Here is a 53,786-nt window from a genome sequence, read left to right as displayed (position 1 = left end):
AGGGCATCCTGTTGCAGGGCAATGGCGGCTGGGAAGGTGTGCCCGGCACGTCCAACAGTTGGTTCAAGGGCCGGATCAGCGGCAAGAACCTGGCGGATGTGCTGAAAGGCTGGGGCTTTGCGCCGAGTGTCACCAGCGAAGAGTTCCATATGGACGTCGATGGTCGCTGGCCCGGCTCACCGGCCTGGCTGGCCACCAAGCGTTTCTCCGGCACCCTGGATGCGTCACTGAATAAAGGCCAGTTTGTTGAAGTCGAGGGCGGCGCCCAGGCGTTGCGGGTATTTGGCCTGCTCAACTTCAACTCCATCGGTCGCCGTTTGCGCCTGGACTTCTCCGACCTGTTCGGCAAAGGCTTGAGTTACGACCGGGTCAAAGGCTTGCTGGTCGCGACCAACGGCGTTTACGTGACGCGCGAGCCGATCGTGCTGACCGGGCCGTCGAGCAATCTGGAACTCAACGGCACGCTGGACCTGGTGGGCGATCAGGTCGATGCGAAACTGCTGGTGACCCTGCCGGTGACCAACAACCTGCCGATTGCCGCGCTGATTGTCGGCGCACCGGCCATTGGTGGCGCGTTGTTCCTGATCGACAAGCTGATCGGTGACCGCGTGGCGCGCTTCGCCAGCGTGAAATACACCGTTAAAGGTCCGTGGAAAGCGCCGAATATCACCTTCGACAAACCGTTCTGATGGGGACCAGGTGCGGGAGCGAGCCTGCTCCGGGCGGCGCTCCGACGAAGGGCTCAATGGCGGCGCGCTTATCCAGAAAACGCGTTATCGTTAACCCCCCCCATCGCGAGCAAGCTCGCTCCTGCAGAAAGGCGGTAAAGCAATGACTGTCGCGGTGATTCAAATGGTCAGCCAGAGCGATGTGCTGGCCAATCTGGCCCAGGCCCGTCGCCTGCTCGAACAAGCAGCGACCGGCGGCGCGAAGCTGGCTGTGTTGCCGGAAAACTTCGCCGCCATGGGCCGCCGCGATATTGCCGACATCGGCCGCGCCGAGGCATTGGGCGACGGTCCGATCCTTCCGTGGTTGAAACAGACCGCCCGTGACCTCAAGTTATGGATAGTGGCCGGCACATTGCCGTTGCCGCCGGTGGATCAGCCGACGGCGAAAGTGCACGCCTGCTCGTTGCTGGTCAACGACCACGGCGAGACGGTGGCGCGCTACGACAAGCTGCACCTGTTCGACGTGGACGTGGCGGACACCCGCGGGCGCTATCGTGAATCCGATGACTATGCTTATGGCAGTGGCGTGGTGGTGGCAGACACACCGGTGGGTCGAGTCGGCCTGACAGTCTGTTACGACCTGCGTTTCCCGGAGCTGTACAGCGAATTGCGTGCTGCCGGTGCGGAGCTGATTACCGCGCCGTCGGCCTTCACCGCGGTTACCGGCGCGGCGCACTGGGAAGTGCTGATACGTGCGCGGGCCATCGAGACCCAGTGTTATGTACTTGCGGCTGCCCAGGGTGGGACGCATCCGGGGCCGCGAGAAACCTGGGGCCATGCGGCGATTGTCGACCCTTGGGGCCGGGTGCTGGCGCAACAGGATCAAGGCGAGGCCGTGCTGCTGGCCGAACGCGATAGCAGCGAACAGGCGTCCATCCGGGCGCGGATGCCGGTGTCCAGTCACCGGCGCTTTTTCTCGCAGGGCGCCCAGCGACCTGCCTCAGAACGATGAATTTAAGGCGTAAAGCATATGAGCGAGTTGTTGTCCTCAGTCAGTGACCACCTGTTAGCGCCTGGCGGCGTGACCATCGAGAGCCTGCAAGGCGTGCTCGGCGATCTGGCCGGCCCGGGCATCGATGCCGCCGACCTGTATTTCCAGGGGCAGATTTCCGAGTCTTGGGCGCTGGAAGACGGGATCGTCAAGGAAGGCAGCTTCAACCTCGACCAGGGCGTCGGCGTGCGCGCGCAATCCGGTGAGAAAACCGGGTTTGCCTACAGCAACGCGATCACCCTGGAAGCCCTCGGCGCGGCGGCTCGCGCGGCACGTTCGATCTCCCGCGCCGGGCAGAATGGCACGGTGCAGGCGTTCACCACTCAGGACGTCGCCCAGTTGTACGGGCCCGACAACCCGCTGGAAGTGCTGACCCGCGCCGAGAAAGTCGAATTGCTCAAGCGCATCGACGTGGCCACGCGTGCCCTCGACCCGCGTATCCAGCAAGTCACCGTGAGCATGGCCGGGGTCTGGGAACGCATTCTGGTCGCGTCGACTGACGGCAGCCTCGCGGCGGATGTGCGCCCATTGGTGCGCTTCAATGTCAGCGTGATCGTCGAGCAGAATGGCCGCCGCGAGCGCGGTGGTCATGGTGGCGGCGGTCGCACCGATTACCGTTATTTCCTCGCCGAAGACCGCGCCATGAGCTACGCCCGTGAGGCGCTGCGCCAGGCGTTGGTCAACCTGGAGGCTATCCCGGCGCCGGCCGGTACGTTGCCGGTGGTGTTGGGTTCGGGTTGGTCTGGCGTGCTCTTGCACGAAGCGGTCGGCCACGGTCTGGAAGGTGATTTCAACCGCAAGGGCAGCTCCGCCTACAGCGGGCGCATGGGCGAAATGGTTGCGTCGAAGCTCTGCACCATCGTCGATGATGGCACCCTCGCCGGTCGTCGCGGTTCGCTGAGTGTCGATGACGAAGGCACGCCGACCGAGTGCACCACGCTGATCGAAAACGGCGTACTCAAGGGCTACATGCAGGACAAGCTCAACGCGCGCCTGATGGGCGTGGCACGCACTGGCAACGGCCGCCGCGAATCCTACGCGCACCTGCCGATGCCGCGCATGACCAACACCTACATGCTGGCCGGCGAGAGCGATCCGGCAGAAATCATTGCTTCGGTGAAGCGCGGGATCTATTGCGCCAACCTGGGCGGCGGACAGGTGGACATCACCAGCGGCAAGTTCGTGTTCTCCACCAGCGAAGCGTACCTGATCGAAGACGGCAAGATCACCGCTCCGGTCAAAGGCGCGACGTTGATCGGCAACGGGCCGGAAGCGATGAGCAAGGTGTCGATGGTCGGTAACGATCTGTCGCTGGACAGCGGCGTGGGCACGTGCGGCAAGGACGGGCAGTCGGTGCCGGTGGGTGTCGGCCAGCCAACGCTGAAGATTGATGCGATCACTGTGGGTGGCACAGGGTCGTAAAAGGATGGAGCTTCGGGTGAGCTGCGAGGCAACTCACCCGATTCGGGACTCAGCGCAGGCCGCGTTGAGTCTCGTCCAGCTCACGGATGTACTTGAAGATTTTACGGCTCGATGCCGGTGGCTTGTTGGTCGCCAGCTCGTGCTGGGCCTGACGGATCAGGGAGCGCAATTGCTGGCGATCAGCCTCCGGGTAGTCGACGACGAATTTTTCCAGAACGGCATCGTCACCGGCAATCAGGCGATCGCGCCAGCGTTCCAGGTTATGGAAGCGCTCGTTGTACTGGCGAGTGGAGGCATCGAGTTGATCGAGCAACACCAGAATGGCGTCAGTGTCCTGATCGCGCATCAGTTTGCCGATGAATTGAAGGTGCCGTTTACGCGCGATATTCGCGGTGTGCTTGGGCGCATCGGCCAAGGCCCGGCGCAAAGCGTCGGTCAATGGCAGTTTTGCCAGCAGGTCAGGCTTGAGCGTTGTAAGGCGCTCGCCGAGGTCAACCAGAGCATGCAGCTCGCGTTTAACCTGGGATTTGCTTTTTTCTCCCGTATCGAGGGAGTCGTCGTAAGAATCAACCATGGTGGCCGTCCGCAAAGAAACGCCGCCATGATAACCAGTCGGGGGCCGCTTGTCCGGCCCGGTCGCTCGAAGGCCTTTACCGAAAGCAGAATTTGAGTGGAGAACAGCATGAGTGCAGTTGAAAGCGTCGGCCCACAAGCGTTGCCGGCACTGCAGGAACAAGTCGAGCAGATCATCGCTGAAGCCAAGCGTCAGGGCGCCAGTGCCTGTGAAGTGGCGGTCTCCCTGGAGCAGGGCCTGTCGACTTCCGTGCGTCAGCGCGAAGTCGAAACCGTCGAATTCAACCGCGATCAGGGCTTTGGCATCACCCTGTACGTGGGCCAGCGCAAGGGCTCGGCCAGCACTTCGGCCAGCGGTTCCGAAGCGATTCGTGAAACCGTCGCGGCGGCGCTGGCCATTGCCAGGCACACGTCGGAAGACGAAGCCTCCGGTCTGGCGGACGCCGCGCTGATGGCCAAGGACTTGCAGGATTTCGACCTCTTCCACCAATGGGACATCACTCCGGAGCAAGCCATCGAGATGGCCTTGAGCTGTGAGGCGGCCGCGTTTGCTGCCGACAGCCGGATCAAGAATGCCGACGGCACCACCCTCAGCACCCATCAAGGCTGCCGCGTTTATGGCAACAGCCACGGCTTCATCGGCGGCTACGCGTCAACACGTCACAGCTTGAGCTGCGTGATGATCGCCGAGGCCGATGGCCAGATGCAGCGCGATTACTGGTACGACGTAAACCGCCAGGGCACCCTGCTGGCCGACCCGGTGAGCATCGGCCAGCGTGCCGCGCAACGGGCGGCGAGTCGTCTGGGCGCGCGCCCGGTGCCGACCTGTGAAGTGCCGGTGCTGTTTTCCGCCGAGCTGGCCGGTGGCTTGTTCGGCAGTTTCCTGTCGGCGATCTCCGGCGGCAGCCTGTACCGCAAATCGTCGTTCCTCGAAGGCACGCTCGGTCAGAAATTGTTCCCGGAATGGCTGACCATCGATGAGCGTCCGCACTTGATGCGTGCCATGGGCAGCTCGGCGTTCGATGGCGATGGCCTGGCGACCTACGCCAAACCGTTCGTCGAAAATGGCGAGCTGGTGTCCTACATCCTCAGCACTTATTCCGGTCGCAAACTCGGGATGCCGAGCACGGCCAACGCGGGTGGCGTGCATAACCTGTTCGTCACCCACGGCGACGAAGATCAGGCGGCGTTGCTGCGCCGCATGGGTCGCGGTCTGCTGGTCACCGAACTGATGGGCCAGGGCCTGAACATGGTGACCGGCGATTACTCTCGCGGTGCGGCGGGGTACTGGGTCGAGAACGGCGAGATCCAGTTCGCGGTCCAGGAAGTGACGATTGCCGGCAACATGCGCGACATGTTCAAGCAGATCGTCGCGGTGGGTAACGACCTGGAATTGCGTAGCAACATCCGCACGGGGTCGGTACTGATCGAGCGGATGACGGTCGCCGGCAGCTAAACGCCACCGTCACACAAAAGGCGCGCCACCGATTGGGTGGCGCGCCTTTTTTTTTATCTCACCTGATCTCCTGTGGGAGCGAGCCTGCTCGCGATGGAGTCACAGGCACCGCGGGGTATCAAGTAGCCAGCGTCATCCTTGGAGACCATCGCGAGCAGGCTCGCTCCTACAGGGCGAGGTTGTTTTGTTTCTCATTATCATATAATAATGAATCTCATTATCGGGCGAGCCCGGATCATGAGTGAAGGCTTATCAGCAAGGCCAGCCGGTCATCGATGTCGCTCTGAACACACCGACCTGACCCGTGGCCAACTGGAAGAATTACTCAATCCGGAAAGCTCACCGCGGGCGGTGTGTAAACATCATCAGCGCTTTGGAGGCTCATCATGGAGCACTGGAAACGCACGATCGAAAGGGCAAACCGCTGTTTCATGCTGGGCGAACTGGTGGATGCCCGCGAGGCTTACTTGCAGGCATTGGCCCTGGCCCAGGTGTTGTTCGAGCGCTGGCCGAATGCCGACGAGGCGGTGGCGGCCTGCGTGATTTCCCACCACAACCTGGCAGACCTGCATTTGCGTCTGAATCAGCCGGAGGAGAGTGCCGAGTACCTCTGCGCCATTCACCAGCGATTACTCAAGACCGTGCAGGATCTGCGACTGGCACCTGCGCTGCGTGAAGCCGCGCTGCGTCAGAACAGCAAAACCTACGTCGAACTGCTGAATTTCATCAGCGAACACGGCGAGTACCCGCGGACCCATCGTTTGTTGCACATCGATGCCGTGACGCCCCCTGCGCCTCTACACCATGGAGTCCACTGAAATGGCTTTTAGCTTGCCTGCCTTGCCGTACGCCTACGATGCCCTGGAACCGCACATCGATGCGCAGACCATGGAGATCCACTACACCAAGCACCACCAGACCTACATCAACAACCTCAACGCGGCCGTCGAAGGCACCGAATTTGCCGAATGGCCGGTAGAAAAGCTGGTCGCCGCCGTTCAGCAACTGCCGGAAAAACTTCGCGCAGCGGTGATCAACCAGGGGGGCGGGCATGCCAACCATTCGCTGTTCTGGGAAGTCATGGTGCCCAACGGCGGCGGCAATCCGGAAGGCGAGCTGGCCAAGGCGATCGATGAGCAGTTGGGCGGCCTCGACAGCTTCAAGGGAGCGTTCACTAAAGCCGCGCTGACCCGTTTCGGCAGCGGCTGGGCCTGGCTGAGCGTGACCCCGCAAAAGACTCTGGTCGTGGAAAGCAGCGGCAACCAGGACAGTCCGTTGATGAACGGCAATACGCCGATCCTCGGCCTCGACGTCTGGGAACACGCTTATTACCTGCAGTATCAAAACCGTCGCCCGGAATACATCAATGCGTTCTACAACGTGATCAATTGGCCCAAAGTCGCTGCGCGTTATCAGGCTGCACTGGTTTAAGGCCTGTTCAAGATTTCCATATAACGATCCAGGGCTGACGATGGGCACTGAAACACTGGCGATCGGAAGTGGACGGATGTTTCGTTACGCATTCGGGTCGCTGTTATTGCTGGCGGGAATGAGCTTGTTGGTCGCTCAGGGCCTGACGTGGCTGAACCTGGAGCCGAAGCTGCTGCGAGCGTTACAGGGTGGGGCGATCTGCGCGCTGGGTACGGCACTTGGCGCCGTGCCGGTGCTAGTGATTCGGCGCATGCCCCAAACAGTCAGCGATACGCTGCTCGGCTTCGGGGCCGGGGTGATGTTGGCGGCGACGGCGTTTTCGCTGATCGTACCGGGCATCACAGCGGCGCAAAGCCTGGGGCTGATGCCCTGGGCGGCCAGCGGCCTGATCAGCTTCGGCATGATGCTCGGTGCGTTCGGCTTGTTCCTGGTGGACCGAAAGGTGTCTGGCGCGTCGCCGGAAATGCTGGTTGGCACGCAGGAACGGCCGGTCATTCCGCCACGGATCTGGATGTTCGTGTTCGCCATCATTGCCCACAACATTCCCGAAGGCATGGCGGTGGGCGTCTCGGCGGGCGGCGGCATGCCCGACGCCGACACCCTGGCCATGGGCATCGCCTTGCAGGATGTGCCGGAAGGGCTGGTGATTGCCTTGGTACTGACCGGGGCAGGAATGTCGCGGGTCAAGGCCTTCCTGATCGGTGCGGCGTCAGGCCTGGTCGAGCCGGTTTTTGCGTTGTTATGCGCCTGGCTGGTGAGCCTGGCTGAATTGCTCTTGCCGTTGGGCCTGGCATTGGCGGCGGGTGCCATGCTGCTGGTGGTGACTCATGAAGTCATCCCCGAGTCGCGCCGCAATGGTCACGACAAGCTGGCCAGTCTTGGGCTGTTGATCGGGTTTTGCTTGATGATGGTGATGGATACTGCGCTCGCCTAGGCGAGCGTCATTCGCCTTCGTCGAAGTAGTTGTTGATCAACGCCACCAGCGCATCCAGCGCTTCCTGCTCCTGCTCACCTTCCGTGCTCAGGTGGATTTTGGTGCCCTTGCCCGCAGCGAGCATCATCATGGCCATGATGCTTTTGCCGTCGACCATGGACTCAGGTGTGCGTCCGGCGCGGATCTGGCAAGGGAATTGACCCGCTACGCCGACGAATTTGGCGGAAGCGCGGGCATGCAGGCCCAGCTTGTTGATGATTTCGATTTCCAGAGCAGGCATCGCGATGTGAATCCTTTAGCTGAGGTCGCGGTGGCGGACCTGGACGTTCTTCAGGGATTTTTGCAGGACCTGGCCCAGACGTTCGGTCAGGTAGACGGAGCGGTGATGCCCGCCGGTGCAACCAATGGCAATGGTGACATAAGCCCGGTTGCTCGCGGCAAAGCGCGGTAACCATTTGAGCAGGTACGTGGAAATGTCCTGGAACATCTCTTCGACGTCCGGCTGTGCCGCCAGGTATTCGGCTACCGGTTGGTCAAGCCCGGATTGCTCGCGCAGCTCGGGCTTCCAGTAGGGGTTGGGCAGACAGCGCACGTCGAACACCAGGTCGGCGTCCACCGGCATGCCACGCTTGAACCCGAAAGACTCCACCAGAAACGCCGTACCCGGTTCCGGCTGGTTCAGCAGGCGCAGCTTGATGGTATCGCGCAGCTGATACAGGTTCAGGTTGGTGGTGTTGACCTTGAGGTCTGCAAGGTCGGCAATCGGCCCGAGCAAGTTGGTTTCGTCGTTGATCGCCTCGGCCAGCGAGCGATTGGCACTGCTCAGCGGGTGGCGGCGGCGGGTTTCCGAAAAACGTTTGAGCAGGGTTTCTTCATCGGCATCCAGATACAGCACATCGCACTGGATATGCCGGCTGCGGACTTCTTCGAGCAATTCGGGAAACCGGGACAGATGGCTCGGCAGGTTGCGCGCGTCGATGGAGACGGCAACCAGCGGCTGCGCCAGTTCGGTATGAATCAGTGCGCGTTCGGCCAGTTCCGGCAGCAACCCCGCAGGCAGGTTATCGATGCAGTAATAGCCGTTGTCCTCGAGTACATCGAGCGCGGTACTTTTACCTGAGCCGGAGCGGCCACTGACGATGATCAAACGCATGATTAGTGGCCGTTTTGCTCGTCCAGGACAACCTGATACAAGGCTTCATTGCTTGGGGCGCCACGCAGGCGATCGCGGACGTCCTTGCGATCAAGCATGCTGGCGATCTGGCGAAGCAATTCAAGGTGCGCATCGGTAGCGGCTTCCGGGACCAGTAGAACGAATAGCAGGTCAACCGGCGCGCCGTCGATGGCGTCAAAATCGATGGGAGCATCCAGGTGCATCAAGGCACTGATAGGCAAGGTGCAACCTTTGAGCCGACAGTGAGGAATGGCGATGCCGTTACCAAAACCGGTCGAACCAAGTTTTTCACGGGCAATCAGAGCCTCGAAGACATCTTGCATCTCCAGATCCGGCACTTCGCGGTGGATAAGGTTGGCAATTTGTTCGAGGGCTTTCTTTTTGCTGCCGCCCGGCACGTTCACGAGGGAACGGCCGGGGGTCAGGATGCTTTCAAGTCGGATCATGGGTTGGGAGTGTTAACGACCGGTGGCGCCCTGGAGGAGGCTTTGGGTCTTTTCCTTATGCTTTTTGAGTTGTTTATCCAGCTTGTCGGTCAGTGCGTCGATCGCCGCGTACATATCGGTATGTTCCGCGTTGGCGACGACTTCATTGCCGGGAATATGCAGTGTGGCTTCGATTTTCTGCTTAAGCTTTTCGACCGTCATCGTGACCTGCACGTTGGTGATCTTGTCGAAATGCCGCTCTAATCGTTCGAGTTTTTCGCCGATGTAGGTGCGAAGAGGTTCGGTCACTTCCAGTTGGTGTCCACTGATGTTGACTTGCATACAGCTTCTCCTTCGTTGCCAGTGCATAAAGCGGCAGGCAGAAATGCCTGCCACTGGAACGCTGTGGCGTGGCTCTACATCAACCGCTTGCGTTCGCTCGAAGGCGCGATCCCGAGGGATTCGCGGTACTTGGCGACGGTGCGGCGAGCCACCTGAATGCCTTGTGCCTCCAGTAAACCAGCGATCTTGCTGTCACTCAACGGCTTTTTCTGATTTTCCGCGGCAACCAGTTTTTTGATGATCGCGCGGATCGCCGTGGACGAGCATTCGCCGCCTTCGGAGGTACTGACGTGGCTGGAGAAAAAGTATTTCAGCTCATATATGCCCCGAGGGGTATGCATGAATTTTTGCGTGGTCACCCGGGAAATCGTCGATTCGTGCATGCCTACCGCTTCAGCGATGTCATGCAGCACCAATGGTTTCATCGCTTCGTCGCCATACTCCAGAAAACCGCGCTGATGCTCGACGATCTGGGTGGCTACTTTCATCAGGGTTTCGTTGCGGCTTTGCAGGCTCTTGATAAACCAGCGAGCTTCCTGCAACTGGTTGCGCATGAAGGTGTTGTCGGCGCTGGTGTCGGCGCGCCGCACGAAACCGGCGTACTGGGCGTTGACCCGCAGCCGCGGCACCGACTCCTGATTGAGTTCCACCAGCCAGCGTTCATTGTCCTTGCGCACGATCACGTCGGGAACCACGTATTCGGCTTCGCTGGACTCGATTTGCGAGCCCGGGCGCGGGTTGAGGCTCTGCACCAGTTCGATCACCTGGCGCAGTTCATCTTCCTTGAGCTTCATGCGGCGCATCAACTGGCTATAGTCGCGGCTGCCCAGCAGATCAATGTAATCGGTGACCAGGCGTTTGGCCTCGGCCAGCCAAGGCGTCTTGGCGGGCAGTTGGCGCAATTGCAGCAGCAGGCATTCGCCGAGGTTGCGGGCGCCGATGCCGGCCGGTTCGAATTGCTGGATGCGGTGCAGGACGGCTTCGATCTCGTCGAGCTCGATGTCCAGTTCCGGATCGAACGCCTCGAGGATTTCCTCGAGGGTTTCGTCGAGGTAGCCCTGATTGTTGATGCAATCGATCAGGGTTACGGCGATCAGGCGATCAGTGTCGGACATCGGCGCCAGGTTCAGCTGCCACAGCAGGTGGCTTTGCAGGCTTTCACCGGCCGATGTCCGGGTGGTGAAATCCCACTCGTCGTCATCGTTGCTCGGCAGGCTGCTGGCGCTGGTCTGGTAAACGTCTTCCCAAGCGGTGTCGACGGGCAGTTCGTTGGGAATGCGCTCGTTCCAGTCACCTTCCTCAAGATTATCCACCGTCGGGGCGGTTTCCTGATAGGACGGTTCCGAAACGTCGGCGTTGGGTTGCTGTTCGGCTTTGTCGGCCAGGGGGTCGGTGTTATCGAAGTCGTCGCCTTCTTCCTGGCGTTCGAGCATCGGATTGGACTCCAGGGCCTCCTGGATTTCCTGTTGCAGGTCCAGGGTCGACAATTGGAGCAGGCGGATGGCCTGTTGCAGCTGCGGTGTCATCGTCAGCTGCTGGCCCATTCTCAAGACTAGCGATGGTTTCATGGCAGGGGCTTAACACCTTATTCGCCGGCGCACATGCGCCATCCACTACAGGGCGCCGAAGCGCCAAACTTAAGCAAATTATATGCCCGATACTGCAGCGTTTGCCTAGAGCGCTGTAACAATAAAAAAATGTTGATTTTTTATCGAGAAAAGCGCTCGGGCAATCAGCCAGACACTCACTGCTTACAGGCGGAACTCGTGGCCCAGGTACACTTCCTTGACCAGGTCGTTGGCCAGGATGGTGGCCGAGTCGCCTTCAGCGATCAGCTGGCCATCGTTGACGATGTAGGCGGTTTCGCAGATATCCAGGGTTTCACGGACGTTGTGGTCGGTGATCAACACGCCAATGCCCTTCGCCTTGAGGTGGTAGATGATCTGTTTGATGTCGCCGACCGAAATCGGGTCCACACCGGCGAACGGTTCGTCGAGGAGGATGAATTTCGGACTGGTCGCCAGTGCCCGGGCGATTTCCACACGGCGGCGTTCACCACCTGACAGGCTCATGCCGAGGTTGTCGCGAATGTGACTGATGTGGAATTCCTGGAGCAGGCTTTCCAGCTCTTTGCGGCGGCCGGCCTTGTCGAGTTCCTTGCGGGTCTCGAGGATCGCCATGATGTTGTCGGCCACCGACAGTTTGCGGAAGATCGACGCTTCCTGCGGAAGATAGCCGATACCGGCCTTTGCACGACCGTGCATCGGCTGGTGGCTGACGTCCAGATCGTCGATCAGGACGCGACCCTGATCGGCCTGAACCAGGCCGACGATCATGTAGAAGCAGGTGGTTTTACCGGCGCCGTTAGGGCCGAGCAAGCCGACGATCTGACCGCTGTCGATGGACAGGCTGACGTCGCGCACGACCTGGCGGCTCTTGTAGCTCTTGGCCAGGTGCTGAGCTTTCAGAGTTGCCATTACTGGGCCTTTTGCTCGTCGGTTTTCTTTTTCGGCTGGATCACCATGTCGATGCGCGGACGCGACTCGGTGACCTTGGCGCCCGTCGCGCGACCGGCGGTGGCGAGCTTTTTATTGGTGTCGTAGACGATTTTCTCGCCTTGGGTGACGTTACCGTCCTTATCGACAACCTTGGCGCGATCGATCAGTACGACGCGGTCTTGCGAGGCGTGATACTGGATGGTGACGCCCCAGCCTTGAACCGGCTTGGTATCGCCCGCGGTTTGCAGTTGTTCGAAATAGGCCAGGTTGCCCACCGAAGTCACCACGTCGATATCGCCGGTCTGGGTCCGGGTCATGGTCACTTTGTTGCCGGTGACCTTCATCGAGCCCTGGGTAATGATCACATCGCCGGTATAAGTGGCAATGCCATTCTTGTCGTCCAGTTGGGCATCGTCGGCCTGGATGCGGATAGGCTGCTGTTGATCGTTCGGCAGAGCCCAGGCGCTCACGCTTCCCAGTGCTGCGCTCAGACCGAGCAAAATAGGGAGAGTTTTAACGAGCCTCATACTGTCCTCTTACGTTCGATAGCAGGTGTATCCTGCTTTCTTTCAAATAAGCCTTCATTCCCTTGCCAGTCGAGACACCACCAGCGCCGTCGATTCTAACGGGTTGATCGGTCTGCGCATATTGCTGCTGCGGGAACACTGTCATGCGGGTGCTGGTGATCAGGGTGTCGCGGTTCTTCTCGTCGGTACGCTTCACGCGGACGTTGTCGATCAGCTCGACTTCGGTGCCGCCGGGATTTACCTCACCGCGCTCGCTGGTGACGTGCCACGGGAATTCGGTGCCGCGGAACATGTTGAGGTCCGGCTTGGTGACCAGCGTGACATCCGTCGCTTTCAAATGCTCGGCTTTGTCAGATGTCATTTCGTATTGCAGCTTGCCGTCTTCAAGGTACTGGAACGTGTGCGTGTTGGTCGCGTACCAGTCGATCTTGGTCTCGTCGACCTTGGCCACCGGCTTGTCGAGGAAGCGTTCCGGGCTGATGTTCCAGTAACCGACCGCCGCAAAAATAGCGGCGATGCTACCGAACACCAGAACATTGCGAAATTTCTTGCTCAGCATAGTTGGCTCACAGGTACGCGGCGTGGGCCGCATCGAGGCGGCCCTGGGCGCGCAGGATCAATTCGCAGAATTCGCGAGCGGCACCCTCGCCACCACGGGCCTGGGTGATGCCGTGAGCGTGTTCGCGCACGAAGCTGGCGGCATTGGCCACCGCCATGCCCAGGCCGACGCGGCGAATCACCGGCAGGTCAGGCAGGTCGTCGCCGAGGTAGGCGACGTGCTCATAGCTTAGGTGGAGTTGGGCGAGCAGTGCGTCCAGCACCACCAGTTTATCTTCGCGACCCTGATAAACGTAGGGAATGCCGAGGTTCTTCGCTCGACGGTCGACCACCGGGGTGTCGCGGCCGCTGATGATAGCCGTCTGCACGCCGGCTGCCATCAACATCTTTATGCCCTGGCCGTCCAGGGTATTGAAACTCTTGAATTCGCTGCCGTCTTCGAGGAAGTTCAGGCGCCCGTCGGTCAGGACGCCGTCGACGTCGAATACGGCCAGTTTGATCAGTTTGCCGCGTTGCAACAGGTCAGTGCTCATTACATTACTCCCGCACGCAGCAAGTCGTGCATGTTCAAGGCGCCAACCGGACGGTCTTCGCTGTCGACCACGACCAGTGCGCTGATTTTGTTGTCTTCCATGATTTTCAACGCTTCGGCGGCGAGCATTTCGGCGCGGGCGGTCTTGCCGTGGGCGGTCATCACTTCGTCGATGGTGACCTGATGAATGTCGATGGAGCGGTCCAGGGAGCGGCGCAAATCGCCGTCGGTAAAGATCCCGGCGAGCTTGCCGTCGGCTTCCATGATCACGGTCATGCCCAGGCCCTTGCGGGTCATTTCCATCAGCGCGTCCTTGAGCAGGGTGCCGCGCTGAACTTGCGGCAATTCCTGCCCCGCGTGCATGACGTTTTCCACTTTCAACAGCAGGCGTCGGCCCAGCGCGCCACCGGGGTGCGAGAACGCGAAGTCCTCAGCAGTGAAGCCACGGGCTTCGAGCAGTGCTACGGCCAGGGCGTCGCCCATGACCAGGGCGGCGGTGGTCGACGACGTCGGCGCCAGGTTCAGCGGGCAGGCTTCGTGTTCGACGTGCACATTGAGATTGACCTCGGCCGCCTTGGCCAGCGGTGAATCGGGGTTGCCGGTCACGCTGATCAGCTGGATGCCCAGGCGTTTGATCAGCGGCAGCAGGGTGACGATTTCATTAGTGGAACCGGAGTTCGACAAGGCCAGGATGATGTCGTCGCGGGTGATCATGCCCATGTCGCCGTGGCTGGCTTCGGCCGGGTGCACGAAGAACGCCGTGGTGCCGGTGCTGGCCAGGGTGGCGGCAATCTTGTTGCCGATGTGCCCCGATTTGCCCATGCCGACCACGACCACGCGGCCTTTGCTGGCCAGAATCATCTCGCAAGCGCGTACGAAATCTGCGTCGATATGGGGCAGCAAGCCTTGGACGGCTTCCAGTTCGAGGCGGATGGTGCGTTGTGCTGATTGAATCAGGTCGCTGGATTGGCTCATGTCAGAAATCGTATAGCCTGATGAAAAGGCGGCGATTATAGCGGTAATGATCAAAACCCTCACGAAAGTTCGTCGTGCTTTGTCATTCACTGGGACTGATTACCTTCAAATGAAGCTTTTTACTGCACGTGTCGTTGAACATGGGCCGGCTTGGGCCTTGGGCGCTTGGCCTTTGCAGTGATATAGTTCGCCGCCAGTTCGGCCCGCCCGGGAGGTATGTGCTTTCGTCAGAAAGACAGGCGTCCGAGTGAGAGGCTGCATCGCAAGGAGTTTAGATGAGTGCCGATAACGCCTACGCGGTCGAGCTGAAGGGACTGACCTTCAAGCGCGGTGCGCGCAGCATTTTCAATAACGTCGATATCCGTATTCCACGCGGCAAGGTCACCGGCATCATGGGACCTTCCGGGTGTGGCAAGACCACGCTGTTACGTTTGATGGGCGCCCAGTTGCGTCCGACCAAGGGTGAAGTCTGGGTCAACGGTCAGAACCTGCCGAAACTGTCGCGCAGCGATCTGTTCGATGCGCGCAAGCATATGGGCGTGCTGTTTCAGAGCGGCGCGCTGTTTACCGATCTCGACGTGTTCGAGAACGTCGCCTTTCCGCTACGGGTTCATACCGAGCTTCCGGAAGAAATGATCCGGGACATCGTGCTGCTCAAGCTGCAGGCCGTGGGCCTGCGTGGCGCCATCGACCTGATGCCCGAGGAACTGTCCGGCGGCATGAAGCGCCGAGTCGCGCTGGCTCGGGCGATTGCCCTCGATCCGCAGATCCTCATGTACGACGAACCCTTCGTCGGCCAGGACCCGATCGCCATGGGCGTATTGGTGCGCCTGATCCGTCTGCTCAACGATGCCCTGGGCATCACCAGCATCGTGGTCTCCCACGACCTGGCCGAGACCGCGAGCATCGCTGACTACATTTATGTCGTTGGCGAAGGCAAGGTGCTGGGGCAGGGCACGCCTGAAGAGCTGATGAACTCGCAAGAGCCGCGGATTCGCCAATTCATGACCGGCGAACCCGATGGCCCGGTCGCATACCACTTTCCAGCGACGGATTACCGCGCAGATCTTCTGGGGAAGCGTTGATGCGCAAGATTTCACTCATAGAACGCGTGCGCCGCTTCGGCCACGCCGCCATCGACGTGCTGGCGGTGTTCGGTCGTTCAACGATTTTCCTGTTCCATGCCTTGCTGGGGCGCGGCGGCATTGGCGGCGGTTTCGGCCTGCTGATCAAGCAATTGCATTCGGTGGGCGTGATGTCCCTGGTGATCATCGTGGTCTCCGGGGTATTCATAGGCATGGTGCTGGCGTTGCAAGGGTTCAACATCCTGTCCAGCTATGGTTCGGAACAGGCGGTCGGGCAGATGGTCGCCCTGACCCTGCTGCGCGAGCTCGGTCCCGTGGTCACGGCCTTGTTGTTCGCCGGCCGTGCCGGTTCGGCCCTGACGGCGGAAATCGGCAACATGAAATCCACCGAGCAGTTGTCCAGTCTCGAAATGATTGGCGTCGACCCGCTCAAGTACATCGTTGCCCCGCGCCTGTGGGCCGGCTTCATTTCCCTGCCGGTGCTGGCAATGATTTTCAGCGTGGTGGGTATCTGGGGCGGTTCGTGGGTGGCCGTTGACTGGCTGGGTGTGTATGAAGGTTCCTACTGGGCCAACATGCAAAACAGCGTGACGTTCACTGACGATGTGCTCAACGGCATCATCAAAAGTATCGTCTTCGCCTTTGTCGTGACCTGGATCGCCGTATTCCAAGGCTATGACTGCGAGCCCACGTCCGAGGGGATCAGTCGTGCCACTACCAAGACCGTGGTGTATGCCTCGTTGGCTGTACTCGGCCTGGACTTTATTCTGACCGCCTTGATGTTTGGAGATTTCTGATGCAAAACCGCACCCTGGAAATCGGTGTCGGCCTTTTCCTGCTCGCTGGCATCCTGGCTTTGCTGTTGCTGGCGTTGCGGGTAAGTGGCCTGTCCCCGAGCGCAACCACCGATACGTATAAACTTTATGCCTATTTCGACAATATCGCCGGTTTGACGGTCAGAGCTAAAGTGACCATGGCCGGTGTGACGATCGGCAAGGTCACGGCGATCGATCTGGACCGCGACAGCTTCACCGGTCGGGTGACGATGCAACTGGAAAAGCGCGTAGATAATCTGCCGACTGACTCCACTGCATCTATTCTGACGGCTGGCTTGTTGGGCGAGAAGTACATCGGTATCAGCGTGGGCGGCGAAGAAGGCTTGCTCAAGGATGGCGGGACCATCCACGACACCCAGTCGTCGCTGGTGCTCGAGGACCTGATCGGTAAATTCCTGCTCAATACCGTTAGCAAAGACGCTAAATGAGGAGTTTTGAATGATCTCTACCTTGCGACGTGGCCTGTTGGTATTACTCGCGGCCCTGCCGTTGATGGCTAACGCCGTGGCGGCGCCTTCCGCGCACGATCTGGTACAGGACACCACCAGCCGTTTGTTGGCCGACCTGTCGGCCAACAAAGAAAAGTACAAGCAGGACCCGAATGACTTCTATGCGGCGCTGAACACCATCGTCGGCCCTGTGGTGGATGCCGAGGGCATTTCCAAGAGCATCATGACGGTCAAGTATTCCCGTAAAGCCACGCCGGCGCAGATGAAGACCTTCGAAGAGAACTTCAAGAAGGGTCTGTTCCAGTTCTATGGCAACGCCTTGCTCGAGTACAACAATCAAGGGATTGTCGTCGATCCTGCCAAGGACGAGTCGGGCGACCGCACCAGCGTTGGCATGACGGTCAAGGGCAGCAATGGCGCGATCTATCCTGTTTCCTACACACTGGAAAAGATCCAGGGTGAGTGGAAGCTGCGCAACGTGATCATCAATGGCATCAACATCGGCAAGCTGTTCCGCGATCAGTTCGCTGATGCGATGCAGCGCAATGGCAACGACCTGGACAAGACCATCAACGGTTGGGCCGGTGAAGTCGCCAAGGCCAAGGAAGCCAGCGAGAAGCAAGCTCCCGAGAAGCAAGCCCAATGAGTGTTTCGGCCATTCGCATGAGCGAGTCCGGCGAGTTGATGCTCAGCGGCATGCTGGACTATCTGACCGGTCCTGGCCTGCGCAAGCAGGGCCAGGCACTGATCAAGGCCAGCAAGGCCCCCGCCTTGGTGGTGGATTGTTCGGCAGTATTGAAGTCCAGCAGTGTCGGCTTGTCGCTGCTGCTGTGTTTCATGCGCGATGCCCAGGAAGCCGGCAAGCCGCTGAGCATCCGGGCAATGCCTGAAGACATGCGCGAAATCGCTCAGGTCAGCGAACTGACCGAGCTGTTGGCGCATCCCTAACCACATCTATAAGGAAGCCCCCCGTCAGAGTCCTGCTTCGCGGGGTTCGCAGGCGCGGGGCTTTTTTGTATGATGTCCGACCCGCGCGCACAGGGCGCCGATTGAGGTTGAGCATGCAGGCCACCGAAGTAAAGAGCTTCCTTGAAGGAAAGCTGTCCGAATCTCTTTCACACGTGCAGGTGGAAGTTGAAGGCGAAGGCTGCAATTTCCAGCTGAACGTGATTAGCGATGAACTGGCGGCGTTGAGCCCGGTGAAGCGTCAGCAGCAGGTCTATGCCCATTTGAACCCATGGATCACCGATGGCAGCATCCACGCGGTCACTATGAAATTTTTCAGCAGCGCGGCCTGGGCCGAGCGCACCTGAGCCCAAGGGCGTCGAGATTCTTATGGATAAATTGATTATTACCGGTGGCGCTCGTCTTGATGGCGAGATCCGCATTTCCGGGGCAAAGAACTCTGCCCTGCCGATCCTGGCGGCCACCTTGCTGTGCGATGGCCCGGTCACGGTTGCCAACCTGCCGCACCTGCACGACATCACCACCATGATCGAGCTGTTCGGTCGCATGGGCATCGAGCCGGTGATCGACGAGAAGCTCAGCGTCGAAATCGACCCGCGCACCATCAAGACCCTGATCGCCCCGTACGAACTGGTCAAGACCATGCGTGCGTCGATCCTGGTCCTGGGCCCGATGGTTGCCCGTTTCGGTGAAGCCGAAGTGGCACTGCCTGGCGGTTGCGCCATCGGTTCGCGTCCGGTGGACCTGCACATCCGTGGTCTTGAAGCCATGGGCGCGGTCATCGACGTCGAAGGCGGCTACATCAAGGCCAAGGCGCCAGAGGGCGGCCTGCGCGGTGCGCACTTCTTCTTCGACACCGTCAGCGTGACCGGCACCGAGAACATCATGATGGCCGCCGCCCTGGCCAAGGGCCGCAGCGTTCTGGCCAACGCCGCGCGCGAGCCTGAAGTCATCGACCTGGCGAACTTCCTGATCGCCATGGGCGCCAAGATCACTGGCGCCGGCACCGACACCATCACCATCGATGGCGTCGAGCGCCTGCACCCGACCACCTACAAAGTGATGCCTGACCGTATCGAAACCGGGACTTACCTGGTGGCTGCTGCCGTCACCGGCGGTCGCGTGAAGGTCAAGGATACGGATCCGACCATCCTCGAAGCCGTTCTGGAAAAACTCCGTGAAGCCGGCGCTGAAATCACCTCGGGTGATGACTGGATCGAGCTGAACATGCACGGCAAGCGGCCAAAAGCCGTCAACGTGCGGACCGCTCCATACCCGGCGTTCCCGACCGACATGCAAGCGCAGTTCATCTCGCTCAACGCTATTGCCGAAGGCACCGGCGCGGTGATCGAGACGATCTTTGAAAACCGCTTCATGCACGTCTACGAACTGCACCGTATGGGCGCCAAGATCCAGGTCGAGGGCAACACCGCCATCGTCACCGGCACCGAGAAGCTCAAAGGCGCGCCCGTCATGGCCACCGACCTGCGTGCATCGGCCAGTCTGGTGATCTCGGCACTGATCGCTGAAGGCGACACCCTGATCGACCGCATCTACCACATCGACCGTGGTTACGAGTGTATCGAAGAGAAGCTGCAGATGCTCGGCGCCAAGATCCGCCGCGTACCGGGCTAGTTTCTGCTGCATGGACACAGGGACGTGTCCGTTGAATTGTTCAGTCGAGCCGGTTTCCGGCTCGATGTGTGTCCGGCGCCGATTGCGACCTGGCATGAGTACCTTGATAAGGACTGACGTTTCCCATGTTGACCATCGCACTGTCCAAGGGCCGCATCCTTGACGACACCCTGCCGCTTCTGGCTGAAGCGGGCATCGTGCCGACCGAGAATCCGGACAAGAGCCGCAAGCTGATCATCCCCACGACCCAGCCTGACGTACGTCTGCTGATCGTGCGCGCCACCGACGTGCCGACCTACGTCGAGCATGGTGCCGCTGACCTGGGCGTCGCCGGTAAAGACGTGCTGATGGAGTACGGCGGCCAGGGTTTGTACGAGCCTCTGGATTTGCGCATTGCCCTCTGCAAGCTGATGACCGCTGGCCGTGTCGGCGATGTCGAGCCCAAGGGCCGTTTGCGCGTGGCGACCAAGTTCGTCAACGTTGCCAAGCGTTACTACGCCGAACAGGGCCGTCAGGTCGACATCATCAAGCTCTACGGCTCGATGGAGCTGGCGCCGCTGATCGGTCTGGCGGACAAGATCATCGACGTGGTCGACACCGGCAACACCCTGCGCGCCAATGGCCTGGAGCCCCAGGATTTCATTGCCGACATCAGCTCCCGGCTGATCGTCAATAAAGCTTCAATGAAAATGCAGCACGCCCGTATCCAGGCGTTGATCGACACCCTGCGCAAGGCAGTGGAGTCTCGACACCGCGGCTGATTCACCTGCGCGACCTTGAGTCGCGCCGTCTATCCGCCTCATAGCCAGAATTCTCAGGTGCCCAAGCGGATCGAATGTTAGCTTCGGGCGCCTGAGTTTTTTGCCATTCCTATGAGGCTCTCGCTATGACCGCACCGACTGCAATTCGCCGACTCAACGCTGCTGACCCGGATTTCGCGCATCATCTGGATCATCTGCTGAGCTGGGAAAGTGTGTCTGACGACTCGGTCAATCAGCGCGTGCTGGACATCATCAAGGCCGTGCGCGAGCGCGGTGATGCGGCGCTGGTGGAATTCACCCGGCAGTTCGACGGCCTGGACGTGGCGTCCATGGCAGACTTGATCCTGCCGCGCGAGCGCCTGGAACTGGCCCTGACCCGCATCACCGTGCCCCAGCGTGAAGCGCTGGAAAAAGCCGCGGCCCGGGTGCGTAGCTACCACGAAAAGCAAAAGCAGGATTCCTGGAGCTACACCGAAGCCGACGGCACCGTGCTGGGCCAGAAGGTCACGCCGCTGGATCGCGCCGGTCTCTACGTGCCGGGCGGCAAGGCGTCGTACCCGTCCTCGGTGTTGATGAACGCGATTCCGGCCAAGGTTGCCGGCGTGACCGAAGTGGTGATGGTGGTGCCGACCCCACGCGGTGAAATCAACGAACTGGTGCTGGCCGCCGCGTGCATCGCTGGCGTCGACCGCGTGTTCACCATCGGCGGTGCACAAGCCGTTGCCGCGCTGGCCTACGGCACCGAAAGCGTGCCGAAAGTCGACAAGGTGGTCGGGCCGGGCAACATCTACGTCGCCACCGCCAAGCGCCACGTCTTCGGTCAGGTCGGTATCGACATGATCGCCGGTCCGTCGGAAATCCTCGTGGTCTGCGACGGCAAGACCGATCCGGACTGGATCGCAATGGACCTGTTCTCCCAGGCCGAGCACGACGAAGACGCCCAGGCGATTCTGGTCAGCCCGGACGCGGAATTCCTCGATCAAGTTGCCGCGAGCATCGCTAAATTGCTGCCGACCATGGAGCGCGCTGAAATCATCGAGACTTCGATCAACGGCCGTGGTGCGTTGATTCAGGTTCGCGACATGGAGCAAGCCATCGAAGTGGCCAACCGCATTGCGCCGGAACACCTGGAGTTGTCGGTCGCTGACCCGCAAGCCTGGCTGCCGCAGATCCGCCACGCGGGTGCGATCTTCATGGGCCGTCACACCTCGGAAGCCTTGGGCGACTACTGCGCCGGCCCGAATCACGTATTGCCGACATCCGGCACCGCGCGCTTCTCGTCGCCGTTGGGTGTGTACGACTTCCAGAAACGCTCGTCGATCATCTTCTGCTCCGAGCAGGGAGCGTCGGAATTGGGCAAAACCGCTTCCGTGCTGGCCCGCGGCGAGTCGCTGACCGCCCACGCCCGCAGCGCTGAATACCGCATCGTTGACGAAGACTTTCCACAAGGGCAGGGGAACTGAAATGAGTAAATTCTGGAGCCCGTTCGTCAAGAACCTGGTGCCCTATGTGCCGGGCGAGCAGCCGAAACTGGCGAAACTGGTGAAACTCAACACCAACGAAAACCCCTACGGTCCGTCGCCCAAGGCCTTGGCGGCGATGCAGACCGAGCTGAACGACAACCTGCGTCTGTACCCGGACCCGAACAGTGATCTGCTGAAAAACGCCGTCGCCAGGTACTACGGCGTGCAGAGCAATCAGGTGTTCCTCGGCAACGGTTCGGACGAAGTCCTGGCGCACATCTTCCACGGTTTGCTGCAGCACGATAAACCGCTGCTGTTTCCGGACATCAGCTACAGCTTCTACCCGGTTTATTGCGGGTTGTATGGCATCACGTTCGACGCGGTGCCGCTGGACGAACAGTTCCGGATCAACCCGGCAGACTATGCCAAGCCGAACGGCGGGATCATTTTCCCCAACCCGAACGCGCCGACCGGTTGCCTGCTGGCGCTGGACGCGGTTGAGCAGATCCTCAAGGCCAGCCCGGATTCGGTCGTCGTCGTGGACGAGGCGTACATCGACTTCGGTGGCGAGACGGCGATTACGTTGGTCGACCGTTATCCGAATTTGCTGGTCACCCAGACCTTGTCCAAGTCCCGCTCACTGGCGGGCCTGCGGGTCGGATTGGCGGTCGGGCATCCGGACTTGATTGAAGCGCTGGAGCGGATCAAGAACAGCTTCAACTCCTATCCGCTGGATCGCCTGGCGAATGTCGGTGCGGCGGCGGCTTTCGACGATCGCGAGTACTTCGACAAGACCTGCCGGTTGGTCATCGAACATCGTGAGAAGGTGGTCGGGCAGTTGCAGACGAAGGGCTTCGACGTGCTGCCGTCGGCGGCGAACTTCATCTTCGCGCGGCACCCACAGCATGATGCGGCAGGGCTGGCGGCGAAGTTGCGCGAGCAGGGAGTGATCGTCCGCCACTTCAAGCAGGAACGGATTGCGCAGTTCCTGCGGATTTCGATTGGCACGCCGGAGCAGAACCAGGCGCTGATCGACGGGTTGGGTGATTTGTAATCTCTCGCACGGTATGAAGCTTCTGCGCCACGGCGAAGCTTCATATCGGTTGGAGCGGTCTGTATGGCGTGATCGATGCTGATCTGACCTCGGTGGCGCGCCGGGGAAATTTACAGATTGCTCTTGAGTGAAAACCTGGCTTCGGCGGTCGTGCCATCGTCCAGGGTCGCCGAGAACGTGCCGTCGAGCTCTCTCGCCAGGTCCTTGGTCGACATACTCATGGTCGCGCTGGTCACCATCCTCAATGATCCCTTGTGCATGATGCTCCAAAGCATCGGGTACGGCCCTGAGGCCGCTTTGGGATAAGCGACGTTGAAGTGTCCATCGACCGGCAGCCCGGCAGGCGTGCTGAATGCGATGAAGTTCTGCGGATTCTCTTCGGCGACAATGATCGTCCCGTTGTTGGAATAGAGGTAGTGGACTTTGTTGATGGACAGTTTGGTGTTATCTGAAAACTTGACGCTGACATGTCCGGAAGCCAGTCCGATGCTCGGGTCATAACTCTTCATGACGGTTAATTCCTTTTTGGCGTGAGTGCTGTGCAGGCGCCAGGAAAGATTAAGCGTCAACTTTTTCGGTGGGTACTGTCACAAGTGACAGTCTTTTATATCGTTTCGAAATCAGCGTTCGCAGATCGCAACGTGTAGGAGCGAGCAAGCCCGCTCCCACAGGGATCCGTGTTGGCGGTTACTCTTCTTCTTTCTCTTTGACCGGTGCCGGAGGCGGACGCAGGCCGATTTCCGCGGTCAGCTTCAGCTCCTTGCCATTGCGCATCACCTGGATCGTGACTTTGTCGGTCGGCTTGATCCGCGCGACCTGGTTCATCGAGCGGCGGCCATCGCCGGCCGGTTCGCCATCGATGGCGAGAATCACGTCACCCAGTTGCAGGCCGGCTTTCTGCGCCGGGCCGTCACGGAAAATCCCCGCGACCACAATGCCCGGACGCCCCGACAGACCGAACGATTCTGCCAGTTCCTGGGTCAACGGCTGCACTTCGATCCCGAGCCAGCCACGAATCACCTGGCCGTGTTCGATGATCGACTTCATCACTTCCATCGCCAGTTTGACCGGGATCGCAAAACCGATGCCTTGCGAGCCGCCGGACTTGGAGAAGATCGCCGTGTTGATGCCGGTCAGGTTGCCATTGGCGTCCACCAGCGCACCGCCGGAGTTGCCCGGGTTGATCGCGGCGTCGGTCTGGATGAAGTCTTCGTAGTTGTTCAGTCCGAGCTGGTTACGACCGGTGGCGCTGATGATGCCCATGGTCACGGTCTGGCCGACGCCGAACGGGTTGCCGATGGCCAGGGCCACGTCGCCGATGCGGATGTTGTCCGAACGGCCGACGGTGATGGCCGGCAGGTTCTTCAGATCGATTTTCAGCACGGCGAGGTCGGTTTCCGGGTCGCTGCCGATCACCCGGGCCAGGGTTTCACGACCATCCTTGAGGGCCACGACAATCTGGTCGGCGCCGCTGGTCACATGGTTGTTGGTCAGCAGGTAACCTTCCGGGCTCATGATCACGCCGGAGCCGAGGCTCGATTCCATGCGCTTTTGCTTGGGCGAGTTGTCGCCGAAGAAACGACGGAACTGCGGGTCTTCGAACAGCGGATGGTTCGGTTTGTTTATGACCTTGGTGGTGTACAGGTTCACCACCGACGGCGCGGCGGTGGTCACGGCGTCGGCGTAGGACACCGGCCCCTGTTGCACGGTGGTGGTTTGCGGGGCTTGCTGCAGGTTGACGTCGAGGCTCGGGAGCCCGACCCATTCCGGGTAACGCTGGATAATCAACAGAGCGATAAGCACGCCGGCCAACAGCGGCCAGCCGGAAAAACGCAGCGCCTTGAGCATTAAGCACGTCCTGAGAGGTTGCAGGCGGTATGAGACCGCCCATAATGTCGCGCATTATACGAGGCCGCGCGCGCCTCTGAACGGGATATTTAGGAGTCTTTTATGGCCGTCGCCCTGAGCACCCTGGTCGAAGAAGCCGACCGTTATCTGAACAGTGCCAAGATTGCCGATTATTGCCCCAACGGATTACAGGTCGAAGGTCGGCCGCAGGTGATGCGCATCGTCAGTGGCGTCACCGCCAGTCAGGCGTTGCTGGATGCCGCGGTCGAAGCTCAGGCCGATCTGGTGCTGGTGCATCACGGTTATTTCTGGAAAGGCGAGAACCCGTGCATCACCGGCATGAAGCAGCGCCGCTTGAAGACCTTGCTCAAGCACGACATCAGCCTGCTGTCCTATCACCTGCCGCTGGACCTGCACCCGGACGTCGGCAACAACGTGCAGCTGGCGCGTCAGTTGGACATCACCGTCGAAGGCCCGCTCGATCCGGATAACCTGAAAGTGGTGGGCCTGGTCGGCTCGCTGAACGAACCGGTGACTCCGCGGGATTTCGCCCGGCGCGTGCAGGAAGTCATGGGCCGCGAGCCGCTGCTGATCGAAGGTAGTGAGATGATTCGCCGCGTCGGCTGGTGCACCGGTGGTGGCCAGGGTTACATCGACCAGGCGGTGCTGGCCGGGGTCGATCTGTACCTCAGCGGTGAAGCCTCGGAGCAGACCTTCCACAGCGCCCGGGAGAACGACATCAGCTTCATCGCTGCCGGCCATCACGCCACCGAGCGTTACGGCGTGCAGGCGCTGGGCGATTACCTGGCCCGGCGATTCGCCCTCGAACACATCTTCATCGATTGCCCCAACCCCATCTGACCCCGCCGCAATTCCTTGTGGGAGCGAGCCTGCTCCGGGCGGCGTTCCGACGATGGTCGTCAACGATAACGCTTGTAACCTGATGCCCCGCGGTGCTCCATCCTCTATCGCGAGCAGGCTCGCTCCCACAGGGAGGGGCCTCAGGGCCCAAACAGGCAGGCATATTCATATACCCTTTCGATCTAGCAGGCGTCCTGATTAGAAGAGGTCGCTGTGCTAGGATTCCCCGCTCGAACACGGCCCGCTGGCCGTCCATAAGATCGTTTTCGTGAGTAGCCATGGTCGACAAACTGACGCATCTGAAACAGCTGGAGGCCGAAAGCATCCACATCATCCGCGAGGTCGCCGCCGAGTTCGACAACCCGGTGATGCTGTACTCCATCGGTAAAGACTCCGCCGTGATGCTTCACCTGGCACGCAAGGCCTTTTTTCCCGGCAAGCTGCCGTTCCCGGTGATGCACGTCGACACTCGCTGGAAATTCCAGGAGATGTACAAGTTCCGCGACAAGATGGTGGCGGACCTGGGCCTGGACCTGATCACCCACATCAACCCCGATGGCGTGGCGCAGAACATCAACCCGTTCACCCACGGCAGCGCCAAGCACACCGACATCATGAAGACCGAAGGCCTGAAACAGGCCCTGGACAAGTACGGTTTCGACGCCGCGTTCGGTGGTGCCCGCCGCGATGAAGAGAAATCCCGCGCCAAGGAGCGCGTGTACTCGTTCCGCGACAGCAAGCACCGCTGGGACCCGAAGAACCAGCGCCCAGAACTGTGGAACGTCTACAACGGCAAGGTCAACAAGGGCGAGTCGATCCGCGTGTTCCCGTTGTCGAACTGGACCGAGCTGGACATCTGGCAGTACATCTACCTCGAAGGCATCCCGATCGTGCCGCTGTACTTCGCCGCCGAGCGTGAAGTCATCGAGAAGAACGGCACCCTGATCATGATCGACGACGAGCGCATCCTCGAACACCTGAGCGATGAAGACAAAGCCCGCATCGTCAAAAAGAAAGTGCGTTTTCGTACCCTTGGCTGCTACCCGTTGACGGGCGCGGTGGAGTCCGAGGCCGAAAGCCTCACGGACATCATTCAGGAAATGCTCCTGACGCGAACTTCCGAGCGCCAGGGCCGTGTCATCGACCACGATGGCGCAGGCTCGATGGAAGACAAAAAACGTCAAGGTTATTTCTAAGGGGCTGTCATGTCGCATCAATCTGATTTGATCAGCGAGGACATCCTCGCCTACCTGGGCCAGCACGAACGTAAAGAGCTGCTGCGCTTTTTGACCTGCGGTAACGTCGACGACGGCAAGAGCACCCTGATCGGGCGATTGCTGCACGACTCCAAGATGATCTACGAAGATCACCTTGAAGCGATCACCCGCGACTCGAAAAAAGTCGGCACCACCGGCGAAGACATCGATCTGGCCCTGCTGGTCGACGGCCTGCAGGCCGAGCGTGAGCAAGGCATCACCATCGATGTCGCCTACCGCTACTTCTCCACCGCCAAGCGCAAATTCATCATTGCCGACACCCCCGGCCATGAGCAGTACACCCGCAACATGGCCACCGGTGCATCCACCTGTGACCTGGCGATCATCCTGGTCGATGCCCGCTACGGCGTGCAGACCCAGACCCGTCGCCACAGCTTCATCGCCTCTTTGCTGGGCATCAAGCACATCGTCGTCGCCATCAACAAGATGGACCTCAAGGACTTCGACCAGGGCGTGTTCGAGTCGATCAAGGCCGACTACCTGCAGTTCGCCGAAGGCCTGAAGCTCAAGCCTACCAGCATGCATTTCGTGCCGATGTCGGCCCTCAAGGGCGACAACGTGGTGAACAAGTCCGAGCGCTCGCCGTGGTACACCGGCCAGTCGCTGATGGAAATTCTCGAGACCGTGGAAGTGGCGGGCGATCGCAACTTCACCGACCTGCGTTTCCCGGTGCAGTACGTCAACCGGCCGAACCTGAACTTCCGCGGTTTCGCCGGCACCCTGGCCAGCGGCATCGTCAAGAAGGGTGACGAAGTCGTGGTCCTGCCATCGCGCAAGAGCAGCCGCGTGAAATCCATCGTTACCTTCGAAGGTGAGCTGGAACACGCCGGTCCCGGTCAGGCGGTGACGTTGACCATGGAAGACGAGATCGACATCTCCCGTGGCGACCTGCTGGTTCACGCCGACAACGTGCCGCCGGTGACCGACAGCTTCGAAGCGATGCTGGTGTGGATGGCTGAAGAGCCGATGCTGCCGGGCAAGAAATACGACATCAAGCGCGCCACCAGTTACGTGCCGGGCTCCATCGCCAGCATCGTCAACAAGGTGGATGTGAACACCCTGGAAGAGGGCCCCGCCAGCGCGTTGCAGTTGAACGAGATCGGCAAGGTCAAGATCGCGCTCGACGCGCCGATTGCCCTCGACGGTTACGACAGCAACCGCACCACCGGCGCGTTCATCGTCATCGACCGCTTGACCAACGGCACCGTGGGCGCGGGCATGATCGTCGCGCAACCGCTGGCGCATGGCACCAGCACTCACCACGGCAAACTGGCGCACGTCGCCACCGAAGAACGCGCCCAGCGCTTCGGCCAGCAGCCGGCTACCGTGTTGTTCAGCGGCTTGTCGGGCGCCGGCAAAAGCACCTTGGCCTATGCAGTTGAACGCAAGCTGTTCGACATGGGCCGCGCGGTGTTCGTCCTTGACGGCCAGAACCTGCGTCACGACCTGAACAAAGGTCTGCCGCAGGATCGCGCCGGGCGCACCGAGAACTGGCGCCGTGCCGCACACGTGGCGCGTCAGTTCAACGAAGCCGGTCTGCTGACACTGGCAGCGTTCGTTGCGCCAAGTGCCGAAGGTCGCCTGCAGGCCAAGGATTTGATCGGCAAAGAGCGTCTGCTGACGGTCTACGTCCAGGCCTCGCCGGCGGTCTGTGCAGAGCGTGATCCGCAAGGCCTGTACGCAGCGGCCGGGGATAACATCCCGGGCGAATCCTTCCCGTACGACGTGCCGCTGGATGCCGATCTGGTGATCGACACCCAGTCCCTGTCGCTGGAAGACGGCGTGAAGCAAGTGCTGGATCTGCTGCGCCAGCGCGGCGCGATCTAAGCGCCAGCCGCTAAATAAAAACCCGCCGATGAGTGATCATCCGGCGGGTTTTTTTTATGTCCTTTGGATCGCTATCGCTGGCAAGCCAGTGCAGCCAATTATTTTGCGGGATATTTCAGATACATCTGCCCCAACAACGCATCCTTGTCTTCCCAAAGCTGATTGATCCAGCCCTGGAACTGCAAGCGATACTCGCCATCCTGGTCGTAATTCCTGCCGATGAATTGCGGCGGAATTTTCAGTTCCTGGAAATGCACCACCACATCCTTCACGTTGCCGCAGAGCAAATCCCAATACCTTGGACGTCCATCCAGATAGCTTGGTTATTTTCGGGGCAGTTACTCCCGTTGGCGGTCCCCATAGTCTCTGCAAACTCCGACATATGTACAAACTGCCAGCCCTGCCGATGCCATCAGATCTGGACTACAGCACTATCGGAAAGAGAGAAGTTCTATTGGCTTGTGAATGGGGATAGTGTTGTTGAAGCCGAGAAAGAATTAATGCTTGAAATTTGTATGAAAAACCTACGTGCAGGTCGAGAGTGTACGTTTTGGCGTTGAGGAGGAGGTATGCGATATAACGCGATTTCTATTCCCGATGGATATGTGCTTACCACTTTAGAAATTGTTTTTCTGATAATTATATCTCTATATTTGGTTGGTGGCTCTTTTTATCACTTTTATGAGTTGGTGGAAATTCCTTTAGCACCAAAAAAAGTCGTTTTGGAAAGTGCCTTCGTCAATAGAAGTATTTCGGGAGGTTCAAAAGCCACATCAAATTTGTATCTCACAGTCGGGCAGGACAAAGAAACGTATGACTATGTTATTGAGGCTCCTGTCCGGGATATCGAACACTTGGGTTTCAAAAAGTTGCGAAAGCTATGGGTCGCAGTCGAACCAGATCGGAAAAAGCGATTCGTTTGGGGGGTGTATGACAATGAGTTGACGTTGTTAATAAGTCGGCAAGATATATTGCGGTGGACTAAATATAATAATGCTAAAAATTATTTTGTAATTTTTACGTGGGGTTTCGGTTCTCTGTATTTGCTATTTATACTCATTAATAATGGTATTTGGAACAGAGTGTCAGGGAAAAGGATAGCGCATGAAAATCGAGAAAGTAGACGATGGGATATTCGTAATTGACGATTTTTTAACAAAAGAGGAAGAAGAGAGCATAAATCTCAATCTCAAGGGCGCGGTCTGGAGATACAATTGGCGACGAGTATGGTTGCTGTTCAAGTGGAAGTGATCGTTATATTTAATGGCTCATCTATGCCAATAACCTTTTCGCATGAGTTCAAAGACTGGGCGCCAAATTAAACAGCACAATTGGCCACCAATAAAAAATCCGCCGATGAGTGATCATCGGTGGTTTTTTTGGGGGCTCGGTCAACTGTAGGAATGAGACCGGCTTGCCGGCGATAGCGGTGGATCAGTCAACATAAACGCTGAATGCACGACAGCTATCGCGAGCAGGCTCGCTCCTACAGGGGATCAGCGTGTGCCGGGGTATTCGCCATGCATCTGCCCCAGCAACGCATCCTTGTCTTCCCAAAGCTGATTGATCCAGCCCTGGAACTGCAAGCGATACTCGCCATCCTGGTCGTAATTCCTGCCGATGAATTGCGGCGGAATTTTCAGCTCCTGGAAATGCACCACCACATCCTTCACGTTGCCGCAGAGCAAATCCCAATACCCCGGACGTCCGCCCGGGTAATGGATCGTCACGTTGACGATCGACTCCAGTTGCTCGCCCATCGCGTCCAGCACAAATGCAATGCCACCGGCCTTGGGCTTGAGCAGGTACTTGAACGGTGATTTCTGCTGCGCATGTTTGCCTTCGGTGAAGCGCGTGCCTTCGACGAAGTTAAAAATGCCCACTGGATTATTGCGAAATTTCGCGCAGGTCTTACGGGTGGTTTCCAGGTCTTTGCCTTTTTTCTCCGGGTGCTTTTCCAGATAGGCCTTGGAGTAACGCTTCATGAACGGGAAGCCCAGCGTCCACCAGGCCAGGCCAATCACCGGGACCCAGATCAGCTCCTGCTTGAGGAAAAACTTCAGTGGCTGGATCCGACGGTTGAGCACGTATTGCAGCACCATGATGTCGACCCAGCTCTGGTGGTTGCTGGTGATCAGGTACGAGTGCTGATAGTCCAGGCCTTCGAGACCGCTGAGGTGCCAACGGGTACGGCAGACCAGGTCCATCCAGGCTTTGTTGTTGCTGATCCAGGCTTCATGGGTATGGCTCATCAGCCAGCGCGTGAAGCGCTGGGTCAGGGCGAAGGGCAGGACCTTGAAAATCGCCACGCAGAACAGGAACGAGCACAGCAGAATCGTATTCAACGCCAGTAACAACGAGGCAATCACACCGCGCACGGCGGCAGGCAGGAAATCCAGCATTTAAAGATCCAAAGGTCGGTTGGCAGCTTGAATCGCGGTCAACGCGATGGTGTAGACGATGTCGTCGACCTGCGCGCCGCGCGGCAGGTCGTTCACCGGTTTGCGCAGGCCTTGCAGCATCGGCCCGAGGCTGACGCAATCAGCGCTGCGCTGCACGGCCTTGTGTGTGGTGTTGCCAGTGTTGAGGTCGGGGAACACGAACACGGTGGCGCGACCGGCCACCTGACTGTTCGGCGCCAGTTGCCGGGCCACGGTTTCGTTGGCGGCGGCGTCGTATTGCAGCGGGCCGTCGATCAGCAGCGAATGCTGTTGCTCATGGGCGAGCAACGTCGCTTCGCGGACCTTCTCGACTTCTTCGCCGCTGGCCGATTCGCCGCTGGAGTAACTGATCATCGCCACGCGCGGCGTGATGCCGAAGGCGGCGGCCGAGTCGGCGCTTTGCAGGGCGATTTCCGCGAGTTCGCTGGCGCTCGGGTGCGGGTTCATCACGCAGTCGCCGTAGACCAGCACTTCTTCGGGAAACAGCATGAAGAACACCGAAGACACCAGCGTGCAGCCCGGCGCGGTCTTGATCAGTTGGAGGGCCGGACGGATGGTGTTGGCGGTGGAGTGGATAACCCCGGACACGAGGCCGTCGACTTCATCCAGCGCCAGCATCATGGTGCCGATCACCACGGTGTCTTCCAGTTGTTGCTCGGCCATCGGCGCGTTGAGGCTTTTGCTTTTGCGCAGGGCCACCATCGGTTCGACGTAGCGTTCGCGAATCAGGTCCGGATCGAGAATTTCCAGGCCTGGCGGCAACTCGATATCGTGAGCACGGGCGACGGCTTCGACGTCTTCCGGTTTTGCCAGCAACACGCAGCGGGCAATGCCGCGGGCCTGGCAGATCGCCGCAGCTTGCACGGTGAGCGGCTCGCTGCCTTCGGGCAGCACGATGCGCTTGTTGGCGGCTTGCGCACGCTGGATCAGTTGATAGCGGAACACTGCCGGCGACAGACGCATTTCCCGTGGCGTGCCACAGCGCTGGTGCAGCCAGTTGGCATCGAGGTGGCTGGCGACGAAGTCGGTGATGATCTCTGCGCGCTCGCGGTCGTCGATCGGGATTTCCTTGTTCAAACCGTTCAACTGGTTGGCGGTATCGTAGGAGCCGGTGCTCACCGACAACACCGGCAAACCGGCCTGCAAGGCACCACGGCACAGGTCCATGATGCGCGGGTCGGGCAGGGTGTCGCTGGTCAGCAACAGACCAGCCAGCGGCACGCCGTTCATGGCCGCGAGGCTGACGGCGAGGATGATGTCGTCGCGGTCACCGGGCGTCACCACCAGTACGCCGGGCTTGAGCAGCTCCACGGTGTTGCGCATGGTGCGGGCGCAGATGATGATTTTGCTCATGCGCCGGGTTTCGTAATCGCCGGCGTTGAGGATTTGCGCGCCCATCAGGTCAGCCACATCGCGGGTTCGCGGCGCGTTCAGCTCCGGCTGGTACGGGATGCAACCCAGCAAGCGGAAATCACCGCTGCGCAGCAATGACGAGTGTTCCTTCAGGTGCGATGCGAAAGCCTCCATGCTTTCATCGGTCTTGACCTTGTTGAGGATCACGCCGAGGACTTTCGGGTCCTTCGGCCCACCAAACAATTGCGCCTGCAATTCCACGCGACCGGAGAGTTCGGTCAGCACTTCGTTTTCCGGCGCCGAGACCAGGATCACGTCGGCGTCGAGGCTCTTGGCCAGGTGCAGATTGACCCGCGCGGCGTAACTGGCGCTGCGGGTCGGAACCATGCCTTCGACGATCAGCACGTCCTTGCCGATGGCGGCCTGTTGGTAGAGCGTGATGATTTCTTCGAGCAGCTCATCGAGCTGACCGTCGCCGAGCATGCGCTCGACGTGGGCCAGGCCCAGCGGCTGCGGCGGTTTCAAACCGTGGGTGCGCGCCACCAGTTCGGTCGAACGCTCAGGCCCGGTATCGCCCGGATGGGGCTGGGCGATCGGTTTGAAGAAACCGACCTTGAGGCCGGCCCGCTCGAGGGTGCGTACCAGCCCGAGGCTGATCGAGGTCAGACCCACGCCAAAATCGGTGGGCGCTATAAAAAAAGTCTGCATGCGAATTCTCTAAAGGGTGCAGGCAAAGGTGATCATCTATGACTGACGATCTACCGCAATTCAGTCGCCAAGGTTATCGCTAACCAAGCCTTGTGCGCACCAACCGCATGCGAAGGGCTGGCCTATTTTTTCAACACGTTGCGCAGGGTCGAGGACCCAGGCCCGGGATTGCCAGGGCGGCTGGTGACGCAGGTGCTGCGTGTGGCCGCAGCACAGCTCGGCGACCCAATGCCCGTCCTCGTCCTGATGAAAACCTGTGACCGTCGAGTTTTCCACCGCGTTCCGTCTGTCCGGGTTGTGTTCGCTTTCGGGCGATTGCTTCGCTAAACTTGGTCTTTCTAAATTCTTATGCAAAAGGTCTCGCCCCATGCTGATCGCCGCCAATAAGGCTGTCTCCATCGACTATACCCTGACCAACGACGCTGGTGAGGTCATCGACAGCTCCGCCGGCGGCGCGCCGCTGGTTTACCTGCAAGGCGCAGGTAACATCATCCCGGGCCTGGAAAAGGCGCTGGAAGGCAAAGCAGTCGGCGACGAGCTGACCGTAGCCGTAGAACCTGAAGATGCGTACGGCGAATACGCTGCCGAGCTGGTCAGCACCTTGAGCCGCAGCATGTTCGAAGGCGTCGACGAACTGGAAGTGGGCATGCAGTTCCACGCTTCCGCGCCGGACGGCCAGATGCAAATCGTGACCATTCGTGACCTGGACGGCGACGACGTCACCGTCGACGGCAACCACCCGTTGGCCGGTCAGCGCCTGAATTTCCAGGTCAAGATCATCGACATCCGTGACGCCAGCCAGGAAGAAATCGCTCATGGTCACGTCCATGGCGAAGGTGGCCATCACCACTGATTTTCTGCGCTAAGCTCAGAGAACTGGAGAGGCGCCCGAGGGCGCCTTTTTAGTCCGCGGCTGTCCTTGGTGGCATCGCCAAGAGGCTGTTTCGAGAAGAACACGGGAATTTGGAGTACGTCATGAGTGCTTTTCACGACCTTAAATTGACAGCCCTGGATGGTCACGAGCTTCCGCTGGCGCCCTTCAAGGGGAACGTCGTGCTGGTGGTCAACGTTGCCTCCAAATGTGGCTTGACCCCGCAGTACGCGGCGCTGGAAAACCTCTACCAGCAATACAAAAGCAAAGGTTTCAGCGTGCTGGGCCTGCCGTGCAATCAGTTTGCCGGCCAGGAACCGGGCACCGAGCAAGAGATCCAGGAGTTCTGCAGCCTCAACTATGGCGTGACCTTTCCGTTGTCCAGCAAGCTGGAAGTCAACGGCCATGATCGTCATCAGTTGTATCGCCTGCTGGCCGGCGAGGGCGCTGAATTTCCGGGCGATATCACCTGGAATTTTGAAAAATTCCTGCTGGGCAAGGATGGTCGTGTGCTCGCGCGCTTCTCGCCGCGCACGGCACCGGATGATCCCTCGGTCATCCATGCCATCGAAAAAGCCCTGGCCTGAGTTCCCCCCTTGTAGGAGCGAGCTTGCTCGCGATGGACACAAGAACGCCGCGGAGTGTCAGACATTCAGCGTCATCGTTAGCGACCATCGCGAGCAAGCTCGCTCCTACAAAAGTCCCCGTTTCCCTCTTCTGATCCTTAATCACCCAAATCAATAGTGCTGTTCATTCGTGCGTCGGCTCAATATTATCGCCGTCATAAAGTCTATCCCCGTGGAGCGCACCCATGCCCGTTCAAGCCTTGTTCAAACCGTTCCACCTCGGCACCCTCGAACTGCCGACCCGCGTCGTCATGGCGCCGATGACCCGTTCGTTCTCGCCGGGCGGCGTGCCCAATTCCAAAGTGATCGAATACTATCGTCGTCGCGCCGCGGCTGGCGTGGGGCTGATCATTACCGAAGGCACCACCGTCGGCCACAAGGCCTCCAATGGCTACCCGAACGTGCCGAATTTTTACGGTGAAGCGGCGTTGGCCGGCTGGAAAAAAGTCGTCGATGCCGTGCACGCCGAAGGCGGCAAGATCGTTCCGCAGTTGTGGCATGTCGGCAGCGTGCGTCGCATCGGCACCGAGCCGGATGCCAGCGTTCCGGGCTACGGTCCGTCGGAAAAATTGAAGGAAGGTCAGGTCGTGGTTCACGGCATGACCCAGCAGGATATTAAGGACGTGATCGCCGCGTTCGCCCAGGCGGCCAAGGACGCCCAGAGCATCGGCATGGACGGCGTGGAAATCCACGGCGCGCACGGCTACCTCGTGGACCAGTTCTTCTGGGAAGGCTCCAACCAGCGTACCGACGAATACGGGGGCAGCCTGGCCAACCGTTCGCGTTTCGCCATCGAGCTGATTCAGGCCGTGCGTGCGGCGGTGGGCGAGGGCTTCCCGATCATCTTCCGCTTCTCCCAGTGGAAACAGCAGGATTACACCGCGCGCCTGGTGCAAACCCCGGAAGCGCTGGGTGAATTCCTCAAGCCGTTGTCCGATGCCGGCGTGGACATTTTCCACTGCTCGACGCGGCGTTTCTGGGAGCCGGAGTTCGACGGATCCGAGCTGAACCTCGCCGGCTGGACCCGCAAACTGACTGGCAAGCCGACCATCACCGTGGGCAGCGTTGGCCTGGACGGCGAGTTCCTGCAGTTCATGGTCAACACCGACAAGATCGCCCAGCCGGCCAGCCTGGAAAAATTGCTGGAGCGGTTGAACAACGATGAGTTCGACCTGGTGGCGGTAGGGCGTGCGCTGCTGGTGGATCCGGATTGGGCGCAGAAAGTACGTGACGGGCGTGAGGAAGACATCCTGCCGTTCAGCCGTGAGGCGTTGATGACGCTGGTTTAAACAGCGATCGGCATGGCCCCATCGCCAGCAGGCTGGCTCCCACAGGTTCTGTGTACACCGCAGCACCCATGTGGAAGCCAGCCTGCTGGCGATGACTTACCCAATGTCACCCTTGGCTCAGCGCAAGGTCGGTGCATTGGGCACCACTGCTTCCCCCTCACAAGCCCCCCGCAACTGCCCCTCGAACTGCTCGATAATCGCCGCCCAGCCCTGGCGACTCGCATGCTGCCGTGCATTAAGCCGCATACACCGCAACGTCTCCCGCTCCTCCAGCATCCACACCGCTGCATCGCAGAACGCTTCTTCATCCCCCGGCATCGCCAACACGCCGTTGTAGCCATGGCGAATATGCTGCGCCGCCGCAGCCTGGTCGTAAGCCACCACACCCAACCCGGAGGCAAGCGCCTCGAGCACCACGTTGCCGAAGGTTTCGGTCAGGCTGGGGAACAGAAACACATCCCCCGACGCATAGTGACTGGCCAGGGCTTCACCCCGTTGCGAGCCGCAGAAAATCGCCTCGGGCAGTTCCTGCTCCAGGGCCGCCCGTTGCGGGCCGTCGCCGATGATGATCAGTCTGGTTTTTCGTTGTGGATAACTCGTGGCCAGCGTCTCATAGCAGCGTTTGAGTAAGCCGAGGTTTTTCTCCGGTGCCAGGCGTCCCACATGAATGACGGCAATATCCTTCTCGCCCAGGCCCCATTGCTCACGCAGCGACGGCAAGCGTTTGATCGGATGAAACAACTGACTGTCGACCCCTCGCGACAGCAACGCCAGCCGCTCGAAATGTCGGCGCTCCAGCTCCATGCGCTGGCTGACGCTCGGCACCAGGGTCAGGTTCGAGCGATTGTGGAACCAACGCAGATAGTGGGTCAGCAGACGCGACAGCAACCCGAGCCCGTACTGGTTGGAATACTGCTGGAAGTTGGTGTGAAAGCCGCTGACCACCGAAATTCCCAGGCGTCGTGCTGCACGCAGCGCGGACAGGCCCAGCGGTCCTTCCGTGGCGATGTACAGCACGTCAGGGCGCTGGCGAGTCCAGCGGCGCAACAGTTTGTGCATCGACGACTGGCCCCATTGCAACCCCGGATACCCCGGCAGCGGCCAGCCCCGGCACAGCAACAATTCATCGTTGCTGCCCAGCTGCTGATCACAACCCTGCCGTGGCCGCACCAGTTCCACCTGGTGCCCGCGCGCGCGCAAACCGTCGCACAATCGGCCAAGGGTGTTGGCCACGCCGTTGATTTCGGGAGGGAAGGTTTCGGTGATCAGGGTGATATGCAGAGCTGTTGTCATGACCTCAGTGTCGACTGAGGCCATGTCGCCGTTGTGGCGTTTTGATGATGGATTTGTGACCGGATCAGCGTTGCGTCACCAGGTTCTCCGCACCACGCTCGCGCACCCAGAACAAGGTCGCCCCGGCCACAGCCGCCGGCATCATCAGGATGTTGACCACCGGAATCAGCAGCGCCAGGTAAACGATGCCGCCGAAACTCATGCTCTGCCAGCGCTTCTGCCGCAGCCAGGCGAGCATTTCGTTCCAGCCGAGTTTGTGGTTGTCCGCCGGGTAGTCGATGTATTGGATCGCCATCATCCACACGCCGAACAGCAGCCACAGCGGCGCGGCGATGATGTTCACCACAGGAATGAACGAGAGGATGAACAGGCCGATGGCGCGGGGCAGGAAGTAGCCAAGCTTGCGCATTTCCCGGGCGAGGGTGCGCGGGATCATGGCGATCAGTTCGCCCCAGCTGAAGGCCGGAAAATCGTCGGTACCACGCACCACGACTTCGACTTTTTCCGCGAGAAAGCCGTTGAACGGCGCGGCAATGACGTTGGCGAGCATGGTGAAGGTGAAGAACACCATCAGCACCACCAGCACCACGAAGATTGGCCAGAGGATATAACTGAGAAAACTCAGCCAGTCGGGCAGGGACGGCATCAGCGTATCGACCCACAGGCTGAATTGATGGCCCGCCAGATAGATCAATCCGACGAACAGCACCAGGTTGATCACCAGTGGGAGCAATACAAAAAGGCGCAGGCTGGGGCTGAGAACCAGTTTCAGGCCTTCGCGCAGGTATTGCGGGCCGGACAGAACGGGGGCGGGCATATCGTGCTCCGAGCAGAGGGGAAACGCGCCGACCTTACCGGCTTTGCCAAATGGACGAAAGCCCGGTCGTGGCATCGACATCAACTGTAACAAAGGCGTCTATATATAGGCGGCTACGGGATAGAGACCACCTATGAGCTGGATTGTTAAACCGTATTTCCTTAATCTTCGCCCCCTCGATACGCTGCACCCATTCTTTTACAGGACTGTCGAGCTTCCCCAAGCTGTATTCAACGGTCCTTTTTTATTCCCGCCGGCAAACCGGCGTTCCGCGCCAGGTGTTTCGGGCCGGTCAATAGGAGCAGGTCATGTCTGAAGTCCGTCATTCGCGAGTGATTATTCTCGGTTCCGGCCCTGCCGGTTACAGCGCCGCGGTGTATGCCGCCCGTGCCAACCTCAAGCCACTGCTGATCACCGGCATGCAGGCCGGCGGTCAACTGACCACCACTACCGAAGTCGACAACTGGCCAGGCGACGTCCACGGCCTGACCGGCCCGGCGCTGATGGAACGCATGAAAGAGCACGCCGAGCGCTTTGAAACCGAGATCGTTTTCGATCACATCAATGCCGTGGACTTCGCGGCCAAGCCTTACACCCTGACCGGCGACAGCGCGACGTACACCTGCGATGCGCTGATCATCGCCACCGGTGCCAGCGCCCGTTACCTCGGCCTGCCGTCGGAAGAAGCGTTCATGGGCAAAGGCGTGTCGGCCTGCGCGACCTGCGACGGTTTCTTCTACCGCAACAAGCCAGTGGCGGTGGTCGGTGGCGGTAACACCGCGGTGGAAGAAGCGCTGTACCTGGCCAACATCGCCAGCACCGTGACCCTGATCCACCGTCGCGAAACGTTCCGCGCCGAGAAGATCCTGATCGACAAGCTCAATGCCCGCGTCGCCGAAGGCAAGATCATCCTGAAGCTGAACTCGACCCTGGACGAAGTCCTGGGCGACAACATGGGCGTGACCGGTGCCCGCCTGAAAAACAACGACGGCAGCTTCGACGAGCTGAAAGTCGACGGCGTGTTCATCGCCATTGGCCACACCCCGAACACCTCGCTGTTCGAAGGTCAGTTGACGTTGAAAGACGGCTACCTGGTGGTGCAGGGCGGCCGTGAAGGCAATGCGACCGCGACCAACCTCGAAGGTATCTTCGCTGCCGGCGACGTGGCTGACCACGTGTACCGCCAGGCGATCACCTCGGCCGGTGCTGGTTGCATGGCGGCGCTGGATGCCGAGCGTTATCTGGACGACCTGCAGAACGTCAAGTTCTGATCGCGTTGAACTGATAAAACCGGCTTCGGCCGGTTTTTTTTGTCTGTAGGAGCGAGCTTGCTCCGACAGGGCGGGCGTTGATCAACCGCGAAAGCGTTCCTGAACGAAGTCCATCACCTTCAACGATTGATAGATCGCATTCGCCGCCATCCGTCCGAACGGCCCGCCGTTCCAGTCCAGCAGGTACGGTTTGAACAGCTGATACCGCGCACTCTCCCCGCACACCGCCTCGGCAATCACCCGGCCGCCGATCGATCCTGTGTTCAACCCGTGGCCGCCAAACGACGTGCAGGCCCAAACGCCCGGTTCCAGCAGCCCGAGGTTGGGCATTTTGTTGGTGGAGTAGCCCATCAGCCCGGACCAGGCCAGCTCGATCTTGACCGGAGCCAGTTGCGGATAGACCGACACCATGTCGGCCTTGAGCATGGCGGCCAGGGCTTTTTCGTTTTGCTCGTTGCGCGTGGTGATGCGTCCGCCCCAGAGCAAGCGGTCGCCCTCGACGATGCGGTAATAGTCCGACGCGCGGCGGTCGTCGGAAAATGCGGCGCCGGAGTCGAGGATGCTGTTGATCGAGTCGCCCAGGTGTTCGGTCAGCACCACATAGGTGGCGATGGGCAAGTAGGCGCGACTGAGTTTTTGCAGCTCCGGCCCCCCGTAACCGCCGGCACAGAACACCAGGTCCTGACAGCGCACGCTGCCGTGAGCGGTCCTGACGACTTTGTCGGCACCTTCGCGCTGCCAGGCGAGCATCTTTGATCGCTCGAAAATCCGGCCGCCCGCCGCCTCAATGGCAAGCGCCAGGCCCAGGCAATAATTGAGTGGGTGAAAGTGCATGGCGTTGGGGTCTTCGACACCCTGGAAATAGCGCAGCGTGTGCGCCCGCTCGCGAACCTGCGGGGTGTCGAGAAAATTGAGTTCATAGCCGAAGTCGCGGCGCATGGTCTCGATGTGGTTTTTCACGCCAGCGCCGTCGTCGTAGCGCTTGACGCGAATCGTCCCGGCGGACGGCGCACACCCGTTCAGCGCCAGTTCGGCGATGTTACGCCGGACGATTTCCACGCCTTCGACCGACATGTGAAACAGTGCCTTGGCCTGTTCCAGACCGAGTTTCTTGCGAATCGCGCCGGACCCTCCGGCCCAGCCCGGCGACACCACGCCGCCGTTACGACCGGACGCGCCCCAGGCCACCTGATGGGCTTCGAGGACGATCACGCGCTTGCCGCGCCGGGTCAGTTCAAGCGCGGCGGTGAGGCCGGCGATGCCGGCACCGATGATGCACACGTCGCAGCTTTCATCGCCGTTCAATTCGGGCCTGGCCGCGCGGGGCAGCGAGGTTTGGGAATACCAGGTGGTGGGGAAGGACATGGTCAATCCTTGAGAAAATGGCCGCCGTACACAAAAACTGTAGGAGCGAGCTTGCTCGCGAAAAACGAAAGGGCGCCGCGTGCATTCAGACTGCCCGCGTTATCGTTGACGTCCATCGCGAGTGAACTCGCTCCTACAGGGGGCTGTGGTTATTTGATGGTCGAGTAATCGACGCCGTACCACTTGTCCGACAGCCTGGTCAGCGTGCCGTCCTTGTGCATCTCGCCGATGATTTCACTCAGCTTGGCCTTCAACTCTGGATCGCCCTTGTCGGTGGCGACGGCCAGCGGTTCGTAGAACGCGACGTTGCTGTCGACGGCCCGCAGCGGATAGCCCTTTTTGACCGCAGCATCCAGGGTGCTGCGTTGCGTGAGGATCGCGTCCAGCCGTGCACCGTCGCCCAGGCGCAGGTCGTCGAGCGGCCCGACGGAGCCGGCGTAGGTTTTCATTTTTTCGGTTTTCACGTCGTAGACCACGGGCGGCACGTCCGTGGTCTCGATCGCCAGCGCCTGGCTGAAATAGTCCTCGGACGTGGTGCCGCCTTCGACGCCGATAGTCTTGCCATTCAGCGCCTTGTGGTCAGTGATCTTGGATTTGTCATGCACCGCAAATACGTACGGCACGTAGTAATAAGTCCCGGGGAAGTCGAGGATCCGCGCGCGACTCTTGGTCGCGGTCATCGAGCCCACGGACACGTCCCAGCGGCCGTTCCACTTGCCGGCGGTGATCACGTCCCAGTCTGGCGTGATGAACTTGGCCTCGACGCCGAGCCGCTTGGCGATTTCCTTCGACACGTCGATGTCGAAGCCGTCGATTTCATTCTTGTCGTTGATGAAGCCCTGGGGTGGCCAGGTCGCTGACGTGGCGACGGTCAAGGTCTTGCTGCTCTGGATCTTGTCCAGCACGGCACCGGCGTTGGCGGCGCCGACGAACAACAGCGACAGGGTAGCGGCAAGGGTGAGTGCGTATTTTTTGCTGAGCATGTCTATCTCCACTTCTCGTTATTGTTATGCGGGGGTAAAGCGTTCTCAGTGACCGATGATTTGCGAGAGGAATTTCTGCGCGCGTTCGGTCTGTGGGTTGTTGAAAAACTCGGCCGGGGTGGCTTGTTCGATGACCTGGCCCTGGTCCATGAACAGCACGCGGTCGGCGACCTTGCTGGCAAAGCCCATTTCGTGGGTCACGCAGATCATGGTCATGCCGTCGGTGGCCAGTTCGCCCATCACGTCCAGCACTTCGTGGACCATTTCCGGGTCCAGCGCCGAGGTCGGCTCGTCGAACAGCATGACCTTGGGGTTCATGCACAGCGCCCGGGCGATCGCCACGCGCTGCTGCTGGCCGCCGGACAATTGCGACGGATACTTGTGCGCGTGTTCGGCGATGCGTACCCGCTCCAGGTAAACCTGCGCGCGCTTCTTCGTCTCGGTGGACGACACGCCTTGCACCAGTTGCGGGGCGAGGGTCAGGTTGTCCATCACGCTCAAGTGCGGGAACAGGTTGAAGCTCTGGAACACCATGCCGATTTCACTGCGCACCGCGCTGACGCTTTCCGCTTCGCTGGTGAGGGTGATGCCGTTGACCTGGATGTGACCTTTCTGGAAATTTTCCAGGTGATTGATGCAGCGGATCATCGTCGACTTGCCCGAGCCCGATGGCCCGCACACCACCAGGATTTCCCCGCTGGCGACGTTCAGGTCGACATCGCGCAAGGCGTGGAAATCGCCGTACCACTTGTTCAGGCCGGTGATCGAAATCATCGGCGGAGCGACCTTTGCGGCACTGGCCAGACCCGGTTTTTCAGCGGTATAGGTAAGTGTCATCGCATCAACCCCTTGCCACGGATCGATTGACCCGTTTTTCGATTCGCGCCTGCACCCGTTCGAGGATGAACGACAGGGCCCAGTAAATCATCGCGGCGGTGATCAGCATTTCCAGGTGGCGAAAGTCCGCGCGGCCTTGGGTCTTGGCCAGGTACATCAGCTCCCAGACACCAATCACCGACACCAGCGAACTGTCCTTGAGCATGGCGATGAACTGGTTGCCGGTGGGCGGGATGATCACCCGCAAGGCCTGGGGCATGATCACTCGGCTCAGGGTCTTGAACGGGCTGATGTTCAGCGCGCGCGAGGCTTCCCACTGGCCGACCGGAATGCTCTGGATGCCGGCGCGGAAAATCTCGGTCATGTAGGCGCCGTAGCACAGCGACAGCGCAAGGATGCCGGCCGGCACTGCATCGACCACGTAACCCAGTTGCGGCAGGCCGAGGTAAATCAGGTAGATCTGGATCAGCAGCGGCACACCGCGGAAAAACGAGGTGTAGAACGAGGCGAGGGCGTTGGCCAGGCCGTTGTTCGACAGCTTGGCCACCGCACCGATCAGCGCCAGCACGAAGGCAATCACAATGGCCACGGCAGAGATGTACAAGGTGGTCGCGGCGCCCTGGAGGATCAGGAAACCGATCTTGTCGAGGATGAAGCTGTAGGACAGATTGAAGGTGTCGAAGAACGCCAGGAACAGAATCAGCAGCTCGATCCACACCACCGTGGTCTGCACCTTGAACTTCAGGCGTCCGAGCACGTGGAAGTTCAACGTGCCCAGCACCGCGATGGCCAGGCCGATAGCGATGTTGCGTGCGGTCAGGCTGTCGGGGGCATCGCCCAGCAGCGGCTGCAGAAAGTGGCTGAGGGCGCTGTTGCCCAGGTTCATCAGGTAGGCGCCGAGGAACAGCACTGCGGCTACGCCGAGGAGGAATCGAGGATCGTTGGACTTTTTCTTATAAATTATATTGTCGTGATACATGCATGCCTCGGCTGGTCGGTGGTGATGTTCTCGCTAAATGAATGGGGGCTTTTGGGTCAACTGCTTTCTGTAGGAGCCAGCTTGCTGGCGATGGCAATTTTGAGGACGCCATCGCCAGCAAGCTGGCTCCTACCGTTGGGATCTGGGTCGTTGGCCAGTATTGCGACGCAAAATCCGCGAGGACAAGCGAACATAATTCGCTATGTCAGTCCCTGAGCTCATTTTGCTATCAGGTCAGCCTGGCAAGGCATGCCTCGAGGATGTCCAGGCCTTCCTCCAGCACTTCGGCCTCGGTGGTCAGTGGCGCCAGCAACCGGATGATGTGGCGTGACTTGCCACTGGGCATCAGCAGCAGGCCGGCATCCCGCGCCAGCGCCAGGACTTGCGTCAGCTGCGCCGCGGCCGGCGTGCCATCGGCATGCGCCAGTTCGATGCCGCGCATGGCGCCGACACCGGTCAGGCGGCCCAGATAGGGTGAAACACCGTTGGCGCGCCAGGCGTTGTAGCGGCTGACGATCGCTTCCTCCTGCTGCGAACCCCAGGCGTGCAGGTTGGTATCGGTCATTTCGTCCAGGGTCGCCAATGCGGCGGCGCAGGCAATCGGGTTGCCCGAGTAAGTGCCACCCAGTCCGCCCTTGGGCAAGGTGTCGAGCAGCGCCTTGCGCCCGACCACCGCACCCAGCGGTACGCCGCCGGCAATGCTTTTGCCCAGCAGTATCAGATCCGGCTCGATGCCCAGTCTGGAAAACGCGAAGCGCTGACCGGTGCGGCCGAACCCGGACTGGATTTCATCGGCGATCAACAGGATGTTCTTTTCATCGCAGAAGCGTCGCAGCGCCTGGGCGAATTCAATGTCCATCGCCAGGAAACCGGCTTCGCCCTGCACCGGCTCGACGATGAAGCAGGCAACGTCATCGACATCGATTTCGACGCTGAACAACCGATCCATCGCCTTCAGCGCGTCGGCGCAAGTCACGCCGTTATCTTTGCTGGGAAAGGGCAGGTGGTACACCGGGCCGGGCAGCACGCCGACTTTCTGTTTGTACGGCGCGACCTTGCCATTGAGGTTGAGCGTGGCGAGCGTGCGGCCGTGGAAGGCGCCGTCGAAGGCGATGACCGCGGTGCGACCGGTCGCGCCACGGACGATCTTCAAGGCGTTTTCCGCCGCTTCGGCGCCGCTGTTGGTGAGCATGCCGCTGACCGGGTAATCCACGGGAATGAACGCGGCCAGGCGGTCCATGACATCCAGGTAAGGCACGTGCGGCGCGGCGTTGAAGGCGTAGTGCGTCAGGCGGGTGGCCTGCTCGCGAATGGCGTCGACGATGCGCGGGTGGCAATGGCCGAGGTTCAACACGCCGATGCCGCCGACGAAGTCGATGTAGCGTTTGCCCTCGGTGTCCCAGACCTCGGCATTCCTGCCGTGGCTGAGGGTGACGGGGTGAACGATGTTGATCGACCGGCTGATGGATTCGCTGCTCATGGATGACCGACTCAGAAGAAGGGGAGGCTTCTTTTATCTAAGCCGCGAGCAGCGGTGCCGGGCAAACGAAATAAAGTGCGCGGGTCAATCTTAAAAGTCGGGATGTGCGGTTGTGCGCTTTTCTGTAGGAGCGAGCCTGCTCGCGATGAACCGGAGGGCGCCGCGGAGTGTCAGGCTTCCAGCGTTATCGTTAACCACCATCGCGGGCAAGCTTGCTCCTACAGGTTTAGCGGCGGGTCAGCGGTGGCTGGGTGAATTTCACCCCGGCCAGGCCATGGGCAATCAACGCGCGGATATTGCCGTGATCGCTGCCATCCGGTGTGGCCACGACCGAGCGGTAATGCTCGCCGAACGCCAACAGCGCTTCTTCATTGCTCAGGCCTTCCAGCAAGGCCAGGCCCAGCGTCTTGCACGAACCTTCGTTTTGCCCGGCAGCGTTTTCCACGCCGCCATTGTTGAACGCCTGGGGCTGGTAATCGTAGCCCGCGGCAATGAACGCCAGGGTGTCGGCAAAAACGTGTTCGCCACTCTTGAGGCTGTCGCGCAGGGTGTTCAGGTCACTCATTGGGTTTTCCTTTGGCGAACGCCGCTTGTTGTTCGGCGCTGGCTTCTTGCTGGTATTGGGCTTTCCACTCGGCGTATGGCATGCCGTAGACGACCTCGCGGGCGTCATCCAGGCTGACCTCGATCTGGCGCTCGTCAGCCGCAGCCTTGTACCACTTGGAGAGGCAATTGCGGCAGAACCCCGAGAGGTTCATCAGGTCGATGTTCTGCACATCCTTGCGGCTGTCCAGGTGCGCGACCAGCCGGCGGAAGGCGGCGGCTTCAAGTTCCAGGCGTTGTTGCTCGGTCATGATGGGCTCTGTGAGTTCAATTCGTGGCGCGGGATGATAAAAGCCTGGCGCGCATTGCGCCAGACGCACTCAGCGGCTCGCGGCCAGGGTGATCGACACCGACTCGGCGAAACGCAGGGCATGGGGTTTGTCGACTTCCACTTCGGCGTACAGCACCGACCCGTTGGCCATGACCAGATCGAGGATTTCCTGGGTCAGGCGTTCGAGCAAGGCAAAGCGATTGCCCTCCACGTGGGCGATGATCGCCTTGGTGATGGTGCGGTAGTTCAGCGCGTGATCGATATCGTTGTCGCGTACGGCCTCTTGCGCCGCATACAGGATCGTCAGGTTGATCAGCACATCCTGCTTGTTGAGGATTTCATCCTCGTTGATCCCGATGAACGTGCGCAGGCACAGGTCCTTGACCCGGATCCGTGCCATTCCTGGTTGAAGTTGTGGCATTGCTACTTGCTCCGTCCAATCAATTGCAGGAACTCCTGGCGGGTGTTGCTCGACTCGCGGAAGGCGCCGAGCATCACTGAGGTGTTCATGGTCGAATTCTGTTTCTCGACGCCGCGCATCATCATGCACATGTGTCGGGCTTCGATGACCACCGCGACACCCGCGGCGTCGGTCACTTGCTGCACCGCGTCGGCGATCTGCCGGGTGAGGTTTTCCTGGATTTGCAGGCGCCGGGCGAACATGTCCACCAGCCGCGCAATCTTCGACAGCCCCAGCACTTTACCGGTTGGAATATAAGCCACATGGGCCTTGCCGATGAAGGGCAACAGGTGATGTTCGCAGAGCGAGTACAGCTCGATGTTGTCGACGATGATCATTTCATCGTTGTCGGAGGCGAACAGCGCGCCGTTGACGATTTCTTCGACACTCTGGTCGTAGCCGTGACACAGGTACTGCATGGCCTTGGCCGCGCGCACCGGGGTATCGAGCAGACCTTCGCGATCGGGATTTTCACCGAGGCCGATGAGGATCTCACGATAGCTCTCGGACAGAGCCTGGTGGGGCAGGGATAACGTCATGGATGATCCTCGCGAGGGCCGACTGTTTTATTTAAGGTGCCGCCCGCCGTTGACGGTCAGGGTCGTGCCGGTGACATAGGGGTTGTCGAGCAAATAACGCAGGCTCTGGTAGATCACTTCGCTGCCGGGTTCGATGCCCAGCGCGGACTTGGCCAGTGCCTTGGCGCGGTAGGCCGCGTCGTCTTCGGGGTTAAACAGTAGCAGGGCTGGCGAGATGCCGTTGACCTTGATGCAGGGCGCATACTTCGCGGCGAAGGACAGGGTCAGGCTGTCGAGCCCGGCTTTGCTGGCGCAGTAGCCGATGTGTTTGCTGCTGCCCTTGCGGGTGACGTCGTCGCTGATGTGCACGATGTCGGCCGGGCTCGAGCGTTGCAGCAGGTCGGCGCAGTGCAGATTGATCAAGTAGGGCGCCAGCATGTGCACGCTGAACATCCGCGTGAAAGCCGAAGCGTCGGTGTCCGGGTTCTCGCCCAGCCATTCGGAGGCGTTGTGGACAATCGCGCGCAGGCAGTCGGTGTGGGTTTTCAGTTCATTGATGAAGGCGAAAATGCCGGCTTCGCTGGACAGGTCGGCGAATACCGCGGTCGCGCCCAGGTCACGCAGCGTTTGAACACCGGGGCGTTCAGTGCGATAGCTGAAAATCACGGCGTGGCCGTCTTCGAGCAAACGTTGCGCGCAGTGCAGGCCGACACGCTGGCCGGCACCGGTGATGAGGATCGGGGCGGAGGAAGAAGTCATGAACGGCTCGCGTCACGGTAAGAGCAAAACTATACCAGTGCGCGGCCGCTGTGCGCGGCTTTCCTGTAGGAGCGAGCAGGCTCGCTCCTACAGGACGGGCGTTATCGATTCTGGTGAGTGGGTTCGGCGGATAAGCGCCGCGCTTGAGGGCTGTTCAACCAGCCGGCCAGCAAGTGGGTCGACAGCGGAATGAAGAAGTAGACCATCAACGGCGTCAGGCACAGCGTGCTGACCAACACCCGAGGCAGCAGGGTCATTTCGCCGAGCAACGGCCCGAGTGCAAAGTTGAACAGCAACGACACTGGAAAGAACGCCAGCCAGATGGCCACCGCCTGTTTCCAGCGTGGTGGGCGAAGGCCTGCGGCACCGAACCAGCCTTCAATGCCGCTCACGCGATGTTCGGTCTTGTGCGCAAACAGGTCGCTGCCGCGTGCCAGCCAGGCGGTACGCGAGGCGGAATGCTCCCAGGCGTGCATGGTCTGCTCGTTGGCAAAGCGGAAAATAATCTGGAATTCGTCATCGTCGGGCGGTGGGGCGAGCACGCCTGAGCCGAGATAACCGTGGAAATCGGTGGCCAGCTGTTCGCCTTCGCGCAACCAGGCCATCAAGTCCTGATAACGCCCATCGGCGACGCGGCGCGCAACCATCAGCGTGACGGGTGAGGTAGACATTATGTATCTCCGTAAGACTAACGCGTCACTCCGGGTAGGAGTTTCGCCAGGCGTAGCGCCGGGGTGGTGGGCTACGTCTCGGAACAAGCAAGGATTATTCCCGATTCTACAGGTTATGCGCCTGACGAATGTCGTTGATCTATGCCTTGAATGATCATGGGGTAGACGAGGTAGTATAGGATCCAATCAATACACGGACGTTCACCGCCTCATGCCTGTCCTGACTGACGATGTCACTGACTCCGAGAACGCAGTTCCCCTTGAACGGGAAGAGCTGTTTCCGATTCGCGAGGTCTCGCGGCTGACCGGCGTCAACCCGGTCACGCTACGGGCGTGGGAGCGCCGATATGGTCTGATCCAGCCGACGCGCACCGAAAGTGGACATCGGTTGTACGCGATGGCTGATATCGAGCGGGTCCGCAGCATCCTCGGCTGGCTCGACCGCGGTGTCGCCGTCAGCAAGGTCGGCAAGATCCTGGCCAAGGCCGCGCCGCTTCAGGCGCTGTCGCACATCATCCCCAACGAAGTGGTGCAAGCCGATTACGCGCAATGGCAGCAGCAACTGCATGCCGCCGTCAGTGCCTTCGATGACGTTCAACTGGATCTGGTCTACGGACAGATCTTCTCCAGTTATTCGCAGTCGGTAGTTTTTCAGGACATTCTGATGCCGCTCTGGAAGCTGTTGTTACAGCGCCAGGATCAATTCGGCCAGACCAGCGAATGGCTGTTCTTCGACGGCTATTTGCGCACCCGGGTTTTGCAACGTTTGCTGCTGATGCGTCACTTGCAACCACGGCCGGTGATCGTCAGCGCACTGGCCGGTCAATGCCGCGAACTCGAATTGCTGGTGGCGGCCTTGTTCCTGAGTTGCAATGAGATGGGCGTGCGCTTGCTGACCATTGGCCAACCGCTCGACGAGCTGACGCTGGTGTGTGAAAAAATCAAACCGCAGGCACTGGTACTGTTTTCCAACCACGCCCCCGCTCCCGACCTGGCACGTCGTCTCAACCGACTGGCCATGAGTCTTGATTGCCAGTTGATGCTGGCCGGTGATGCATCCGACCTGGCACAGGACAGCCTTGCCGGAACGTCGATCGGCTGCCTGGGGAATGAGGGCGTGGTGATGCGCCAACGTCTGAAACAGTTCCTGGCGGGGAGCCTGGATACCTGAATCAGAGGTGCAGGGCGGGGTGCGTCAGCCGATGCTGTTGAAGGATGTACTGGCGCAGGCGCTCGGTTTCGTCGGTGTCGCTCTGACTCAACTGATAGGCGTAGAAACCGTTCTCGGTTTCTTTCTCGAAGGTGCCGCGCATCGCGATCCGCTCATAGCCCGACGGGCTGAACCACAATGCGAAATGCTTCGGCGGTTTGGTTTTGTTGCGAACTTCCAGCAGCACGCCTTTGAACGACACCTCATGCACCCACATCGTACCGGGCTGGCCACTGGCGTTTTCCAGGGCGACCGGCTCTTCGAGCACCAGACGCCATGGCCGGACCGAAGGCCCGTCTTCGTAGATGCTGGGAACACCGAGGCGTAAATGCAGCGCATGAAACTCGTCTTCCACCAGATGCAGAGGAAAGGTCATTTGCTGGTTTTCGAAATTGGCCTGGATGGTGACTTGCTCATGAGCAGCAAGGCGCGTGAGCAGGTCACGAATTTGCGAACCACCGTTAACGAGCAGGCTCGAAGTCGCATCCCGCACATTGAGTTGCGGGTTGTGTTGCATGGTCTGGATGAAATCCAGCTCATCCTGGGTCAGGAGTGCGTCACGTTGCATGATCTGCTCGAAAGAAATAGTTACAAAGCCAACGGTGATTGTAGTTAATGACAATTAGTTAGTGGTTTTGTTTTTACCGTTCGTCGCTTTTAGTTGATCGAGCTCTTTTTGCAGCTCGGCGACTTGCGCCTCCAGTTGCGTGACTCGCTGCTGCGCCTTGACCTGAACGCTGACATCTTTTTGCACACCCACAAAATAAGTCTGGCCGTCACTCGGGTTTTTCACCGTCGAAAGCGACAGCTCATTCCAGAACGGCGTACCGTCCTTACGGTAGTTACGGAGGGTTTCCCGGCAGGCACCTCCCCGGCTCAACGTTTCGCGAATCACCGCGAGCGCCTTCTGGTCACGGTCGCCGGCCTGCAGGAAACGGCAATCCTGATACAGGATTTCCTCGCTGCTGTAGCCGGTCATGCGTTCGAATGCCGGGTTCACATAAATCAGGATGTCGTCATGTTCGCCTTCCTTCTCGGCGATCACGATGCCGTCGTTGGACGCGTTGATCACCATTTGCAGCAGTTGGGCGTTGATCATAAAGGTGGTCACTTCCTGTTCAATAGACGCGTTTCATTCTAAAAGAACAATCGGGACCTTGCTGTTAATATCCCGGTCTTTTATCCAGCTTCAGGATCAGATTGATGAAAGTCGCCATCCTTTCCGGCTCGGTGTACGGCTCGGCTGAAGAAGTCGCCCGCCACGCTGCGAACCTATTGAAAACCGCAGGTTTCGAAACCTTCCACAACCCGCGCGCGAGCCTCGCCGATCTCCAAGCCTATGCCCCCGATGCCTTTCTGGCGGTGACGTCGACCACCGGCATGGGTGAACTGCCAGACAACCTGCAACCCTTGTATTTCGCCATTCGCGACCAGTTGCCAGCGGCCTGGCGCGGTTTGCCAGGCGCCGTGATCGGCCTCGGTGATGCGAGCTACGGCGACACGTTCTGCGGCGGCGGCGAGCTGATGCGTGAATTGTTCGGTGAGCTGGGCATTCGCGAAGTACTGCCGATGTTGCGTCTGGATGCCAGCGAAAGCGTGACGCCGGAAACCGATGCCGAACCCTGGCTGGCGCAGCTGATCACGGCGCTGCAGGCCGGTTGAGCCCGTTGGGGCGCCGTTGCTGGCGGCGGTCCTTTGGACATGGATCCAGACTAGTTGGCGCACTGACTCGCTCGGCCATCAAGCTGGCTGCCAATGCAACTACGCGAACCGCGAGGGCTGACTAGACTGCTTCACGTGAGCAAAACAATAAGAACAGGAGTTCCGTGCCGTGAGCGTAGCCCCCGTCCAACCGCCCCACAGTGTCAAAGATCAGGTCAGTGCCGCCGAGTGGCAGACCCGTGTCGATCTGGCCGCCTGTTATCGTCTGGTCGCTTCTCATGGTTGGGATGATCTGATCTTCACTCACATTTCTGCCAAGGTACCCGGCACCGAAGACTTCCTGATCAACCCGTTCGGGCTGATGTTCCATGAGATCACTGCGTCGAGCCTGGTCAAGGTCGATCAGGCCGGAAACAAGCTGATGGATAGCCCCTACGAGATCAACCCGGCGGGCTACACCATCCACAGCGCCGTGCACGAAGTGCGTCACGATGTGGTTTGCGTGCTGCACACCCATACCGCGTCGGGCGTTGCGGTGTCGGCGCAGAAGCAAGGCATCTTGCCGATCAGCCAACAGTCGCTGTTCGTCCTGTCCAGCCTGGCCTATCACGCTTATGAAGGCGTTGCGCTGAACCATGAAGAGAAAGCGCGACTGCAAGCCGACCTTGGCGAAAACAATTTCCTGATGTTGCACAACCACGGTCTGCTTACCTGTGGCGGCACCATTGCCGACACGTTCCTGATGATGTTCACCTTTCAGCGGGCCTGCGACATCCAGGTGATGGCGCAGACCGGCGGTGCAGAATTGATCGCAATCGAACCGCAGATTCTGGCGGGCGCCAAGGCGATGATCGCCGGCGTCACCAAAAGTGCTCAAGGCATGGGCGGCACACTGGCCTGGCCAGCGTTGCTGCGCAAACTCGATAAACAGGATCCGGGGTATAAATTCTGATGCCTCTCGCCGAAATCCCGCTGTGTGTGTGGCGCAAGCGCGCCCAGACGTTCATCTTCCGTGGCCATACCATCCGTTACTGGACGGCGGGGCAGGGTGAGCCGCTGTTGCTCATCCACGGTTTTCCGACCGCCAGCTGGGACTGGCATTACCTGTGGCAGCCGCTGGCCCAGCGCTATCGATTGATCGCCTGCGACATGCTCGGCTTCGGTGATTCCGCCAAACCGATGAACCACGAATACAGCCTGTTGGAGCAAGCCGATCTGCAACAGGCATTGCTCGCGCATCTGAATATTCAACAGCCGGTTCATGTGCTCGCCCACGATTATGGCGACAGCGTGGCCCAGGAACTGCTGGCCCGGCATTACGATGCCCAGATCAATCTCGCCAGTTGCGTGTTCCTCAATGGCGGCCTGTTCCCGGAAACCCATCGTCCGGTGTTGATGCAGAAACTATTGCTCAGCCCGTTGGGCTGGATGATCGGCCGAGCCTTTTCACGGGATGCGCTGGTGAAGAGTTTCCGGCAGATTTTCGGTCCGCAGAGTCGACCGACCGAGAGTGAAATGGATGATTTCTGGAGCCTGGTGGACAGTAATCACGGACCTCGGATCATGCATAAACTGATTGCCTACATTCCCGAACGGCGGGTCCAGCGCGAACGCTGGGTCAGTGCAATGCAGCGCGGCGAGGTGCCGCTGCGGGTGATTGATGGCGAGGTCGATCCGATCTCCGGCGCGCACATGGTCCAGCGCTATCGAGAGTTGATCCCGAACCCGGATACGGTGCTGTTGCCTGGTGTTGGTCACTACCCACAAACCGAGGCCCCGGCGCTGGTGCTCAAACACTACCTGGCCTTTCGCGACCAGCTGGTCTGCGCACCGCTCAAAGTGGCCTGCTCGTAACGGCCGAAGCCTTGCCGGTCATTCGTCCTGCGGGGACGCCATCGCCGGCAAGCCAGCGCCTACCGTTTTTGTGATGTCTGGTAGTTCGAGGTTGCCCCAATCGTTTAGGCGCCAGCTTGCTGGCGATCGGCGGTGACTCGGTTGACGTCCGTATCATCCCGCTACCTTATCGCGCACCATTCAGCCTTCCCGTATTCATTGTGACCCGCAGCGGCGTGCCTGACACTCGGACGCATTGTCCTTGGCCTGCTGGAGTCCTCCCAATGAATGAGTCTGTGCGCTTCGAAGATAAAGTCGTGATCATTACGGGGGCCGGCGGCGGCCTCGGGCGCGCCCATGCGCTGCTGTTCGCGAAACAGGGCGCCAGGGTGCTGGTCAACGATCTCGGCGGCTCGACCCAAGGCGAAGGCGCCAACGCGTCTGCCGCCGACCGGGTCGTAGCGGAAATCCGTGACGCTGGCGGCATCGCCGAGGCCAACCACGACTCCGTCACCGACGGCGACAAAATCGTCCAGAACGCCCTCGACGTGTTTGGCCGCGTCGACGTGGTAGTCAACAATGCCGGGATCCTGCGGGACAAGACCTTCCACAAAATGGAAGATGCCGATTGGGACCTGGTTTACCGCGTTCACGTCGAAGGTGCCTACAAAGTCACCCGGGCCGCCTGGCCGCACCTGCGCGAGCAAAACTACGGCCGGGTGATTTTCACGGCGTCCACGTCCGGCATCTACGGCAACTTCGGCCAATCCAACTACGGCATGGCCAAACTCGGCCTCTACGGCCTGACCCGCACGCTGGCCATCGAAGGTCGCAAGAACAACATCCTGGTCAACGCCA

The 53,786-nt window shown here is 60.0% G+C and carries 61 protein-coding genes and 2 pseudogenes (2 of these 63 cut by a window edge); 30 read left to right on the top strand and 33 right to left on the bottom strand.

What is annotated here, in order from left to right; all coding sequences use genetic code 11:
- The 3 genes from NTD84_RS21675 to tldD all read left to right on the top strand — a co-directional run.
- Positions 1-689 carry the 3' portion of a YhdP family protein gene (locus NTD84_RS21675; RefSeq protein ID WP_262169790.1) on the top strand. The gene continues 3,115 nt to the left of window position 1, outside the view, so 689 of the gene's 3,804 nt are visible here — the last part of the coding sequence; its start codon lies beyond the left edge, outside the window; the stop codon is at positions 687-689.
- 142 nt (positions 690-831) lie between these two features.
- Positions 832-1,680: a carbon-nitrogen hydrolase family protein gene (locus tag NTD84_RS21670; protein WP_262169789.1), complete on the top strand. Its 849-nt coding sequence runs from the start codon at positions 832-834 to the stop codon at positions 1,678-1,680.
- An 18-nt stretch (positions 1,681-1,698) separates the two neighbouring features.
- Positions 1,699-3,141: a metalloprotease TldD gene (tldD, locus tag NTD84_RS21665; RefSeq protein ID WP_262169787.1), complete on the top strand. Its 1,443-nt coding sequence runs from the start codon at positions 1,699-1,701 to the stop codon at positions 3,139-3,141.
- A gap of 49 nt (positions 3,142-3,190) precedes the next feature.
- Here the strand turns inward: tldD and yjgA are convergent, their stop codons facing one another.
- On the bottom strand, positions 3,191-3,715 hold the full coding sequence (gene yjgA / locus NTD84_RS21660) for a ribosome biogenesis factor YjgA (RefSeq protein ID WP_262169784.1): 525 nt from the start codon (positions 3,713-3,715) through the stop codon (positions 3,191-3,193).
- A 108-nt stretch (positions 3,716-3,823) separates the two neighbouring features.
- Between yjgA and pmbA the strand changes: the two genes are divergently transcribed.
- From pmbA to NTD84_RS21640, 4 genes are all read left to right on the top strand, one after another.
- Positions 3,824-5,170: a metalloprotease PmbA gene (gene pmbA / locus NTD84_RS21655; protein WP_262169782.1), complete on the top strand. Its 1,347-nt coding sequence runs from the start codon at positions 3,824-3,826 to the stop codon at positions 5,168-5,170.
- Positions 5,171-5,556: 386 nt separating this feature from the next.
- On the top strand, positions 5,557-5,988 hold the full coding sequence (locus NTD84_RS21650; protein WP_262169779.1) for a hypothetical protein: 432 nt from the start codon (positions 5,557-5,559) through the stop codon (positions 5,986-5,988).
- 1 nt (position 5,989) lies between these two features.
- Positions 5,990-6,601: a superoxide dismutase gene (locus NTD84_RS21645; protein WP_262169776.1), complete on the top strand. Its 612-nt coding sequence runs from the start codon at positions 5,990-5,992 to the stop codon at positions 6,599-6,601.
- Positions 6,602-6,641: 40 nt separating this feature from the next.
- Positions 6,642-7,535, top strand: a complete 894-nt coding sequence (locus NTD84_RS21640; protein ID WP_262169774.1) for a ZIP family metal transporter — start codon at positions 6,642-6,644, stop codon at positions 7,533-7,535.
- Positions 7,536-7,542: 7 nt separating this feature from the next.
- Here NTD84_RS21640 and NTD84_RS21635 read toward each other — a convergent pair whose 3' ends face one another.
- From NTD84_RS21635 to NTD84_RS21590, 10 genes are all read right to left on the bottom strand, one after another.
- Entirely contained in the window at positions 7,543-7,815 is a 273-nt protein-coding gene (locus NTD84_RS21635; RefSeq protein WP_262169772.1) for an HPr family phosphocarrier protein, read from the bottom strand.
- Between the two features lie 15 nt (positions 7,816-7,830).
- Positions 7,831-8,688, bottom strand: coding sequence for an RNase adapter RapZ (rapZ, locus tag NTD84_RS21630; RefSeq protein WP_150633253.1), 858 nt, complete (start codon positions 8,686-8,688; stop codon positions 7,831-7,833).
- A 2-nt stretch (positions 8,689-8,690) separates the two neighbouring features.
- Entirely contained in the window at positions 8,691-9,155 is a 465-nt protein-coding gene (ptsN, locus tag NTD84_RS21625) for a PTS IIA-like nitrogen regulatory protein PtsN (protein ID WP_262169767.1), read from the bottom strand.
- A gap of 12 nt (positions 9,156-9,167) precedes the next feature.
- Positions 9,168-9,476, bottom strand: coding sequence for a ribosome hibernation-promoting factor, HPF/YfiA family (gene hpf, locus NTD84_RS21620; protein WP_007941242.1), 309 nt, complete (start codon positions 9,474-9,476; stop codon positions 9,168-9,170).
- Between the two features lie 74 nt (positions 9,477-9,550).
- On the bottom strand, positions 9,551-11,044 hold the full coding sequence (locus tag NTD84_RS21615) for an RNA polymerase factor sigma-54 (protein WP_262169761.1): 1,494 nt from the start codon (positions 11,042-11,044) through the stop codon (positions 9,551-9,553).
- Positions 11,045-11,227: 183 nt separating this feature from the next.
- A complete protein-coding gene (lptB, locus tag NTD84_RS21610) occupies positions 11,228-11,953 on the bottom strand; it encodes an LPS export ABC transporter ATP-binding protein (protein WP_262169759.1) in 726 nt (241 codons plus the stop codon).
- A complete protein-coding gene (gene lptA / locus NTD84_RS21605) occupies positions 11,953-12,501 on the bottom strand; it encodes a lipopolysaccharide transport periplasmic protein LptA (RefSeq protein WP_262169757.1) in 549 nt (182 codons plus the stop codon). Before lptA ends, lptB begins: the two co-directional genes overlap by 1 nt.
- Positions 12,488-13,060 carry an LPS export ABC transporter periplasmic protein LptC gene (lptC, locus tag NTD84_RS21600; RefSeq protein ID WP_262169754.1) on the bottom strand — a complete coding sequence of 191 codons (573 nt, stop codon included), beginning with the start codon at positions 13,058-13,060 and terminating at the stop codon, positions 12,488-12,490. The genes lptA and lptC overlap by 14 nt, the downstream gene beginning before the upstream one ends.
- Before the next feature lie 7 nt (positions 13,061-13,067).
- The gene (locus NTD84_RS21595; protein ID WP_262169751.1) at positions 13,068-13,592 is read right to left on the bottom strand and encodes a KdsC family phosphatase; all 525 of its coding nucleotides are present in this window, start codon (positions 13,590-13,592) and stop codon (positions 13,068-13,070) included.
- Positions 13,592-14,566: a KpsF/GutQ family sugar-phosphate isomerase gene (locus NTD84_RS21590; RefSeq protein WP_262169749.1), complete on the bottom strand. Its 975-nt coding sequence runs from the start codon at positions 14,564-14,566 to the stop codon at positions 13,592-13,594. Before NTD84_RS21590 ends, NTD84_RS21595 begins: the two co-directional genes overlap by 1 nt.
- Positions 14,567-14,841: 275 nt before the next feature.
- On the opposite strand from NTD84_RS21590, the gene NTD84_RS21585 reads away from it, so the two are divergent.
- The 10 genes from NTD84_RS21585 (at position 14,842) to hisC (ending at position 22,815) form a co-directional block, all read left to right on the top strand.
- Positions 14,842-15,651, top strand: a complete 810-nt coding sequence (locus NTD84_RS21585; RefSeq protein ID WP_262169748.1) for an ATP-binding cassette domain-containing protein — start codon at positions 14,842-14,844, stop codon at positions 15,649-15,651.
- Entirely contained in the window at positions 15,651-16,448 is a 798-nt protein-coding gene (mlaE, locus tag NTD84_RS21580; protein ID WP_262169746.1) for a lipid asymmetry maintenance ABC transporter permease subunit MlaE, read from the top strand. Before NTD84_RS21585 ends, mlaE begins: the two co-directional genes overlap by 1 nt.
- On the top strand, positions 16,448-16,915 hold the full coding sequence (gene mlaD, locus NTD84_RS21575; RefSeq protein ID WP_010463308.1) for an outer membrane lipid asymmetry maintenance protein MlaD: 468 nt from the start codon (positions 16,448-16,450) through the stop codon (positions 16,913-16,915). Before mlaE ends, mlaD begins: the two co-directional genes overlap by 1 nt.
- 10 nt (positions 16,916-16,925) lie before the next feature.
- Positions 16,926-17,582: a phospholipid-binding protein MlaC gene (locus NTD84_RS21570; protein WP_262169742.1), complete on the top strand. Its 657-nt coding sequence runs from the start codon at positions 16,926-16,928 to the stop codon at positions 17,580-17,582.
- On the top strand, positions 17,579-17,884 hold the full coding sequence (locus tag NTD84_RS21565) for a lipid asymmetry maintenance protein MlaB (protein WP_262169740.1): 306 nt from the start codon (positions 17,579-17,581) through the stop codon (positions 17,882-17,884). Before NTD84_RS21570 ends, NTD84_RS21565 begins: the two co-directional genes overlap by 4 nt.
- A gap of 113 nt (positions 17,885-17,997) precedes the next feature.
- Positions 17,998-18,249 carry a BolA family protein gene (locus NTD84_RS21560; RefSeq protein ID WP_150582333.1) on the top strand — a complete coding sequence of 84 codons (252 nt, stop codon included), beginning with the start codon at positions 17,998-18,000 and terminating at the stop codon, positions 18,247-18,249.
- Between the two features lie 22 nt (positions 18,250-18,271).
- Positions 18,272-19,537 carry a UDP-N-acetylglucosamine 1-carboxyvinyltransferase gene (gene murA / locus NTD84_RS21555; protein ID WP_262169734.1) on the top strand — a complete coding sequence of 422 codons (1,266 nt, stop codon included), beginning with the start codon at positions 18,272-18,274 and terminating at the stop codon, positions 19,535-19,537.
- A gap of 125 nt (positions 19,538-19,662) precedes the next feature.
- Complete coding sequence (gene hisG / locus NTD84_RS21550; RefSeq protein ID WP_007942738.1) at positions 19,663-20,298, top strand: ATP phosphoribosyltransferase; 636 nt, start codon at positions 19,663-19,665, stop codon at positions 20,296-20,298.
- A 125-nt stretch (positions 20,299-20,423) separates the two neighbouring features.
- A complete protein-coding gene (gene hisD / locus NTD84_RS21545) occupies positions 20,424-21,761 on the top strand; it encodes a histidinol dehydrogenase (protein WP_262169732.1) in 1,338 nt (445 codons plus the stop codon).
- Between the two features lies 1 nt (position 21,762).
- On the top strand, positions 21,763-22,815 hold the full coding sequence (gene hisC, locus NTD84_RS21540) for a histidinol-phosphate transaminase (protein WP_262169731.1): 1,053 nt from the start codon (positions 21,763-21,765) through the stop codon (positions 22,813-22,815).
- 110 nt (positions 22,816-22,925) lie between these two features.
- Here the strand turns inward: hisC and NTD84_RS21535 are convergent, their stop codons facing one another.
- Both NTD84_RS21535 and algW read right to left on the bottom strand, forming a co-directional pair.
- Positions 22,926-23,324: a hypothetical protein gene (locus tag NTD84_RS21535; protein ID WP_262169730.1), complete on the bottom strand. Its 399-nt coding sequence runs from the start codon at positions 23,322-23,324 to the stop codon at positions 22,926-22,928.
- A 178-nt stretch (positions 23,325-23,502) separates the two neighbouring features.
- Positions 23,503-24,663, bottom strand: a complete 1,161-nt coding sequence (algW, locus tag NTD84_RS21530; RefSeq protein ID WP_262169729.1) for a Do family serine endopeptidase AlgW — start codon at positions 24,661-24,663, stop codon at positions 23,503-23,505.
- A 102-nt stretch (positions 24,664-24,765) separates the two neighbouring features.
- On the opposite strand from algW, the gene NTD84_RS21525 reads away from it, so the two are divergent.
- The 3 genes from NTD84_RS21525 (at position 24,766) to cysN (ending at position 28,628) form a co-directional block, all read left to right on the top strand.
- Positions 24,766-25,524, top strand: coding sequence for a Nif3-like dinuclear metal center hexameric protein (locus NTD84_RS21525; RefSeq protein ID WP_150710204.1), 759 nt, complete (start codon positions 24,766-24,768; stop codon positions 25,522-25,524).
- Positions 25,525-25,802: 278 nt separating this feature from the next.
- Positions 25,803-26,720: a sulfate adenylyltransferase subunit CysD gene (gene cysD, locus NTD84_RS21520; protein WP_262169726.1), complete on the top strand. Its 918-nt coding sequence runs from the start codon at positions 25,803-25,805 to the stop codon at positions 26,718-26,720.
- A 9-nt stretch (positions 26,721-26,729) separates the two neighbouring features.
- Positions 26,730-28,628, top strand: coding sequence for a sulfate adenylyltransferase subunit CysN (gene cysN / locus NTD84_RS21515; RefSeq protein WP_262169723.1), 1,899 nt, complete (start codon positions 26,730-26,732; stop codon positions 28,626-28,628).
- A gap of 98 nt (positions 28,629-28,726) precedes the next feature.
- On the opposite strand, the pseudogene NTD84_RS21510 reads toward cysN, so the two are convergent.
- Positions 28,727-28,945: pseudogene (locus NTD84_RS21510) on the bottom strand (acyltransferase); the annotation flags it as partial.
- Between the two features lie 252 nt (positions 28,946-29,197).
- Between NTD84_RS21510 and NTD84_RS21505 the strand changes: the two are divergent.
- Positions 29,198-29,773 (top strand): hypothetical protein, encoded by a 576-nt coding sequence (locus NTD84_RS21505; protein ID WP_262169720.1) that lies wholly within the window; start codon positions 29,198-29,200, stop codon positions 29,771-29,773.
- Between the two features lie 351 nt (positions 29,774-30,124).
- Here NTD84_RS21505 and NTD84_RS21500 read toward each other — a convergent pair whose 3' ends face one another.
- From NTD84_RS21500 to NTD84_RS21490, 3 genes are read right to left on the bottom strand one after another with little or no spacing between them, the layout of a single operon-like run.
- Positions 30,125-31,030 (bottom strand): acyltransferase, encoded by a 906-nt coding sequence (locus NTD84_RS21500; RefSeq protein WP_262169717.1) that lies wholly within the window; start codon positions 31,028-31,030, stop codon positions 30,125-30,127.
- Positions 31,031-33,130, bottom strand: a complete 2,100-nt coding sequence (gene pta / locus NTD84_RS21495) for a phosphate acetyltransferase (RefSeq protein ID WP_262169715.1) — start codon at positions 33,128-33,130, stop codon at positions 31,031-31,033.
- A gap of 60 nt (positions 33,131-33,190) precedes the next feature.
- Positions 33,191-33,529 carry a DUF3565 domain-containing protein gene (locus tag NTD84_RS21490; RefSeq protein ID WP_262169712.1) on the bottom strand — a complete coding sequence of 113 codons (339 nt, stop codon included), beginning with the start codon at positions 33,527-33,529 and terminating at the stop codon, positions 33,191-33,193.
- Between NTD84_RS21490 and NTD84_RS21485 the strand changes: the two genes are divergently transcribed.
- The 3 genes from NTD84_RS21485 to NTD84_RS21475 all read left to right on the top strand — a co-directional run bounded on the left by NTD84_RS21485 (position 33,498) and on the right by NTD84_RS21475 (position 35,916).
- Positions 33,498-33,983 carry a peptidylprolyl isomerase gene (locus NTD84_RS21485; RefSeq protein ID WP_007901600.1) on the top strand — a complete coding sequence of 162 codons (486 nt, stop codon included), beginning with the start codon at positions 33,498-33,500 and terminating at the stop codon, positions 33,981-33,983. The two genes, NTD84_RS21490 and NTD84_RS21485, sit on opposite strands and share 32 nt — an antisense overlap.
- Before the next feature lie 122 nt (positions 33,984-34,105).
- The gene (locus tag NTD84_RS21480) at positions 34,106-34,588 is read left to right on the top strand and encodes a glutathione peroxidase (protein ID WP_262169708.1); all 483 of its coding nucleotides are present in this window, start codon (positions 34,106-34,108) and stop codon (positions 34,586-34,588) included.
- Positions 34,589-34,812: 224 nt separating this feature from the next.
- A complete protein-coding gene (locus NTD84_RS21475) occupies positions 34,813-35,916 on the top strand; it encodes an NADH:flavin oxidoreductase (RefSeq protein WP_262169705.1) in 1,104 nt (367 codons plus the stop codon).
- 117 nt (positions 35,917-36,033) lie between these two features.
- Here NTD84_RS21475 and NTD84_RS21470 read toward each other — a convergent pair whose 3' ends face one another.
- Both NTD84_RS21470 and cysZ read right to left on the bottom strand, forming a co-directional pair.
- Positions 36,034-37,233, bottom strand: coding sequence for a glycosyltransferase family 4 protein (locus NTD84_RS21470; protein ID WP_262169703.1), 1,200 nt, complete (start codon positions 37,231-37,233; stop codon positions 36,034-36,036).
- A 40-nt stretch (positions 37,234-37,273) separates the two neighbouring features.
- On the bottom strand, positions 37,274-38,026 hold the full coding sequence (cysZ, locus tag NTD84_RS21465) for a sulfate transporter CysZ (RefSeq protein ID WP_262169701.1): 753 nt from the start codon (positions 38,024-38,026) through the stop codon (positions 37,274-37,276).
- 308 nt (positions 38,027-38,334) lie between these two features.
- Here cysZ and trxB point away from each other — a divergent pair, with 308 nt between their 5' ends.
- Positions 38,335-39,297, top strand: a complete 963-nt coding sequence (gene trxB, locus NTD84_RS21460; protein WP_262169699.1) for a thioredoxin-disulfide reductase — start codon at positions 38,335-38,337, stop codon at positions 39,295-39,297.
- An 81-nt stretch (positions 39,298-39,378) separates the two neighbouring features.
- Here trxB and NTD84_RS21455 read toward each other — a convergent pair whose 3' ends face one another.
- The 12 genes and pseudogenes from NTD84_RS21455 to NTD84_RS21400 all read right to left on the bottom strand — a co-directional run bounded on the left by NTD84_RS21455 (position 39,379) and on the right by NTD84_RS21400 (position 48,223).
- Positions 39,379-40,662: an NAD(P)/FAD-dependent oxidoreductase gene (locus tag NTD84_RS21455; RefSeq protein WP_262169697.1), complete on the bottom strand. Its 1,284-nt coding sequence runs from the start codon at positions 40,660-40,662 to the stop codon at positions 39,379-39,381.
- A gap of 32 nt (positions 40,663-40,694) precedes the next feature.
- A pseudogene (locus NTD84_RS30120) lies at positions 40,695-40,778 on the bottom strand (outer membrane lipoprotein carrier protein LolA); the annotation flags it as partial.
- A gap of 33 nt (positions 40,779-40,811) precedes the next feature.
- Positions 40,812-41,645: a transporter substrate-binding domain-containing protein gene (locus NTD84_RS21450; RefSeq protein WP_262169695.1), complete on the bottom strand. Its 834-nt coding sequence runs from the start codon at positions 41,643-41,645 to the stop codon at positions 40,812-40,814.
- A 45-nt stretch (positions 41,646-41,690) separates the two neighbouring features.
- The gene (locus NTD84_RS21445; protein ID WP_262170054.1) at positions 41,691-42,419 is read right to left on the bottom strand and encodes an amino acid ABC transporter ATP-binding protein; all 729 of its coding nucleotides are present in this window, start codon (positions 42,417-42,419) and stop codon (positions 41,691-41,693) included.
- Between the two features lie 67 nt (positions 42,420-42,486).
- Positions 42,487-43,461, bottom strand: a complete 975-nt coding sequence (locus tag NTD84_RS21440) for an amino acid ABC transporter permease (protein ID WP_262169693.1) — start codon at positions 43,459-43,461, stop codon at positions 42,487-42,489.
- A 229-nt stretch (positions 43,462-43,690) separates the two neighbouring features.
- Positions 43,691-44,941: an aspartate aminotransferase family protein gene (locus NTD84_RS21435; protein WP_262169692.1), complete on the bottom strand. Its 1,251-nt coding sequence runs from the start codon at positions 44,939-44,941 to the stop codon at positions 43,691-43,693.
- Positions 44,942-45,167: 226 nt separating this feature from the next.
- Positions 45,168-45,506, bottom strand: coding sequence for a HopJ type III effector protein (locus tag NTD84_RS21425; protein WP_262169690.1), 339 nt, complete (start codon positions 45,504-45,506; stop codon positions 45,168-45,170).
- Complete coding sequence (locus tag NTD84_RS21420; RefSeq protein WP_085711760.1) at positions 45,499-45,795, bottom strand: DUF1244 domain-containing protein; 297 nt, start codon at positions 45,793-45,795, stop codon at positions 45,499-45,501. The genes NTD84_RS21425 and NTD84_RS21420 overlap by 8 nt, the downstream gene beginning before the upstream one ends.
- Before the next feature lie 69 nt (positions 45,796-45,864).
- The gene (folX, locus tag NTD84_RS21415; RefSeq protein ID WP_262169688.1) at positions 45,865-46,236 is read right to left on the bottom strand and encodes a dihydroneopterin triphosphate 2'-epimerase; all 372 of its coding nucleotides are present in this window, start codon (positions 46,234-46,236) and stop codon (positions 45,865-45,867) included.
- 2 nt (positions 46,237-46,238) lie between these two features.
- Positions 46,239-46,814 (bottom strand): GTP cyclohydrolase I FolE, encoded by a 576-nt coding sequence (gene folE / locus NTD84_RS21410; protein ID WP_262169686.1) that lies wholly within the window; start codon positions 46,812-46,814, stop codon positions 46,239-46,241.
- A 27-nt stretch (positions 46,815-46,841) separates the two neighbouring features.
- A complete protein-coding gene (gene folM, locus NTD84_RS21405) occupies positions 46,842-47,552 on the bottom strand; it encodes a dihydromonapterin reductase (protein WP_262169684.1) in 711 nt (236 codons plus the stop codon).
- A 101-nt stretch (positions 47,553-47,653) separates the two neighbouring features.
- Entirely contained in the window at positions 47,654-48,223 is a 570-nt protein-coding gene (locus tag NTD84_RS21400; RefSeq protein WP_262169682.1) for an antibiotic biosynthesis monooxygenase, read from the bottom strand.
- Positions 48,224-48,434: 211 nt separating this feature from the next.
- On the opposite strand from NTD84_RS21400, the gene NTD84_RS21395 reads away from it, so the two are divergent.
- Complete coding sequence (locus NTD84_RS21395) at positions 48,435-49,394, top strand: MerR family transcriptional regulator (RefSeq protein WP_262169680.1); 960 nt, start codon at positions 48,435-48,437, stop codon at positions 49,392-49,394.
- Between the two features lies 1 nt (position 49,395).
- On the opposite strand, the gene NTD84_RS21390 is transcribed toward NTD84_RS21395, so the two are convergent.
- Both NTD84_RS21390 and NTD84_RS21385 read right to left on the bottom strand, forming a co-directional pair.
- The gene (locus NTD84_RS21390) at positions 49,396-50,001 is read right to left on the bottom strand and encodes a hypothetical protein (protein ID WP_262169678.1); all 606 of its coding nucleotides are present in this window, start codon (positions 49,999-50,001) and stop codon (positions 49,396-49,398) included.
- Positions 50,002-50,055: 54 nt separating this feature from the next.
- Entirely contained in the window at positions 50,056-50,532 is a 477-nt protein-coding gene (locus NTD84_RS21385; RefSeq protein WP_262169676.1) for a PAS domain-containing protein, read from the bottom strand.
- Between the two features lie 104 nt (positions 50,533-50,636).
- Here NTD84_RS21385 and NTD84_RS21380 point away from each other — a divergent pair, with 104 nt between their 5' ends.
- From NTD84_RS21380 to NTD84_RS21365, 4 genes are all read left to right on the top strand, one after another.
- Positions 50,637-51,095 carry a flavodoxin gene (locus tag NTD84_RS21380; RefSeq protein WP_262169674.1) on the top strand — a complete coding sequence of 153 codons (459 nt, stop codon included), beginning with the start codon at positions 50,637-50,639 and terminating at the stop codon, positions 51,093-51,095.
- Positions 51,096-51,264: 169 nt separating this feature from the next.
- On the top strand, positions 51,265-52,047 hold the full coding sequence (locus NTD84_RS21375) for a class II aldolase/adducin family protein (protein WP_262169672.1): 783 nt from the start codon (positions 51,265-51,267) through the stop codon (positions 52,045-52,047).
- Positions 52,047-52,949: an alpha/beta fold hydrolase gene (locus NTD84_RS21370; protein ID WP_262169670.1), complete on the top strand. Its 903-nt coding sequence runs from the start codon at positions 52,047-52,049 to the stop codon at positions 52,947-52,949. The genes NTD84_RS21375 and NTD84_RS21370 overlap by 1 nt, the downstream gene beginning before the upstream one ends.
- A 263-nt stretch (positions 52,950-53,212) precedes the next feature.
- On the top strand, positions 53,213-53,786 hold the 5' portion of the coding sequence (locus NTD84_RS21365) for an SDR family oxidoreductase (RefSeq protein WP_262169668.1). It continues 338 nt past the right edge of the window; the window shows 574 of its 912 coding nt (coding positions 1-574); its start codon is at positions 53,213-53,215; its stop codon lies beyond the right edge, outside the window.

This window comes from Pseudomonas sp. 14P_8.1_Bac3, from assembly GCF_025466085.1.
GTDB lineage: Bacteria > Pseudomonadota > Gammaproteobacteria > Pseudomonadales > Pseudomonadaceae > Aquipseudomonas.
Note: the sequence above shows the minus strand (reverse complement) of the source record. Positions and strands in the feature narration are given on the sequence as shown.

What these genes read in the sequence shown, in the direction of transcription:
- NTD84_RS21670 (WP_262169789.1), top strand. Translation starts at nt 832, where the DNA reads ATGACTGTCGCGGTGATTCAAATGGTCAGCCAGAGCGATGTGCTGGCC.
- tldD (WP_262169787.1), top strand. Translation starts at nt 1,699, where the DNA reads ATGAGCGAGTTGTTGTCCTCAGTCAGTGACCACCTGTTAGCGCCTGGC.
- yjgA (WP_262169784.1), bottom strand. Translation starts at nt 3,715, where the DNA reads ATGGTTGATTCTTACGACGACTCCCTCGATACGGGAGAAAAAAGCAAA.
- pmbA (WP_262169782.1), top strand. Translation starts at nt 3,824, where the DNA reads ATGAGTGCAGTTGAAAGCGTCGGCCCACAAGCGTTGCCGGCACTGCAG.
- NTD84_RS21650 (WP_262169779.1), top strand. Translation starts at nt 5,557, where the DNA reads ATGGAGCACTGGAAACGCACGATCGAAAGGGCAAACCGCTGTTTCATG.
- NTD84_RS21645 (WP_262169776.1), top strand. Translation starts at nt 5,990, where the DNA reads ATGGCTTTTAGCTTGCCTGCCTTGCCGTACGCCTACGATGCCCTGGAA.
- NTD84_RS21640 (WP_262169774.1), top strand. Translation starts at nt 6,642, where the DNA reads ATGGGCACTGAAACACTGGCGATCGGAAGTGGACGGATGTTTCGTTAC.
- NTD84_RS21635 (WP_262169772.1), bottom strand. Translation starts at nt 7,815, where the DNA reads ATGCCTGCTCTGGAAATCGAAATCATCAACAAGCTGGGCCTGCATGCC.
- rapZ (WP_150633253.1), bottom strand. Translation starts at nt 8,688, where the DNA reads ATGCGTTTGATCATCGTCAGTGGCCGCTCCGGCTCAGGTAAAAGTACC.
- ptsN (WP_262169767.1), bottom strand. Translation starts at nt 9,155, where the DNA reads ATGATCCGACTTGAAAGCATCCTGACCCCCGGCCGTTCCCTCGTGAAC.
- hpf (WP_007941242.1), bottom strand. Translation starts at nt 9,476, where the DNA reads ATGCAAGTCAACATCAGTGGACACCAACTGGAAGTGACCGAACCTCTT.
- NTD84_RS21615 (WP_262169761.1), bottom strand. Translation starts at nt 11,044, where the DNA reads ATGAAACCATCGCTAGTCTTGAGAATGGGCCAGCAGCTGACGATGACA.
- lptB (WP_262169759.1), bottom strand. Translation starts at nt 11,953, where the DNA reads ATGGCAACTCTGAAAGCTCAGCACCTGGCCAAGAGCTACAAGAGCCGC.
- lptA (WP_262169757.1), bottom strand. Translation starts at nt 12,501, where the DNA reads ATGAGGCTCGTTAAAACTCTCCCTATTTTGCTCGGTCTGAGCGCAGCA.
- lptC (WP_262169754.1), bottom strand. Translation starts at nt 13,060, where the DNA reads ATGCTGAGCAAGAAATTTCGCAATGTTCTGGTGTTCGGTAGCATCGCC.
- NTD84_RS21595 (WP_262169751.1), bottom strand. Translation starts at nt 13,592, where the DNA reads ATGAGCACTGACCTGTTGCAACGCGGCAAACTGATCAAACTGGCCGTA.
- NTD84_RS21590 (WP_262169749.1), bottom strand. Translation starts at nt 14,566, where the DNA reads ATGAGCCAATCCAGCGACCTGATTCAATCAGCACAACGCACCATCCGC.
- NTD84_RS21585 (WP_262169748.1), top strand. Translation starts at nt 14,842, where the DNA reads ATGAGTGCCGATAACGCCTACGCGGTCGAGCTGAAGGGACTGACCTTC.
- mlaE (WP_262169746.1), top strand. Translation starts at nt 15,651, where the DNA reads ATGCGCAAGATTTCACTCATAGAACGCGTGCGCCGCTTCGGCCACGCC.
- mlaD (WP_010463308.1), top strand. Translation starts at nt 16,448, where the DNA reads ATGCAAAACCGCACCCTGGAAATCGGTGTCGGCCTTTTCCTGCTCGCT.
- NTD84_RS21570 (WP_262169742.1), top strand. Translation starts at nt 16,926, where the DNA reads ATGATCTCTACCTTGCGACGTGGCCTGTTGGTATTACTCGCGGCCCTG.
- NTD84_RS21565 (WP_262169740.1), top strand. Translation starts at nt 17,579, where the DNA reads ATGAGTGTTTCGGCCATTCGCATGAGCGAGTCCGGCGAGTTGATGCTC.
- NTD84_RS21560 (WP_150582333.1), top strand. Translation starts at nt 17,998, where the DNA reads ATGCAGGCCACCGAAGTAAAGAGCTTCCTTGAAGGAAAGCTGTCCGAA.
- murA (WP_262169734.1), top strand. Translation starts at nt 18,272, where the DNA reads ATGGATAAATTGATTATTACCGGTGGCGCTCGTCTTGATGGCGAGATC.
- hisG (WP_007942738.1), top strand. Translation starts at nt 19,663, where the DNA reads ATGTTGACCATCGCACTGTCCAAGGGCCGCATCCTTGACGACACCCTG.
- hisD (WP_262169732.1), top strand. Translation starts at nt 20,424, where the DNA reads ATGACCGCACCGACTGCAATTCGCCGACTCAACGCTGCTGACCCGGAT.
- hisC (WP_262169731.1), top strand. Translation starts at nt 21,763, where the DNA reads ATGAGTAAATTCTGGAGCCCGTTCGTCAAGAACCTGGTGCCCTATGTG.
- NTD84_RS21535 (WP_262169730.1), bottom strand. Translation starts at nt 23,324, where the DNA reads ATGAAGAGTTATGACCCGAGCATCGGACTGGCTTCCGGACATGTCAGC.
- algW (WP_262169729.1), bottom strand. Translation starts at nt 24,663, where the DNA reads ATGCTCAAGGCGCTGCGTTTTTCCGGCTGGCCGCTGTTGGCCGGCGTG.
- NTD84_RS21525 (WP_150710204.1), top strand. Translation starts at nt 24,766, where the DNA reads ATGGCCGTCGCCCTGAGCACCCTGGTCGAAGAAGCCGACCGTTATCTG.
- cysD (WP_262169726.1), top strand. Translation starts at nt 25,803, where the DNA reads ATGGTCGACAAACTGACGCATCTGAAACAGCTGGAGGCCGAAAGCATC.
- cysN (WP_262169723.1), top strand. Translation starts at nt 26,730, where the DNA reads ATGTCGCATCAATCTGATTTGATCAGCGAGGACATCCTCGCCTACCTG.
- NTD84_RS21505 (WP_262169720.1), top strand. Translation starts at nt 29,198, where the DNA reads ATGCGATATAACGCGATTTCTATTCCCGATGGATATGTGCTTACCACT.
- NTD84_RS21500 (WP_262169717.1), bottom strand. Translation starts at nt 31,030, where the DNA reads ATGCTGGATTTCCTGCCTGCCGCCGTGCGCGGTGTGATTGCCTCGTTG.
- pta (WP_262169715.1), bottom strand. Translation starts at nt 33,130, where the DNA reads ATGCAGACTTTTTTTATAGCGCCCACCGATTTTGGCGTGGGTCTGACC.
- NTD84_RS21485 (WP_007901600.1), top strand. Translation starts at nt 33,498, where the DNA reads ATGCTGATCGCCGCCAATAAGGCTGTCTCCATCGACTATACCCTGACC.
- NTD84_RS21490 (WP_262169712.1), bottom strand. Translation starts at nt 33,529, where the DNA reads ATGGAGACAGCCTTATTGGCGGCGATCAGCATGGGGCGAGACCTTTTG.
- NTD84_RS21480 (WP_262169708.1), top strand. Translation starts at nt 34,106, where the DNA reads ATGAGTGCTTTTCACGACCTTAAATTGACAGCCCTGGATGGTCACGAG.
- NTD84_RS21475 (WP_262169705.1), top strand. Translation starts at nt 34,813, where the DNA reads ATGCCCGTTCAAGCCTTGTTCAAACCGTTCCACCTCGGCACCCTCGAA.
- NTD84_RS21470 (WP_262169703.1), bottom strand. Translation starts at nt 37,233, where the DNA reads ATGGCCTCAGTCGACACTGAGGTCATGACAACAGCTCTGCATATCACC.
- cysZ (WP_262169701.1), bottom strand. Translation starts at nt 38,026, where the DNA reads ATGCCCGCCCCCGTTCTGTCCGGCCCGCAATACCTGCGCGAAGGCCTG.
- trxB (WP_262169699.1), top strand. Translation starts at nt 38,335, where the DNA reads ATGTCTGAAGTCCGTCATTCGCGAGTGATTATTCTCGGTTCCGGCCCT.
- NTD84_RS21455 (WP_262169697.1), bottom strand. Translation starts at nt 40,662, where the DNA reads ATGTCCTTCCCCACCACCTGGTATTCCCAAACCTCGCTGCCCCGCGCG.
- NTD84_RS21450 (WP_262169695.1), bottom strand. Translation starts at nt 41,645, where the DNA reads ATGCTCAGCAAAAAATACGCACTCACCCTTGCCGCTACCCTGTCGCTG.
- NTD84_RS21445 (WP_262170054.1), bottom strand. Translation starts at nt 42,419, where the DNA reads ATGATTTCGATCACCGGCCTGAACAAGTGGTACGGCGATTTCCACGCC.
- NTD84_RS21440 (WP_262169693.1), bottom strand. Translation starts at nt 43,461, where the DNA reads ATGTATCACGACAATATAATTTATAAGAAAAAGTCCAACGATCCTCGA.
- NTD84_RS21435 (WP_262169692.1), bottom strand. Translation starts at nt 44,941, where the DNA reads ATGAGCAGCGAATCCATCAGCCGGTCGATCAACATCGTTCACCCCGTC.
- NTD84_RS21425 (WP_262169690.1), bottom strand. Translation starts at nt 45,506, where the DNA reads ATGAGTGACCTGAACACCCTGCGCGACAGCCTCAAGAGTGGCGAACAC.
- NTD84_RS21420 (WP_085711760.1), bottom strand. Translation starts at nt 45,795, where the DNA reads ATGACCGAGCAACAACGCCTGGAACTTGAAGCCGCCGCCTTCCGCCGG.
- folX (WP_262169688.1), bottom strand. Translation starts at nt 46,236, where the DNA reads ATGCCACAACTTCAACCAGGAATGGCACGGATCCGGGTCAAGGACCTG.
- folE (WP_262169686.1), bottom strand. Translation starts at nt 46,814, where the DNA reads ATGACGTTATCCCTGCCCCACCAGGCTCTGTCCGAGAGCTATCGTGAG.
- folM (WP_262169684.1), bottom strand. Translation starts at nt 47,552, where the DNA reads ATGACTTCTTCCTCCGCCCCGATCCTCATCACCGGTGCCGGCCAGCGT.
- NTD84_RS21400 (WP_262169682.1), bottom strand. Translation starts at nt 48,223, where the DNA reads ATGTCTACCTCACCCGTCACGCTGATGGTTGCGCGCCGCGTCGCCGAT.
- NTD84_RS21395 (WP_262169680.1), top strand. Translation starts at nt 48,435, where the DNA reads ATGCCTGTCCTGACTGACGATGTCACTGACTCCGAGAACGCAGTTCCC.
- NTD84_RS21390 (WP_262169678.1), bottom strand. Translation starts at nt 50,001, where the DNA reads ATGCAACGTGACGCACTCCTGACCCAGGATGAGCTGGATTTCATCCAG.
- NTD84_RS21385 (WP_262169676.1), bottom strand. Translation starts at nt 50,532, where the DNA reads ATGATCAACGCCCAACTGCTGCAAATGGTGATCAACGCGTCCAACGAC.
- NTD84_RS21380 (WP_262169674.1), top strand. Translation starts at nt 50,637, where the DNA reads ATGAAAGTCGCCATCCTTTCCGGCTCGGTGTACGGCTCGGCTGAAGAA.
- NTD84_RS21370 (WP_262169670.1), top strand. Translation starts at nt 52,047, where the DNA reads ATGCCTCTCGCCGAAATCCCGCTGTGTGTGTGGCGCAAGCGCGCCCAG.